This is a genomic window from Massilia sp. 9096, from assembly GCF_000745265.1.
GTDB lineage: Bacteria > Pseudomonadota > Gammaproteobacteria > Burkholderiales > Burkholderiaceae_D > Telluria.
Genome location: NZ_JQNN01000001.1, coordinates 3,936,831 through 3,993,812 on the forward strand (window position 1 = coordinate 3,936,831; position 56,982 = coordinate 3,993,812).

50 protein-coding genes (2 of these 50 running past the window's edge) are annotated in these 56,982 nt (G+C 66.6%); 22 read left to right on the forward strand and 28 right to left on the reverse strand.

Going from position 1 to position 56,982, the window contains the following annotated elements; translation table 11 throughout:
* Positions 1 to 486, forward strand: partial view of a tRNA 2-thiouridine(34) synthase MnmA gene (gene mnmA, locus FA90_RS17005; RefSeq protein ID WP_036170616.1) — the 3' end only. It extends 624 nt beyond the left edge of the window; the window shows 486 of its 1,110 coding nt (coding positions 625-1,110); its start codon lies beyond the left edge, outside the window; it ends in the stop codon at positions 484 to 486.
* A gap of 139 nt (positions 487 to 625) precedes the next feature.
* Positions 626 to 1,105 carry a chemotaxis protein CheW gene (locus tag FA90_RS17010; RefSeq protein ID WP_036170618.1) on the forward strand — a complete coding sequence of 160 codons (480 nt, stop codon included), beginning with the start codon at positions 626 to 628 and terminating at the stop codon, positions 1,103 to 1,105.
* 80 nt (positions 1,106 to 1,185) lie between these two features.
* On the opposite strand, the gene FA90_RS17015 is transcribed toward FA90_RS17010, so the two are convergent.
* Complete coding sequence (locus FA90_RS17015; RefSeq protein ID WP_036170620.1) at positions 1,186 to 2,970, reverse strand: GGDEF and EAL domain-containing protein; 1,785 nt, start codon at positions 2,968 to 2,970, stop codon at positions 1,186 to 1,188.
* A 275-nt stretch (positions 2,971 to 3,245) separates the two neighbouring features.
* Between FA90_RS17015 and FA90_RS26590 the strand changes: the two genes are divergently transcribed.
* Positions 3,246 to 3,953 (forward strand): GAF domain-containing protein, encoded by a 708-nt coding sequence (locus FA90_RS26590; protein ID WP_239700788.1) that lies wholly within the window; start codon positions 3,246 to 3,248, stop codon positions 3,951 to 3,953.
* Between the two features lie 18 nt (positions 3,954 to 3,971).
* Here FA90_RS26590 and FA90_RS26595 read toward each other — a convergent pair whose 3' ends face one another.
* The 3 genes from FA90_RS26595 to FA90_RS17035 are packed head-to-tail and all read right to left on the reverse strand — an operon-like array spanning position 3,972 to position 5,828.
* A complete protein-coding gene (locus FA90_RS26595; protein WP_036170623.1) occupies positions 3,972 to 4,364 on the reverse strand; it encodes a response regulator in 393 nt (130 codons plus the stop codon).
* 13 nt (positions 4,365 to 4,377) lie between these two features.
* A complete protein-coding gene (locus FA90_RS17030) occupies positions 4,378 to 5,154 on the reverse strand; it encodes a 5'-3' exonuclease H3TH domain-containing protein (RefSeq protein WP_036170625.1) in 777 nt (258 codons plus the stop codon).
* Positions 5,155 to 5,159: 5 nt separating this feature from the next.
* Positions 5,160 to 5,828, reverse strand: a complete 669-nt coding sequence (locus FA90_RS17035) for a glutathione S-transferase family protein (protein WP_036170627.1) — start codon at positions 5,826 to 5,828, stop codon at positions 5,160 to 5,162.
* 173 nt (positions 5,829 to 6,001) lie between these two features.
* Here FA90_RS17035 and FA90_RS27545 point away from each other — a divergent pair, with 173 nt between their 5' ends.
* The 3 genes from FA90_RS27545 (at position 6,002) to FA90_RS17050 (ending at position 10,598) form a co-directional block, all read left to right on the forward strand.
* Positions 6,002 to 7,600 carry a methyl-accepting chemotaxis protein gene (locus FA90_RS27545; RefSeq protein ID WP_051971879.1) on the forward strand — a complete coding sequence of 533 codons (1,599 nt, stop codon included), beginning with the start codon at positions 6,002 to 6,004 and terminating at the stop codon, positions 7,598 to 7,600.
* A gap of 99 nt (positions 7,601 to 7,699) precedes the next feature.
* Positions 7,700 to 9,628, forward strand: a complete 1,929-nt coding sequence (locus FA90_RS17045; RefSeq protein ID WP_036170629.1) for a CocE/NonD family hydrolase — start codon at positions 7,700 to 7,702, stop codon at positions 9,626 to 9,628.
* Between the two features lie 76 nt (positions 9,629 to 9,704).
* The gene (locus FA90_RS17050) at positions 9,705 to 10,598 is read left to right on the forward strand and encodes a DUF72 domain-containing protein (RefSeq protein ID WP_036170631.1); all 894 of its coding nucleotides are present in this window, start codon (positions 9,705 to 9,707) and stop codon (positions 10,596 to 10,598) included.
* Here FA90_RS17050 and FA90_RS17055 read toward each other — a convergent pair.
* From FA90_RS17055 to FA90_RS17065, 3 genes are read right to left on the reverse strand one after another with little or no spacing between them, the layout of a single operon-like run.
* On the reverse strand, positions 10,595 to 10,855 hold the full coding sequence (locus FA90_RS17055; RefSeq protein WP_036170633.1) for a DUF6587 family protein: 261 nt from the start codon (positions 10,853 to 10,855) through the stop codon (positions 10,595 to 10,597). The genes FA90_RS17050 and FA90_RS17055 overlap by 4 nt on opposite strands.
* A 2-nt stretch (positions 10,856 to 10,857) precedes the next feature.
* Entirely contained in the window at positions 10,858 to 12,741 is a 1,884-nt protein-coding gene (locus FA90_RS17060; protein WP_036170635.1) for a ferrous iron transporter B, read from the reverse strand.
* A 10-nt stretch (positions 12,742 to 12,751) separates the two neighbouring features.
* Positions 12,752 to 13,021: a FeoA family protein gene (locus tag FA90_RS17065; RefSeq protein WP_036170636.1), complete on the reverse strand. Its 270-nt coding sequence runs from the start codon at positions 13,019 to 13,021 to the stop codon at positions 12,752 to 12,754.
* 234 nt (positions 13,022 to 13,255) lie between these two features.
* Between FA90_RS17065 and FA90_RS17070 the strand changes: the two genes are divergently transcribed.
* The 4 genes from FA90_RS17070 (at position 13,256) to FA90_RS17085 (ending at position 15,746) form a co-directional block, all read left to right on the forward strand.
* Entirely contained in the window at positions 13,256 to 13,474 is a 219-nt protein-coding gene (locus tag FA90_RS17070; RefSeq protein ID WP_051971880.1) for a (2Fe-2S)-binding protein, read from the forward strand.
* A 138-nt stretch (positions 13,475 to 13,612) separates the two neighbouring features.
* Positions 13,613 to 14,293: a PepSY-associated TM helix domain-containing protein gene (locus FA90_RS17075; protein WP_051971881.1), complete on the forward strand. Its 681-nt coding sequence runs from the start codon at positions 13,613 to 13,615 to the stop codon at positions 14,291 to 14,293.
* A gap of 99 nt (positions 14,294 to 14,392) precedes the next feature.
* A complete protein-coding gene (gene bfr / locus FA90_RS17080; RefSeq protein ID WP_036170637.1) occupies positions 14,393 to 14,863 on the forward strand; it encodes a bacterioferritin in 471 nt (156 codons plus the stop codon).
* 166 nt (positions 14,864 to 15,029) lie between these two features.
* Positions 15,030 to 15,746: a flagellar brake protein gene (locus tag FA90_RS17085; protein WP_036170638.1), complete on the forward strand. Its 717-nt coding sequence runs from the start codon at positions 15,030 to 15,032 to the stop codon at positions 15,744 to 15,746.
* A 150-nt stretch (positions 15,747 to 15,896) separates the two neighbouring features.
* Here FA90_RS17085 and FA90_RS17090 read toward each other — a convergent pair whose 3' ends face one another.
* Together FA90_RS17090 and FA90_RS17095 are read right to left on the reverse strand one after the other, a co-directional pair.
* Positions 15,897 to 16,844, reverse strand: a complete 948-nt coding sequence (locus FA90_RS17090) for a PfkB family carbohydrate kinase (RefSeq protein ID WP_036170639.1) — start codon at positions 16,842 to 16,844, stop codon at positions 15,897 to 15,899.
* Between the two features lie 15 nt (positions 16,845 to 16,859).
* Entirely contained in the window at positions 16,860 to 17,477 is a 618-nt protein-coding gene (locus FA90_RS17095; RefSeq protein WP_036170640.1) for a glutathione S-transferase N-terminal domain-containing protein, read from the reverse strand.
* Between the two features lie 160 nt (positions 17,478 to 17,637).
* Here FA90_RS17095 and purB point away from each other — a divergent pair, with 160 nt between their 5' ends.
* Complete coding sequence (purB, locus tag FA90_RS17100; protein WP_036170641.1) at positions 17,638 to 19,017, forward strand: adenylosuccinate lyase; 1,380 nt, start codon at positions 17,638 to 17,640, stop codon at positions 19,015 to 19,017.
* A 52-nt stretch (positions 19,018 to 19,069) separates the two neighbouring features.
* On the opposite strand, the gene FA90_RS17105 is transcribed toward purB, so the two are convergent.
* Entirely contained in the window at positions 19,070 to 21,019 is a 1,950-nt protein-coding gene (locus FA90_RS17105) for a TonB-dependent siderophore receptor (protein ID WP_239700791.1), read from the reverse strand.
* Positions 21,020 to 21,294: 275 nt separating this feature from the next.
* Between FA90_RS17105 and FA90_RS17110 the strand changes: the two genes are divergently transcribed.
* From FA90_RS17110 to FA90_RS17120, 3 genes are read left to right on the forward strand one after another with little or no spacing between them, the layout of a single operon-like run.
* Positions 21,295 to 21,831, forward strand: coding sequence for a cytochrome b (locus FA90_RS17110; protein WP_036170642.1), 537 nt, complete (start codon positions 21,295 to 21,297; stop codon positions 21,829 to 21,831).
* 9 nt (positions 21,832 to 21,840) lie between these two features.
* Entirely contained in the window at positions 21,841 to 22,395 is a 555-nt protein-coding gene (locus tag FA90_RS17115) for a YceI family protein (RefSeq protein ID WP_036170644.1), read from the forward strand.
* A gap of 59 nt (positions 22,396 to 22,454) precedes the next feature.
* Positions 22,455 to 23,027 carry a YceI family protein gene (locus FA90_RS17120; RefSeq protein WP_036170646.1) on the forward strand — a complete coding sequence of 191 codons (573 nt, stop codon included), beginning with the start codon at positions 22,455 to 22,457 and terminating at the stop codon, positions 23,025 to 23,027.
* A gap of 136 nt (positions 23,028 to 23,163) precedes the next feature.
* Here FA90_RS17120 and FA90_RS26990 read toward each other — a convergent pair whose 3' ends face one another.
* Positions 23,164 to 24,669: a hypothetical protein gene (locus tag FA90_RS26990; protein ID WP_036170649.1), complete on the reverse strand. Its 1,506-nt coding sequence runs from the start codon at positions 24,667 to 24,669 to the stop codon at positions 23,164 to 23,166.
* Positions 24,670 to 24,934: 265 nt separating this feature from the next.
* Here FA90_RS26990 and FA90_RS17130 point away from each other — a divergent pair, with 265 nt between their 5' ends.
* The 5 genes from FA90_RS17130 to FA90_RS17150 all read left to right on the forward strand — a co-directional run bounded on the left by FA90_RS17130 (position 24,935) and on the right by FA90_RS17150 (position 30,829).
* Positions 24,935 to 25,204: a GlsB/YeaQ/YmgE family stress response membrane protein gene (locus FA90_RS17130; protein ID WP_036170652.1), complete on the forward strand. Its 270-nt coding sequence runs from the start codon at positions 24,935 to 24,937 to the stop codon at positions 25,202 to 25,204.
* 65 nt (positions 25,205 to 25,269) lie between these two features.
* Positions 25,270 to 26,547, forward strand: a complete 1,278-nt coding sequence (gene cls / locus FA90_RS17135; RefSeq protein ID WP_036170656.1) for a cardiolipin synthase — start codon at positions 25,270 to 25,272, stop codon at positions 26,545 to 26,547.
* A 105-nt stretch (positions 26,548 to 26,652) separates the two neighbouring features.
* Entirely contained in the window at positions 26,653 to 29,073 is a 2,421-nt protein-coding gene (locus FA90_RS17140) for a membrane-bound PQQ-dependent dehydrogenase, glucose/quinate/shikimate family (RefSeq protein ID WP_051972206.1), read from the forward strand.
* Between the two features lie 69 nt (positions 29,074 to 29,142).
* Positions 29,143 to 29,616 carry a YfbM family protein gene (locus FA90_RS17145; protein ID WP_081933905.1) on the forward strand — a complete coding sequence of 158 codons (474 nt, stop codon included), beginning with the start codon at positions 29,143 to 29,145 and terminating at the stop codon, positions 29,614 to 29,616.
* Between the two features lie 112 nt (positions 29,617 to 29,728).
* On the forward strand, positions 29,729 to 30,829 hold the full coding sequence (locus tag FA90_RS17150) for an NADH:flavin oxidoreductase/NADH oxidase (RefSeq protein WP_036170659.1): 1,101 nt from the start codon (positions 29,729 to 29,731) through the stop codon (positions 30,827 to 30,829).
* Between the two features lie 75 nt (positions 30,830 to 30,904).
* Here FA90_RS17150 and FA90_RS17155 read toward each other — a convergent pair whose 3' ends face one another.
* From FA90_RS17155 to FA90_RS17210, 12 genes are all read right to left on the reverse strand, one after another.
* Positions 30,905 to 32,419 carry an APC family permease gene (locus FA90_RS17155; RefSeq protein WP_036170662.1) on the reverse strand — a complete coding sequence of 505 codons (1,515 nt, stop codon included), beginning with the start codon at positions 32,417 to 32,419 and terminating at the stop codon, positions 30,905 to 30,907.
* Between the two features lie 131 nt (positions 32,420 to 32,550).
* A complete protein-coding gene (locus FA90_RS17160; RefSeq protein ID WP_036170666.1) occupies positions 32,551 to 33,417 on the reverse strand; it encodes a head GIN domain-containing protein in 867 nt (288 codons plus the stop codon).
* Between the two features lie 123 nt (positions 33,418 to 33,540).
* A complete protein-coding gene (locus FA90_RS17165) occupies positions 33,541 to 34,656 on the reverse strand; it encodes an NADH:flavin oxidoreductase/NADH oxidase (protein ID WP_036170669.1) in 1,116 nt (371 codons plus the stop codon).
* Between the two features lie 73 nt (positions 34,657 to 34,729).
* On the reverse strand, positions 34,730 to 35,746 hold the full coding sequence (locus FA90_RS17170) for a succinylglutamate desuccinylase (protein ID WP_051971883.1): 1,017 nt from the start codon (positions 35,744 to 35,746) through the stop codon (positions 34,730 to 34,732).
* A gap of 4 nt (positions 35,747 to 35,750) precedes the next feature.
* Positions 35,751 to 40,550: an NAD-glutamate dehydrogenase domain-containing protein gene (locus FA90_RS17175; RefSeq protein WP_036170672.1), complete on the reverse strand. Its 4,800-nt coding sequence runs from the start codon at positions 40,548 to 40,550 to the stop codon at positions 35,751 to 35,753.
* 125 nt (positions 40,551 to 40,675) lie between these two features.
* Complete coding sequence (gene astB / locus FA90_RS17180; RefSeq protein WP_036170674.1) at positions 40,676 to 42,019, reverse strand: N-succinylarginine dihydrolase; 1,344 nt, start codon at positions 42,017 to 42,019, stop codon at positions 40,676 to 40,678.
* Positions 42,020 to 42,036: 17 nt separating this feature from the next.
* Positions 42,037 to 43,506, reverse strand: coding sequence for a succinylglutamate-semialdehyde dehydrogenase (gene astD / locus FA90_RS17185; RefSeq protein WP_036170677.1), 1,470 nt, complete (start codon positions 43,504 to 43,506; stop codon positions 42,037 to 42,039).
* Positions 43,499 to 44,533 (reverse strand): arginine N-succinyltransferase, encoded by a 1,035-nt coding sequence (astA, locus tag FA90_RS17190; RefSeq protein WP_036170680.1) that lies wholly within the window; start codon positions 44,531 to 44,533, stop codon positions 43,499 to 43,501. Before astA ends, astD begins: the two co-directional genes overlap by 8 nt.
* Positions 44,534 to 44,552: 19 nt before the next feature.
* On the reverse strand, positions 44,553 to 45,593 hold the full coding sequence (locus FA90_RS17195) for an arginine N-succinyltransferase (RefSeq protein WP_036170682.1): 1,041 nt from the start codon (positions 45,591 to 45,593) through the stop codon (positions 44,553 to 44,555).
* Between the two features lie 80 nt (positions 45,594 to 45,673).
* Positions 45,674 to 46,927 (reverse strand): acetylornithine/succinyldiaminopimelate transaminase, encoded by a 1,254-nt coding sequence (locus FA90_RS17200; protein ID WP_036170686.1) that lies wholly within the window; start codon positions 46,925 to 46,927, stop codon positions 45,674 to 45,676.
* Between the two features lie 143 nt (positions 46,928 to 47,070).
* Positions 47,071 to 48,027 (reverse strand): GlxA family transcriptional regulator, encoded by a 957-nt coding sequence (locus FA90_RS17205; RefSeq protein WP_036170689.1) that lies wholly within the window; start codon positions 48,025 to 48,027, stop codon positions 47,071 to 47,073.
* A 64-nt stretch (positions 48,028 to 48,091) separates the two neighbouring features.
* Positions 48,092 to 49,003, reverse strand: coding sequence for a DMT family transporter (locus FA90_RS17210; protein WP_036170692.1), 912 nt, complete (start codon positions 49,001 to 49,003; stop codon positions 48,092 to 48,094).
* Positions 49,004 to 49,158: 155 nt separating this feature from the next.
* On the opposite strand from FA90_RS17210, the gene FA90_RS17215 reads away from it, so the two are divergent.
* The gene (locus tag FA90_RS17215) at positions 49,159 to 49,440 is read left to right on the forward strand and encodes a hypothetical protein (RefSeq protein WP_036170694.1); all 282 of its coding nucleotides are present in this window, start codon (positions 49,159 to 49,161) and stop codon (positions 49,438 to 49,440) included.
* Between the two features lie 4 nt (positions 49,441 to 49,444).
* Positions 49,445 to 50,278 (forward strand): HDOD domain-containing protein, encoded by an 834-nt coding sequence (locus FA90_RS17220; RefSeq protein ID WP_036170697.1) that lies wholly within the window; start codon positions 49,445 to 49,447, stop codon positions 50,276 to 50,278.
* 432 nt (positions 50,279 to 50,710) lie between these two features.
* On the opposite strand, the gene secF is transcribed toward FA90_RS17220, so the two are convergent.
* The 5 genes from secF to queA form a co-directional block, all read right to left on the reverse strand.
* A complete protein-coding gene (gene secF, locus FA90_RS17225) occupies positions 50,711 to 51,733 on the reverse strand; it encodes a protein translocase subunit SecF (RefSeq protein ID WP_036170699.1) in 1,023 nt (340 codons plus the stop codon).
* An 18-nt stretch (positions 51,734 to 51,751) separates the two neighbouring features.
* Positions 51,752 to 53,656: a protein translocase subunit SecD gene (gene secD / locus FA90_RS17230; RefSeq protein WP_036170702.1), complete on the reverse strand. Its 1,905-nt coding sequence runs from the start codon at positions 53,654 to 53,656 to the stop codon at positions 51,752 to 51,754.
* 10 nt (positions 53,657 to 53,666) lie between these two features.
* The gene (gene yajC / locus FA90_RS17235) at positions 53,667 to 54,005 is read right to left on the reverse strand and encodes a preprotein translocase subunit YajC (RefSeq protein ID WP_036170705.1); all 339 of its coding nucleotides are present in this window, start codon (positions 54,003 to 54,005) and stop codon (positions 53,667 to 53,669) included.
* A gap of 209 nt (positions 54,006 to 54,214) precedes the next feature.
* A complete protein-coding gene (gene tgt, locus FA90_RS17240; RefSeq protein ID WP_036170707.1) occupies positions 54,215 to 55,354 on the reverse strand; it encodes a tRNA guanosine(34) transglycosylase Tgt in 1,140 nt (379 codons plus the stop codon).
* Between the two features lie 4 nt (positions 55,355 to 55,358).
* Positions 55,359 to 56,417, reverse strand: coding sequence for a tRNA preQ1(34) S-adenosylmethionine ribosyltransferase-isomerase QueA (gene queA / locus FA90_RS17245; RefSeq protein WP_036170710.1), 1,059 nt, complete (start codon positions 56,415 to 56,417; stop codon positions 55,359 to 55,361).
* 153 nt (positions 56,418 to 56,570) lie between these two features.
* On the opposite strand from queA, the gene recG reads away from it, so the two are divergent.
* Positions 56,571 to 56,982, forward strand: partial view of an ATP-dependent DNA helicase RecG gene (gene recG, locus FA90_RS17250; protein WP_036170712.1) — the beginning only. 1,706 nt of this gene lie beyond the right edge of the window; 412 of the gene's 2,118 nt are visible here — the first part of the coding sequence; the start codon lies at positions 56,571 to 56,573; the stop codon falls past the right edge of the window.

The following is a 56,982-nucleotide window of genomic DNA, read 5'->3' on the forward strand; positions in this document are numbered from 1 at the left end:
CTGGGCCGCTACCTGTCGCACAAGCCCGGTCCGATCAAGCTGGACAACGGCCAGACGGTGGGCGAGCACGTCGGCCTGTCGTTCTACACGCTCGGCCAGAGAAAAGGCATCGGCATCGGCGGACTGAAGTCGCACAAGAACGCCGACGGCACCAGCGAACCGTGGTTCGTGGCGCGCAAGGACATCGCCAACAACACGCTGTACATCGTGCAGGGCCATGACCACCCGTGGCTGCTCTCGGGCGAACTGGCGGCCGGCCAGGCCAGCTGGGTCGCGGGCGACGCCCCCGAACCGCGGGCGCTGTCGGCCAAGACGCGCTACCGCCAGGCCGACGTGCCGTGCACGGTGCAGGCACAGGGGCTGGAGCGCTTCGCGCTCGCTTTCACCGACCCGCAGTGGGCGGTGACGCCGGGCCAGTCGGCGGTGTTGTACGATGGCGACGTCTGCCTGGGCGGCGGCATCATCGACGGCGCCACGCCTGCCTGATCTGCCGCGCTCGTGTTGCGTTTGTCCAAATGGGAGTCGGGTATTTCGCGTAGATGCGGCACTTTGTCATGAAGAAGTTGCGGAAATAGCGTAATCTATCGGTTTTGTTTCCACACGGAAAATCCAACCGGGAACTCCCATGGCAGAAGATATCGTCAACAACGCGACAGAAATGCTGTCGTTCCGGCTGGGCGGCGAAGAATACGCGCTCAGCATCCTCAAGGTCCAGGAAATCCGCGGCTATGACGCCGTCACCCGCATCGCCAGCGCGCCGGAATACCTCAAAGGCGTGGTCAACCTGCGCGGCATCATCGTGCCGATCGTCGACATGCGCATCAAGTTCAAGGTCGGCGAACCGACTTATGACGCGTTCACGGTGGTGATTGTCCTGAACATCGGCGGCCACACGATCGGCATGGTGGTCGACAGCGTGTCGGACGTGGTCACGCTCACGCCGGACCAGATCAAGCCGGCGCCGGACATGGGCGCCAGCGTCGCGACCGAGTTCCTGCAGGGCCTGGGCACGGTCGGCGAGCGCATGCTGATCCTGCTCGACATCGACAAGCTGCTCGGCTCCGAGGAAATGGGCCTGCTGGCGGCGTCGCGCGCGGCCGCGTAAGGACACGCGCCCGGCACCGGGCGCAATCGCTCTCCGCACCGCGAAGAGGCCGGTTTCCGCAGCGCGGAGACCGGCAGGAATCACACCACTGCGGCCGCTTCCTGCTGCTGCAAAAACCACTCGGCGAACGCCTGCGGCGCCAGCGGCCGCGCGTACAGGTAGCCCTGCGCCTCGTCGCAATTGGCGTTCTGCAGCACGTGCACGACCTCGGTCGTTTCCACGCCTTCGGCGACCACGCGGTGGCCCAGGTCGTGCGCCAGCTTGATCATCGCCGACACCAGCGCGCGCTTGCGTTCGTCACGTTCGATGTCGCGCACGAACGACTGGTCGATCTTCACGACCTGCACCGGCAGGCTTTGCAGATAGGCCAGGCTGCTGTAGCCGGTGCCGAAATCGTCGATCGCCAGTTTGACGCCGGCCTCGTCGAGCGCCGTCAGCGTGGCCTGGGCCAGCTTCGGATTCTTCATCAGCGCGCTTTCGGTGATTTCCAGCGACAGGCTCGACGCCGGCAACCCGTGGCGGCGCAGGCCGGCGACGACACGCTCGCAAAAATCCGGTTCGAGCAGGTTCACCACCGAGACGTTGACCGCCAGTTGCAACCGCAGGCCGTCGGCGCGCCAGGCCGCCAGCTGGCGCATCGCCTGCTCCAGCACCCACTGCGTGGTCGAGCGCACCATCGAGGTCTGCTCGACGATGGGGATGAATTCGCCCGGCGAGACTTCGCCGAATTCGGGGTGGGTCCAGCGCAGCAGCGCCTCGGCGCCGATGCAGGCGCCGCTGAACAGGTCGATCTTCGGCTGGAACACGAGGCGCAGCTGGCCGCTGCGTTCCAGGGCCGCACCGAACTCGTTGACCAGCCAGAAGCGGCGCTGGTAGAGCGCGTCCTGGTCGGGCGAATACATGGAGACCGCGCTGTCGCTGTCGAACGCATGGCGCGCCGCCGAGTGCAGGTTGCGCAGCAGGTCGGCCGACTTGATCGTGCTCGGTTCGAACGACGACACGCCCACCGTCGCGGTGGTCACGAAGCGCGAGGTGCCGGAGACGGCGCGCCGGCGCAGCATCGCTTCGAGCGCGTCGTGGAAGTCGCCGCAGGCGGTGCCGGGCGGCGCGATGAAGGCGAATTCGGTCTGCGCCACGTGGTACACGGTGCTTGAACGGCCAACGCTGCCCTCGAGCGCGCGCACCGCCTCGCCGACGATCTCGTCGAGGTAGCCGGCGCCCATCGCGCGCACGGCGTCGCTCAGCTGGCTGGGGCTGGCCAGGTTGATCAGCGCGGCCAGGCGTTCTCCGCCGGCCGCGCTGTCCATCGCCAGGTCTTTCAAGTCTTCTTCCAGCTGGACGCGGTTGGGCAAGCCGCTGACCGGATCGATGCGGCCGAGCGCGTGCTGCAGTTCGATCTGCTCCATCACCATCGCCGCCAGGTCGCGCAGGACGGCCTGCTCGCCTTCGCTGAACGTGCGCGGCTCCATGCCGAGCACGCACATCGCGCCGAGGCAATAGCCGTCATGGGTGATCAAGGGCGCGCCGGCGTAGAAGCGCACGCCGGTGCCGGCCAGGGTGCTGTCCTGGTAGCACTCGCTGGCTTGCAGGTCGCCGATGATCAGCAGCTGCGATTCGTCCGCCACCTGGCCGCACGGCGCCTTCAGGCGCGGGATCGAGGTGTGCTCGACGCCCACGCGCGACTTGAACCACTGGCGGTCGCTGTCGGTGAGCGAGACCGCGGCGATCGGCAGCCGGAACATTTGCGAGGCCATGCGCGTGATACGGTCGAATGCCTCGCTCGGCGGGGTGTCGAGCAGGTTCAGCTTGCGCAGGACCTCAAGGCGGGTCGCCTCGCTGTAGCGCGGTGTCGGGGTGGTGGCCATGGATGCCTGCTCGATTACTATTTGACGGATTTGATTGAATGGACGGATTTGATGGATTCTGAAGGTAATATTTCCAAACGTCAACCATTATGATCAATCGTGCGCATAAAAATGGCGGACGTAGGCGCATTCTTACAAGATTATTTATGCACAACAACAGACAATCAAATCCGTCAAATTGCTGTACGTAAACAGCTTCCGGCGCTACAATGGTGCAAATTTTTCGAAGCTCGCACATGCCCTCTCACGGACCCCTAGACCCGGACGACCCGGTATTGACCACTGCCGCCGCGGCGCGCCTGCTCGGCGTTGCGGTCAGCACGGCCCAGCTCTGGCTGGAAAGCGGCGCTTTGCCGTCCTGGAAAACCCCGGGCGGCCACCGCCGCGTCAAGCTCAGCGCCGTCACCCGCCTGCTCGAAGCCAAACGCAGCGCCGCTGCCGCGCGCCCGGCCGCGCCGCCGCATCCCGAATTCTTGCCGGCGCCGGCGCGGGCATTTCCGGCGCCGTCCGACGAAGGCGCGCGCCTGGCCGCGGTGCAGGCCAGCGGCCTGCTCGATACGCCGCCGGAACAGGTGTTCGACCGCCTGACCTGGCTCGCGACCCAGGTGACCGATTGCCCGATCGCCCTGCTCACCGTGCTGACCTCGGAGCGCGCGTGGTTCAAGTCGCGCGTCGGCGTCGACGAGACATCGACGCCGCGCTCGTGGGCGTTCTGCAGCCACGCGATCCTGCAGCAAGGCACCTTCACGGTCGGCGACACCAGCCAGGACGCGCGCTTTGCCGACAACCCGCTGGTCACCGGCGAGCCGCACGTGCGCTTTTATGGCGGCGTGCCGGTGCGCGACGCCGCCGGCCACGCGCTCGGCACCTTGTGCGTGCTCGACCGCGAGCCGCGCCGCCTGCGCGACCGCGAACTCAAGGCGCTGGAAGAATTGGCGAACATCGCCGCCGAAGAACTGCGCCGCCGTCCCCACGCCGATTGAACGAAGGCGCTGCGCAGCTCAAGGCGCGCGGTGTTTCTTGACGATCGCCAGCACCGTGTTGCGGATCGTGCGCAGCACGGTGTCGGCCTTGAACGGCTTGACGATGAAGCCGTGCACGCCGCGCGCCAGCGCCTGCTGGATCGTCGGTGCGTCGAGCGTGCCGGACACCATGAAGATCAGCGTCTTGGGCAGCCGCGCGCGCAGCTGCGTGACGACGTCGCCGTCGTCATTGGCGTCGTCGATCTGCTCGCGCGCGATGCAGATGATGTGCGGCTGGTGTTTGAGTGCCAGCGCCAGCCCGAGCGTGCCGGTGTGGGTCTGGCCGGCCACGCCGTAGCCGCCGTCGGTCAGCACGGTGTTCAACGAGCCGCGCGCAACCGCGTTGGCATCGACGATGATCGCCTTGAGCATCGCTCTCTCCTGATTAATGGGCCTCGTAGGCCAACATGTTCCAACTGACGCCCAGACGGACGTCGGTCTTGAGCGTCACCAGCCGGCGCGATACCTCGAGGATCTCGCGCTCGGCGCGCAGGCGCTCGCCGAGCGGTGTCTTGAGAATGCCGGCGCCGGCCATCACCGCATCCAGGTCGCCGTAGGCGTTCAGCAGGCGCGCCGCGGTCTTCATGCCGACCTTCGATACGCCCGGCACGCCGTCGGTCGGGTCGCCCATCAGCGCCAGCAAGTCGTGGATGCGCTCGGGCGCGACGCCGAAGCGGTTGCGCACCCAGGCGTCGTCGTGCCACTCGCCCTTGAAATGGTCCCACACCAGCGCACCGTGCGCGATCAGTTCGTGCAGGTCCTTGTCGGTGGTGGCGACGATGGCCTCGCCGCGCCCTTCCGCCAGCCAGCGCAGCACGCCGGTGGCGATCACGTCGTCGGCTTCGACCCCGGGCACCGACAGCGGATGCAGGCCGACCTCGCGCAGGCGGTCCTGGAAACCGGGCAGCGCATCGCGCAGGAAGGACGGCATTGGCGCGCGCCCTTCGCGGTAGCGCGGATAGAGGTCGTGGCGCCAGGTCGGACCGCCGTGGTCGAAGGCCGCCAGCACGTGGGTCGGGGTATGCGTCTCGAGCACGTTGCGGAACGACGACAGCGCATGGCGCAGCGCGATGCTGGCCTTGAGGTCCGAGTCCGGCTCCGGACTGGCTTCGTACACGCGGCGGACGATGTTCAGGCCGTCGATCGCAAGCAGCTTGGCCATGGCGCTCAGGCGAAGTCGTACTGGCCGCCCCTCTCCAGCGCACGCCGGTAGGCCGGGCGCGCGTGGATGCGCTCGAGGAAGGCGGTCAGCTTCGGATAGTTCTTATCGAGGCCGCCGCGCATGGCCGCGGCCTCGAGCGGGAAGCTCATCTGGATGTCGGCCGCGGAGAATGCCTCGCCGGCGAACCAGGTGCGTTCGGCCAGCTGGCTCTCCAGGTAGACCAGCTGCTGGCGGATCTGCGGCAGCACGAAGCTGTCCTTGACCTTGCGCGCGATCGCGCGCGCGATGGGTTTGACGAAGAATGGCCCCGGCGTGCTCTCGACCCGGTCGAACACGAGCTTGAGCAGCAGCGGCGGCATCGCCGAGCCTTCGGCGAAGTGCAGGTAATAGTTGTAGCGCAGGCGCTCGGGCGTGCCGGGGTCCGGAGCCAGGCGGCCGTCGCCGTAGCGCTCGATCAAATAGTCGACGATGGCGCCGGATTCGGCCACCACCGTGTCGCCGTCGCTGATCACCGGCGATTTACCCAGCGGGTGTACCGCGCGCAGCTCGGGCGGCGCCAGCATGGTCTTGGGGTCGCGCTGGTACTTCCTGATCTCGTAAGGCAGGCCGAGCTCTTCCAGCAGCCACAGGATGCGCTGGGAACGAGAGTTGTTCAAATGATGGACGACGATCATGGTGGCTGGGCTGGTGATAACCGCGTTAGCTTAACATCGTTGCGTTAATAGCTAAAGTTCCGGCGATTTCGATGATTTGCTTCACACAATTGAAGTATTTTATCTTTATTGTCGGCAATTTTGCTAGGATTGCCGCTTTGCAACATAACAAGCTTCATTTCCACTATTTCTCCATGTATTTTCTTTCCCGCCTGAGCATCGCCAGGAAGCTGGCCCTACTTACCCTCATCACCGGCATCGGCATCCTGTGCGTCGCCGCCGGCTTCCTGGTCTCGGAGCGCCGCCTGATCGGCGACGAGCATGCGCGCGCGGTGCGCCAGGCGGTCGACGTCGCGCGCGGCGTGGTCGAGCGCTATCGCAAGCAGGCCGCTTCGGGTGCGCTGGCGGAGAGCGACGCCAAGCGCGCCGCGCTCGACACGCTGCGCGATCTGCGCTACGACGCCAAGGAATACTTCTGGGTCAACGACATGCAGCCGCGCATGCTGATGCACCCGACCTCGGCCAAGCTGGTCGGCCAGGACCTGGCGGGCATCACCGACCCCAACGGCCTGCACCTGTTCGTCGAGGCCGTGCGGATTGCGCACACCGACGGCGGCGGCTACCTGAGCTACCTGTGGCCCAAGCCGGGCAGCGACAAACCGGTGCCGAAAGTATCGTACGTCGTCGCCGTGCCCGAATGGGGCTGGGTGATCGGCTCGGGCGTCTATACGGATTCGGTGGACGCCGTGTTCTGGCCGCGCATGCTCGAGTTTTCCGGCATCGCGCTGCTGCTGTCCGCCCTCCTGGCACTGGCCGGGCATCTGGTCTCGCGCAGCATCCGCACGCCGCTGGCGCGCGCGGTGGCGCTGGCCGATACCGTGGCCGCGGGCGACCTCACCACCATCATCGACGTGCGCGGCAACGACGAGACCGCGCGCCTGCTGCTGGCCCTGCGCGAGATGAACGCCAGCCTGTCCGGCATCGTCGGCGCGGTCGACAGCGGCATCCGCACCATTGCCAACGCCTCGAGCGAGATCGCGAGCGGCAACCAGGACCTGTCCAGCCGCACCGAACAGCAGGCCAGCGCGCTGGAGCAAACCGCCGCGTCGATGGAAGAGCTGACCGGCGCCGTGCAGCAGAACGCGGCCAGCGCGCGCCACGCCAGCGCGCTGGCATCGACCGCCACCGAGGCGGCCCGGCGCGGCGGCGCGGCGGTCGGCCAGGTGGTCGACACCATGGCCTCGATCCAGGACTCGGCGCGGCGCATCGCCGACATCATCGGCGTCATCGACGGCATCGCCTTCCAGACCAATATCCTGGCGCTGAACGCGGCCGTCGAGGCGGCGCGCGCCGGCGAACAGGGCCGCGGCTTCGCGGTGGTCGCGAGCGAAGTGCGCACGCTGGCCCAGCGCTCGGCCGGCGCCGCCAAGGAGATCAAGGCACTGATCTCCGACTCGGTCGGCAAGGTCGACCACGGCTCGCAACAGGTCGAGCAGGCCGGCCGCACGATGGGCGAGATCGTCGACGGCATCGTGCGCGTGAACGACATCATCGGCGAGATCGCCGCCGCCAGCGAGCAACAGCAGGACGGCATCGCCCAGGTCAACCGCGCCATCGCCGAGATGGACGGCGCGACCCAGCAGAACGCGGCGCTGGTCGAGCAGGCGGCGGCGGCGGCATCGTCGATGCGCGAACAGGCGCGCCACCTGAACCAGGTGTTCAGCGTGTTCAAGGTCGACGCCGCGCAACAGCAGCAGCCCCGGCAGCGCGGCCTGGCCCTCGCGCAGGCGTAGGCGCGGCCACGCGCGCGGGCAGGCGCGCGGCCGGGATCGATTGCATGGGCTGACGCCCTTGGGTACTATGCTTTTATGCAACTACCCCTGGAGAACTTGATGCCGCGCCTGCCGTCCCTGTCCGCCCTGCCCCTGCTGCTTGCTTCCGCTCTCACTGCCATCCACGCCAGCCACGCCGCTGCGCAAACCGCCCCGATGGCGCCCGACGTGCCGTCCACGTCCTTCAAGCTCACCGCCCCGGACGCCGACTACGTCAAGCAGGACGTCATGATCCCGATGCGCGACGGGGTCAAGCTGCACACCGTGATCGTGATCCCGAAGAGCATCCCGGGCGGCGCCAAGGCGCCGATCATGCTGACCCGCACGCCCTACAACGCCACCGGCCGCGCCGGCCGCATGAGGAGCCCGCACCTGACCTCGATCCTGGGCGACGGCGACGACGCCTTCATCGAGAACGGCTACATCCGCGTGTTCCAGGACGTGCGCGGCAAGTACGGTTCGGAAGGCGACTACGTGATGACACGCCCGGTGCGCGGGCCCCTGAACAACACGCCGGTCGACCACAGCACCGACGCCTGGGACACCATCGACTGGCTGGTCAAGAACGTGCCGCAATCGAACGGTAAAGTGGGCATGGTCGGCTCGTCCTACGAAGGCTTCACGGTGCTGATGGCGCTGGTCGAGCCGCACCCGGCCTTGAAAGCCGCGGTGCCGATGAGCCCGATGGTCGACGGCTGGCGCGGCGACGACTGGTTCCATAACGGCGCCTTCCGCAACACCAACCTCGAATACATCGCCAGCCAGAATGCGGCGCGCGGCGCGGGCGAGCACCTGGCCACCGGCGTCTACGACGATTACGACGGCTACCTGCGCGCCGGCTCGACCGGCGACTTCGCCCACGAGTACGGCCTGGACCAGCTCAACTTCGTGAAAAAACTGTTCGAGCACCCGGCCTACGACAGCTTCTGGCAGGAGCAGGCGCTGGACCGCATCCTGGCCAGGAAGCCGCTCACCGTGCCGACCATGACGGTGGTGGGGCGCTGGGACCAGGAAGACATCTATGGCGCCTACGCGACCTACGCGGCGGTCGAGCCGAAGGACAAGGACAACCGCATGAATTCGCTGGTGGTCGGCCCATGGCGCCATAGCGGCGTGAACTACGAGGGTTCGACGCTGGGCGCCCTGAAATTCACCGGCGACACCGCACGCGAGTTCCGCCGTGAAGTCATGCTGCCCTTCTTTAACCAGTACCTGAAAGACGGCGCGCCCAAGTTCGACACCCCGCCGGTATGGTCCTACCAGACCGGCGTGAACCGCTGGCGCCGGCTCGAGCAGTGGCCGCTGGCGCAGGCCAGCACGCCGGTCTACCTGAAGGCGGGTTCGGCGCTGTCGTTCGACAAGGGCGACACCAAAGGCGCCGCCTACGACGAGTACGTCTCCGACCCGATGAAACCGGTGCCCTTCGTGCCGCGTCCGGTGCACATGAGCGAGGGAACCGTCTGGAAGCCCTGGCTGGTGACCGACCAGCGCAGCTATTCCGACCGTCCGGACGTCCTGACCTACGTGAGCGCGCCCCTGACGAAACCGCTGGAGATCGCCGGCCAGCCGATGGTCAACCTGTTCGCCTCGACCTCGGGCACGGACAGCGACTGGGTGGTCAAGCTGATCGACGTCTACCCGGACGAAGTCGCGGCCCAGCCGGAGATGGGGGGCTACCAGCTGCCGCTGGCGATGGACATCTTCCGCGGCCGCTACCGCCAGGGCCTGGACAAGCCGGCGCCGATCCCCGCCAACCAGGCGGAACGCTACCGCTTCGCCCTGCCCAACGTCGACCACGTGTTCCTCCCCGGCCACCGCGTGATGGTGCAGATCCAGTCGAGCTGGTTCCCGCTGTACGACCGCAACCCGCAGACCTACGTTGCGAATATCTTCCACGCCAAGCCGGGCGACTACCGCAAGGCGACCCAGCGCGTGTATCACGCAGCGGGCATGGACAGCGCGATCGAGCTGCCGGTCGTTGCTCACTGAAGTGAATCGCTGACGCCGGCCGCCCAGGGTTCGTCAACGCACCGAGCCGATGGCCGCGCCCGGCCTAGCATGAGGCATGGGCACGATCACCATCGGCATTTCAGGCTGGCGTTACGAACCATGGCGCGGCGCGTTCTATCCGCCCGGCCTGGTGCAGGCGCGCGAACTCGATTACGCGTCGCGCTTTTTGCCGACCATCGAGATCAACGGCTCGTTTTATTCCCTGCAGCGCCCGGGCAGCTATGCCGCCTGGTACGCGGCCACGCCGCCGGGCTTCGTTTTCGCGGTCAAGGGCAACCGGTTCCTGACCCACATGCTCAAGCTGCGCGGCATCGAGACGCCGCTGGCCAACGTGCTGGCCTCGGGCGTGTTCGCGCTGCGCGAAAAGCTCGGGCCCTTCCTGTGGCAGTTCCCGCCGCAGCTGCGCTTCGATCCCGACAAGGTCGAGCGTTTTCTCAGCCTGCTGCCGCGCGACACCGGCCAGGCGCTGGCGATCGCGCGCGGCCACGACGACAAGATGATCGGCCGGTCGCTCCTGGAAATCGACGCCGTGCGCCCGCTGCGCCATGCCATCGAGATCCGCCACGCGAGTTTTCTGGACGACGCCTTCATCGCCCTGCTGCGCAAGTACAACGTGGCGCTGGTGGTGGCCGACACGGCCGGCAAATTCCCCGATGTCGAAGACGTGACCGCGGACTTCGTCTACGTGCGCCTGCACGGCGAGCACGAGCTGTACGCCAGCGGCTACGAAGACGAGTCATTGGAACGATGGGCGCGGCGCATCCGCGCCTGGAGCGCGGGTTCGCAGCCGGAAGATGCGCGTTTGGTCTCGCCGCATGCGCCCGCGCCCGCGCGCGCGGGAGGGCGCGACGTCTACTGTTACTTCGACAACGACATCAAGGTGCGCGCGCCGTTCGATGCGAAGCGCTTGATGGAACTGCTGGATCTGGCGTGGAAGCCGGAGGCTTAACGCTTGACGTGCAGCTGGATGACCTTGCGGCCCTTCTCGTCCTTCTGCGCCATCGGGGCAGGTGCGCACGACCCGCAGGTGTCGCAGCCGCTGCCGCAGCCCGACTCCTTGTCGAGCCAGCGCGCCAGCAGGCCCTTTCCGCTGCCGTCCGAAAAGGTGTAGACCACGCGCCGGCGCCAGGTCTTGGGCAGGTACTTGGCCGCCGCGTACCCCGCCGCGAGCAGCACGATCACAGCGACGACAAGGTACTGCAACATGCTCAACTCCCCAGCGCGTACAGCGCGATGCGGTAGGTCAGGAACGAGGCCGCATAGGCCAGCGCGAACATGTAGCCGGCCATGATCAGCGCGTAGCGGATGCTGCCGGTCTCGCGCCGCACCACGGACAAGGTCGACAGGCACTGCGGCGCGAACACGTACCAGGCCAGCAGCGACAGCGCGGTCGCCATGCTCCAGGAATGGCTGATGAGCGGGGCCAGCGAACCGGCCACGTCTTCGCCGCCGGACAGCGCGTACACGGTACCGAGCGCGCCGACCGCGACTTCGCGCGCCGCCATGCCCGGCACCAGCGCGATGCAGATCTGCCAGCCGAAGCCGATCGGCTGGAAGATCACGGACAAGGCGCGGCCCAGCATGCCGGCCACGCTGTAGTAGATGGGCGGATGGGTCGCGCCTTCCGGAGCGCCCGGGAAGCTCGACAGGAACCAGACCAGCACCATCAGCGTCAGGATCACGGTGCCGACGCGGGTCAGGAAGATGCGTGCGCGCTCCCACAGGCCCAGGCCGAGGTTGTGCAGGTGCGGCCAGTGGTAGGCCGGCAGTTCGAGCATCAGCGGCTGCTGGCGGTTGGCGCCGGCGGTGCGCTTGATGAACCAGGCCACGGCCATGGCGCTGACGATGCCGGCCACGTACAGCAGGAACAGCACCAGGCCCTGCAAATTCAGGCCGAAGCCGAGCGCGCGCTTGGGGATGAAGGCGGCAATGATCAGCGCGTACACCGGCAGGCGCGCGGAACACGTCATCAGCGGCGCGATCATGATCGTGACCAGGCGGTCGCGCGGGTTCTGGATGGTGCGCGCCGCCATCACGCCGGGAATCGCGCAGGCGAACGAGGACAGCAGCGGAATGAAGGCGCGCCCGGACAGGCCGACGCCGCCCATCATGCGGTCGAGCAGAAAGGCGGCGCGCGGCAGGTAGCCGCAATCCTCGAGCACGAGGATGAAGAAGAACAGGATCAGGATCTGCGGCAGGAACACCAGCACGCTGCCGACGCCCCCGAAGATGCCGTCGACCAGCAGCCCGCGCAGCGGCCCCTCGGCCATGTGCGCCCCGACCCAGCCGCCGACCGCATCGACGCCGTTCTTGATCAGGTCCATCGGCACGTTGGCCCAGCTGAACACGGCCTGGAACACCAGGAACATCAGCGCGGCCAGGATGACCGGCCCGGCGATCGGGTGCAGCACGACCGCGTCGATCTGCTCGGACAGGTTGCCGGTGTCGCGATCGAAGCTGACCGCGGCGTCGATGATGCGGCGCACTTCGCGCTGGGTGTCTTCGACCGAGACCGCGTCGATCGCGGCCAGCGGACGCGGCTTGGCGGGGGCGAAAGTTTGCCGGTCGAGCAACTCGAGCAGCTGCTTTTCGCCGCCCGACTGCACCGCGACGGTTTCGACCACCGGCATGCCGAGTTCGCGCGACAGGCGCGCGGTGTCGATCTCGATGCCGCGCTTTTTCGCGACGTCGACCATGTTCAGCGCCAGTACCATCGGCAAGCCGAGGCGCTGGATTTCCAGCACCAGGCGCAGGTTCAGGCGCAGGTTGGTGGCGTTGACCACGCAGACCACGACGTCCGGCGCCTGTTCGCCCGCGCGCAGGCCGGCGACGACGTCGCGCGTGATCGCTTCGTCCGGGGTGTGGGCCGAAAGGCTGTAGGCGCCGGGCAGGTCGAGCACGCGCAGCATGCGCCCGCCAGGCAGGGTAAAGCTGCCTTCCTTGCGTTCGATGGTGACGCCGGCGTAGTTGGCGACCTTCTGGCGCGCGCCGGTGAGACGGTTGAACAGAGCGGTCTTGCCGCAGTTCGGATTACCCAGCAGGGCGATGAGCGGCGCCTTGGCCGTCGTGACCTGCTGTTCTGCTACTGACATCGTGTTTGCCTTACTCCGGCTGGATCGAGACCAGCGCCGCTTCGAAACGGCGCAGGGCGAAGGTCGACTGGCCGACCTTGACCGCGAGCGGCCCGCCGGGCAGGCCGCGCTTGAGCATGCGGATGCGCTCGCCCGGCACGAAACCGAGCTCCATCAGGCGGCGCGACACGTCGAGGCCATCGCTGACGCCGGAACGGGCGCTCGGAGCGAGGTGGATCACGGTAGCGCTCTGGCCGGCTTTCAGGCTGTCGAGCGTGGTCAGGGTGGGTGCGAGAGTCATGGTGTCACTTCCAGTCGATATGACGCGGTGGGGACGGATGGGTACATCATAAACCTAAATGCGAATTATTTCTATTTGCGATTTGTCTAGTTCTGCCCGGTCCGCCGGATTGCGCAACAAATTCGCTTGCATTCGTCTGGCGGGTTCTCCAGAATATGAAAGTGAATGAGAATGATTCGCATTATAGAACAGATAGCAAGAGCTTGCCGCGCGCCGGCTTGAAACGGAAAACCCATGATCGTTTGTGTCTGCAACAACATCTCCGACCGCGAAATCCGCCAGGCGGTCGACCTCGGCCTGAACTCGATGGCCGGCCTGCGCAAGGAACTCGGCGTCGGCGCCTGCTGCGGCAAATGCGTCAGCTGCGCGCGCGAGGTGATGCACGAACACCTCGACGGCAAAAACGTGACGGTGGCGCCGCATCGGATGACACCAGGCAAGTTGGTGGCGTAAGCAGGGACTTCAAGTTCCCCGGAAACATGGCCTGTCGGGGAAGGTTTTCATTGCCTTGCACAATCGGACGCACACCCGACCGCATGCCGGCCGTCCTTGGTAGTATGTGGGTTCCGAAGCAGCCAAGTCTTCTGTCTTATGCCAGTCATCCCGTTCCGTCCACCCAAAGCGCCCTTCACGGTCCAGCCGCCGCCCGCCCCTTCGCGCCGCGCCATCGCGGTCAAGTGGCTGCGCAAGATGCATGGCTGGATCGGCCTCTGGGGCGCCGTGCTCGGGCTGCTGTTCGGCAGCACCGGCATCCTCCTGAACCACCGCGCCATCCTCAGGATTCCCGCCGCCCGGGCGCAGGAAAGCACGGTGCAGATTCCACTGCCGAGTCCGGCACCGACGACGCCCCAGGCGATGGCGCTCTGGCTCAAGCGCTCGCTCAGGCTCGAGCCCGAACCCGGGCGCGTGCGCGCGGAGCCGCCGCGCCCGGTCGCATGGGCCGACAAATCGCTGGTCCAGCCCGAGCGCTGGAGCGCCAGCTTCACTTCACCGTCGGGCAACGTCCAGGCCGAGTACTGGGTCGGCAATGGCTTCGTCACCGTCAAGCGCGCCGACAACAACTTATTCGCGACCATGACCAACCTGCACAAGGGCGTCGGGATGAGCACCGGCTGGGTGTTGCTGGTCGATACGCTGGCCGGTTCGATCATCCTGTTGTCGGTGTCGGGCGTGGTGCTGTGGGCGCTCACCAACCGGCGCCACACGGTCGGCATCGCGATCGGCGCGCTGTCGCTGCTGGCTGTCGGCGGGTTCGTATTGGCGGCAATCTGACACCTGCGCCAAGTTGTTGCGCGCCCGCGGCGGTGGCCATATCCGCGGCCGCGCCGGTTTGCTATGATGACATCGTCGCGTCATTACAAAAGGCAATCCATGAAGGGCGATCCCACCATCATCCGTCACTTGAACGCCCAGCTCACCAATGAGCTGACCGCGATCAACCAGTACTTCCTGCACGCGCGCATGTACCGGCACTGGGGGTTTTATCGGCTCGGCAAGAAGGAATACGACGAATCGATCGGTGAGATGAAACATGCGGACAAGTTGATCGACCGCATCCTGATGCTCGACGGCCTGCCCAACTTGCAGGCGCTGCACAAACTCCTGATCGGTGAATCGTCGCAGGAAATGCTGGAATGCGACCTCAAGCTCGAGCGCGGCGCCCAGGTCACGATCAAGGAAGGCATCGCCGCCTGCGAGGCCGCCCACGACTACGTCTCGCGCGACCTGCTGCTCGAGATCCTGGCGGACACCGAAGAACACATCGAATGGCTGGAAACCCAGCTCGACCTGATCGTCAAGGTCGGCCTGCAGAACTATTTGCAGACGCAAATGACCGAGTGATATCGAGGGCCGACGCGCGCGCGCCAGCGCCGGCCTGAACCGTTTTCTCCCCCTTCGCATTCATTACAGATTGAACAGGGGCGGAAATTGCGATTTTCACCATAGCGCATCGGTGATAGGATGCCGGGTTTTGACATGCGGCAACATCCGCTTCGACCGGATTCCTATGATCGGCGCTCCTGACCACGACATCACGCCTCGCGAATTCGCGTTCGAATCGCTCAATATGCAGGTTGGCGTACGCCTGCAACTGATGACGCATCGCCGCGTCAAGCCAGTGACCCATTTCTCGACCCTGATCGGCTACCTCAAGGACGAGTACATCATCCTCAAGATTCCGATGGAAAATGGCGTGCCGATCGGCCTGACCGAGGGCGAGCGCGTCACCATTCGCGTATTTTCGGGCGTCAACGTGTGCTCGTTTGCCTGCACGGTCGAGCGCGTGTTCGCGCGGCCGCTGTTCTACGTCCACCTGTCGTTCCCGACCTCGATCCAGGGCAACAGCCTGCGCGGCGCGATGCGCGTCAAGACCGATATCCCGGCGCGCGTGCGGAGCACGGCCCAGCCGGACGCGATCCCGATCGACTGCAAGCTGATGAATATCTCGGTGAGCGGCGCCCGCGTCGATTCGCCGGTCCAGCTGCCGCGCAGCGAGGAATTGATCAGCATGCAGTTCACGCTGGCGATGCCGGGCCTCGGCCAGGAAGCGCAGGTCGATACCCTGGCGATGATCCGCAATGTCAACATCGAAAAGTCGCCGGACGGCCAGGGCGAGATCCATGCCTATGGGGTGCAGTTCGTGGAGCTCGATCCGGTCCACTACACGCTGCTGCAGAATCTGACGTACGAGGCGCTGCTGGCCGACCGGATGAAGATCGTCTGACGCCCAACAAGCCATGGGCGGCATCGATGGCGTATTCAGTGGATCTCGCAAACAACAGCTGCTCGAGGCCACGCGATGATGAAACACATCGTCTTGTCGCAACAAGCGCCGGACCTTGAGACAGCCGGGCTGTTCCCGGCCCACCACGATTCAGGCGCCCTGCCAGCGGGCGGCCCACTTGTCGTAGAAATTGATATCGGCCGGCACCGCACCCGCCACCGCGCAGATCGCGCCGGCGAACTCGTTGGCGCGCGCCAGCGTCAAGGGCAAAGGCCAGCCGCGCAGGCGTCCGAGCAGGAAGATCGCCGAGAAGGCGTCGCCGGCGCCGACGGTGTCGATGACGAAGGGCGGCGCCGGGTTGTCGCGGTTGGCGAGCAGGCTGCCGTCGGCGCCGAAATACACCGAGCCGCGGTGGCCCAGCGTGACGATCAGCGCGTCCAGGGCGAAGCGCTCGATCAGCGTGCGGCAGGCCGCGTGTACTTCCTCGGTCGCCAGCGGCGCATCGTCCGGGCCGATCTGGACATACCACTGGAACAGCGCCTGCAATTCGGCTTCGTTGACCTTGACGATGTCGGCCGCCAGCAGCGAACGCGTGACGACGGCTTCGTCGGCCTGGCCGGGACGCAGGTTGAGGTCGAGGAAGCGTCGCGCCGACGTCGCCTCGAACAGCGCCGCCAGCGCCTGGCGCGAGCGTTCCTCACGCTGGGCCAGCGTGCCGAAATAGAGCGTGCCGGCGTCCTGGCCACCCAGGACCGCCAGGCTGGCCACCGCAGCGTGCGGATCGATGAAGTCGTAGGCCTGGCGCGGCAGGATCGTGAAGTGGTGGCCTTCGGGCTGGCCCGGGGCATTGCGTTCGACCACCACGCGCCCGGTCTCTTCCATCGGGTCGACCTGCAGGCCGGTCTCCACCATCACGAAGCGCTCGAATTCGGCGCGCACGGCCAGGCCGTTGCGGTCGTCGCCGATGCGCGTGATCATGAGGGGCGGCGCCATGAAGGCGGCCAGGTGGCGCGCCACGTTGAAGGGCGCGCCGCCCACCACTTGCCCGGTCGGGAATTCGTCGACCAGCGCCTCGCCGAACACGACCGTCGTCGTCATCGCGGCGGCCCCGTTTCAAGCGGGAATGAAGGGAACCGTGTCCTTGAACGACTGGCGTTCGGACAGCTTGTCGAACAGGCGCGCCAGGTTCGGATGGTCGGTGCGCCAATCGATGTCGGGGAAACGGAACGCCAGCCAGCCGAGCGCACAACCGACCGCGACGTCGGCCAGCGTGTAGTGGATGCCCATGCAGAACGGCTGCTCGCCGAGGTTGGTGCTCATCACGGCCAGGCCGGCGCGCACCTTGCCCAGCTGGCGATCCATCCAGGGTTGATGGCGCAATTCTTCCGGGCGCTGGGTGCGCTCGAGGTAAGCCGTCACGGCGGCGTCGAGCACGCCGTCGGCGAGCGCTTCCCATACCTTGACGTTGGCGCGGTCGCGGCTGTTGGCCGGCAGCAGCTTGCAGACCGGGGTCAGCGTGTCGAGGTATTCGGCGATCACGCGCGAGTCGTACATCGCGCTGCCGTCTTCCATCACCAGGCAGGGCACCTTGCCGAGCGGGTTGGACTCACCGATCCGGGTGTCGGCGGCCCAGACGTTTTCCAGCGCGAAGTCGTAGTCCAGCTTTTTTTCCGCGCACACCACGCGCACCTTGCGCACATAAGGACTGGTGTAGGAACCGATGAGTTTCATAAATGCTCAGATTAGGGGATTGGGCAACAGTATAGCATCGGCCTTCACGGCCTTGAGAGGGCCGGCAAGGCTGCAACGTCGTGCAAAATGAAACTTGACAAACCCGGGCTGGGCAGGGCCGCCGGTGGTAAAATCGGCGTTTTTGCACGGACCGCTTCCCATGACTTCTACCGCATCCTCATCGACCCTGTCGGCCCTGTCCCCGCTGGACGGCCGTTACGCCGCCAAGACCGACAAGCTGCGCCCGATCCTGTCGGAAGCCGGCTTCATGCACCACCGCGTCAAGGTCGAAATCGCCTGGCTGCAGGCGCTGGCGCAGGCCGGCTTCGCCGAACTCAAGCCGTTCTCGCCGGAGGCGTCCGCCCTGCTGGACAAGCTGGCCGCGGACTTCACCGAAAGCGATGCCGCCCGCATCAAGGAAATCGAAGCGGTCACCAACCACGACGTGAAAGCGGTCGAGTACTGGCTGAAAGAGAAGGTCAAGGACCTGCCGGAACTGGTCGCGGCCTCGGAGTTCATCCACTTCGCCTGCACCTCGGAAGACATCAACAACACCTCGCACGGCATGATGCTGAAAGCCGCGCGCGACGGCGTGCTGCTGCCGTCGCTGCAGAACATCATCGCCAGGCTGACCGAGATCGCGCACGTCAACGCCGAGCTGCCGATGCTGTCGCGTACCCACGGCCAGACCGCCAGCCCGACCACCCTGGGCAAAGAATTCGCCAACGTGGTCGCGCGCCTGCAGCGCGCCGCCCGCCGCATCGCCGACGTCGAAATCCTCGGCAAGATGAACGGCGCGGTCGGCAACTACAACGCGCACCTGTCGGCCTACCCGTCGTTCGACTGGCCGGCGTTCAGTAAGAACGTGATCGAGCAGCGCCTCGGCCTGGTCTTCAACCCGTACACCATCCAGATCGAGCCGCACGACTACATGGCCGAGCTGTTCGACGCGATCGCGCGCGCGAACACCATCCTGCTCGACCTGAACCGCGACATCTGGACCTACGTCTCGCTGGGCTACTTCAAGCAGAAGCTCAAGGCCGGCGAGATCGGTTCGTCGACCATGCCGCACAAGGTCAACCCGATCGACTTCGAAAACTCGGAAGGCAACCTGGGCCTGGCCAACGCCGTGCTGCGCCACATGGCCGACAAGCTGCCGGTCTCGCGCATGCAGCGCGACCTGACCGACTCGACGGTGCTGCGCAACATCGGCGTCGGCTTCGGCTATGCGCTGCTGGCCTACGACAGCTGCCTGCGCGGCCTGAACAAGCTGGAAGTGAACCCGCAGCGCCTGGAAGCCGACCTGGACGCCAACTGGGAAGTGCTGGCCGAGCCGGTGCAGACCGTGATGCGCCGCTACGGCATCGAGAATCCGTACGAACAGCTCAAGGAACTCACGCGCGGCAAGGGCATCACGCGCGACGCGCTGCAGCAGTTCATCAACACGCTGGCGATCCCGCAGGACGCGAAGGACCTGCTGCTGGCGATGACGCCGGCGAATTACACCGGCCTGGCGGCGCAGCTGGCCAAGGCGATCTGAGCGCAGATCGACGCATGAAAAAACCGGAGCGCGCTCCGGTTTTTTTACGTCCTCATTTCTGCCAGGTGAAGTTCACTCCCACGCTTCTCCCCGCTTCGCTGCGCACCGACGGCGCACCGTACTCGGCATGGCCGCCGTTCAGGTTGGCGCCGACGATCGCCACTTCCATCCCGCGCCCCAGGCGCCAGCCGAAGCGCGCGTCGAGCGCCGTGTAGGCCGGCACCTGGAAAACGCCGAGTGCGCCGACGCGGCGCAGCGCCAGTTCCAGCTCGCGCCGCTCGTCGAACACGTAGTTGGAACGCAGCTGGGCCGTGTAAGCCGGGTCGAGCCCGGCGATGGCCAGGCTGCCCACGTCCCGGCTGCCCGGCTTCAGGCTGAACACCTCGTGCAGGGCGGTCATGCCGGCCGAGACGCGCCAGGCATCGCTCATCTGGTAGCTGCCCCAGGCCTCGATGCCGCGCGCGCGTCCTTCCATCTGGTTGCCGAACACGATGCTGCGCCGGTCGCCATCGAACGTGACCTCCTGCGTGCGCAGATCGTCGTACAGATTGCGGAACACGGTCACCGAATAGGACAGTCCGCGTCCGACCTGGCCGCGATAGCCGGCTTCCAGCACGCGCGCGACTTCCGAGCGCACCTGGGGCCCGCCATTGAGCAGGTAAGGCGGCGCACTTGGGATGTGGACGTCGACGTCCAGGCGCGACGGCGCGCGCACGGTGCGCGACAAGCCGGCCCACAGCGCGTGCGCCGGATTGAGGCGCCAGGACAAGCGCAGGTTGGGCAGGAACTCGGCGCCGGTGTAGGGGTTGCGCTCCACGCGCGCGCCCGCGGTCAGGCGCAGGTTCTCGCGCAGCGCGATCTCGTCCTGGGCGAACAGGCTGGCCCAGGACTGGTCGACGTCGGCCGGCAGGAAGGCGACGTAGCGGCTGTTGCTGACGCTGTCCCAGCTGTAGCGGTACTCTGCGCCCCAGACCAGGCTGTGCGCGCCCAGGCGCGGCAGCGCATGCTGGAACTGGAGGTCGGCGATGTCCACCGAATCGGCAAACGTCGGCGGCGCCTTGCGGTAGCGGTGGTCGTAATAGGCCTGCAGCACCAGGCTGCCGCCGTCCGCCAGCGCATGCTCCCAGCGGCCGGTGAGGTTGGCGCCGCGGGTGTCGATGTCGTCGATGTAGGCGCTGGCGCCGGACGCCGAGATCTGGCCGGGCGCCGGCTGGCCCTGGCGGCCGCGATAGGCGTTGGCGTTGACGGACCAGCGCTCGGCGCCGCGCGTCCAGTCGCCGCGATAGCCGACCTGGGCCTGGTCCCAGTCGTCGTCGACCTGGCGGCCGCCGGCCTGCTCGCTGTGGTTCAGGCCGAAGGCCTTGCCGTAGATGCGCCAGGCGCCGTCGGCGCTGGCCTGCCCGTGGCGAAACGCCGCCTGGGCGCCGTCCTGTTCCGCGCGCAGCGTCACCAAATCGCCCTCGGTGTCGCGCGCGTGGCGCGTGGTGATGTTGATGACGCCGTCGACCGCGTTCACGCCCCACAGCGTGCCGCCCGGGCCGCTGACCACCTCGATGCGCTCGACGTCCTCCAGCATCACGTCCGGCTCGTCCCAGAACACGCCCGAGAACAGCGGCGAATACACCGAGCGCCCGTCGATCATCACCAGCAGCTTGTTGGCCGGGCTGTCGGCGGTGCCGTTCAGGCCGCGCGCCGAGATGGCGTAATTGTTGTTGGTGGCGCGCGCCACGTTCAGGTTGGGCGCCAGGCGCAGCGCCTCGGGCAGGCTGCGCGCGCCGGACCGGCGGATGTCGTCGGCGGTGATCACGAACACCGAAGCCGGCGCATCCTGCAGGCGTTCGGGACGGCGCGACACCGAGGTCACGTCGATGTTGGCCAGCTCCTCGATCGACAGGTCGGCGAAATCGCCGCCCTGCTGCTGCTGCGCGGCTTCGTTCGCGTGGACGGGAAAGGCCGCCAGCAGGCTCGCGCACAGCAGGGACAGCGATAGGGAAGGCGCCAAGCACGCCATAAGGTGGCCGGAAAGAATCCTGGTCATTGTTGTTCTAAGAAAACGCTAGTGTCGCGCTACACTCTTTTATAAATTATATAGCTCAACATTTTACCGTTGACACGACAGCCATGGCGCGCTGCTCGACCGTTGCGCATGTCACCGTTTTATCGAGTAAAACTCAGCCATTGTGCCACCAGCTGAACAATGTTATCCAATCGGATAGCTTCCTAAGCACGGATGGAACGTATAAAGTTCTGAAAATCAATACAGGACAGGAGGGCGTCATGCAGCGTTACACGAACACCGCCATCGCGCTTCACTGGCTGGTCGCGATCCTGATCGTCGGCGCCTTCTCGCTGGGCCTGTTCATGACCGATATTCCCGGCTTTTCGCCGGCCAAGCTGCGCTACTACGCCTGGCACAAATGGGCCGGCGTGACCGTGCTGCTGCTGGCCGCGGTGCGCCTGTTGTGGCGCCTGAAGAATCGTCCGCCCGATCTGTCGACCGACATGCCGCCTTGGCAGCGCCAGGCCGCCCACGCACTGCACAACGTGCTGTACGTGTTCATCTTCGCGGTGCCGCTGTCGGGCTATTTCTATACGCTGGCGGCGGGCTTTCCGGTGGTCTGGTTCGGCGTGGTGCAGCTGCCGGTCCTGATCGCCAAGAACCAGGCGCTGGCCGACACATTGAAACCGGTCCACTACTGGCTGAACATGGCAATGGCCGCCGTGGTCGCGCTGCACGTGCTGGCCGCCCTGAAGCACCACCTCGTCGATCGCGACGACACCCTGCGCCGCATGCTGCCCGGCCGTTCACGTTAAGGAGAGATCATGAAGTCGACCCGTACCGCCCTTGCAGTCCTTTTGTCCGGCACCGTCCTGGCGGCAGCCGCCGTCCCGCTCAAGACCGACGTCGCGCACAGCAGCGTCTCGGCCACCTTCAAGCAGATGAACGTGCCGGTCGAATCGAACTTCAAGCGCTTCAATGCCCAGGTCGACTACGATCCGGCGCACCCGGAAAACGCCTCGGCCAAGGTCGACATCGACACCGCCAGCTTCGACATGGGCCAGGCCGACTACAACAAGGAGATCGCCAAGAAGGAATGGTTCAATTCGGCCCAGTTCCCGAAGGCGAGCTTCGTGTCGTCCTCGATCAAGCCGGCCGGCGCCGGCAAACTGGCCGTCACCGGCAAGCTCACCATCAAGGGCAAGACCCAGGACGTGAGTTTCCCGCTCAGCGTCAAGGCGCAGGGCGCCCAGCAGGTCTTCGAGGGCCAGCTGCCGATCCATCGCCTGGCCTTCAACGTCGGCGAAGGCGAATGGAAGGACACCGGCATGGTTGCCGACGACATCATCATCAAGTTCCGCATCACCGCGGGACAGTAAGCGCAGTACGATTTCGCAGCACGATTTATTCATTCACCCACCCAAGAGGATCGAATCCAATGAAATTCAAGCACCTGACCATCGCCCTGCTGGCCGCCGCCGCAGCCACCTCCGCCTTCGCCGCCGACACCTACGCGATCGACCCGAGCCACACCTACCCGAGCTTCGAAGCCGACCACTTCGGCGGCCTGTCGGTCTGGCGCGGCAAGTTCACCAAGACCGAAGGCACCATCGTGCTGGACCGCGCCGCCAAGACCGGCACCGTCGACCTGACCATCGACCCGGCCAGCATCGACTTCGGCAACACCAAGCTGGACGAGCACGCCAAGGGCGCCGAGATGTTCGACGTCGCCAAGTTCCCGAACGCCGGCTACAAAGGCAAGATCGTGTTCAAGGGCGACACCCCGGCCAGCGTCGACGGCCAGCTGACCCTGCACGGCGTGACCAAGCCGGTCAAGCTGACCATCAACAAGTTCAAGTGCATGGTCAACCCGATGCTGAAGAAGGAAGTCTGCGGCGCCGATGCCTCGGCCACCTTCAAGCGCAGCGACTTCGGCGTGAGCTACGGCGAGAGCTACGGCTTCAACATGGACGTCAAGCTGGCGATCCAGGTCGAAGGCATCAAGCAGTAATCGCCTGCCATCCTCGCGCGCATGGGCGTAAGGTGCGCGAGGTAGGAAAAGAAAAAGCCTCGCGGCCTTGCGGCCCGAGGCTTTTTTCATGGCGGCGGCTCGACCGGCGCGTCGCCGATCGAGCGCGTGGCGCCGATTAATAATTGCTGCGGTTCAGGTCATTGCCCGGCACGTTGCCTTCGACGCGATTCCAGCCGGCGCGGGTGGCCTGCTTGGCCTGGTCCCACGACAGGCGCGACTGGCCCTTCACGCGATCCCACTCGCTGGCCATGTGCGGCTCGGCCAGGTCGTAGTTCGGGAAGCGGCGCGAGTTGTTGTAGCCCAGCGCATAGGCCGGCGAGTAATCGTCGTAGCTGAAGCCCGGCGTGTAGTACGGCTGGGTCTGGTAGTTGGCGCGCCAGTAGTTGTCTTCCTCGGTCGGGTTGACCAGGTGGCCTGCGCCCTTGCCCAGCATGCCGCCGGCGACACCGCCGATGGCCGCACCGGCGGCCATGCCGATCGGACCGCCGACTGCGCCCACGGCCGCACCGGCAGCCGCGCCGCCCGCTGCGCCGACGCCGCCGGCCAGGTTATGTTCCGCCAAGTGATCGTCGCGCTTCGGGTTGACCACTTCGGCCGAGCCCTTGCCGATCAGGTCGCCGGCGATGCCGCCCGCCACCGCACCCGCCACCGCGCCGATCGGACCACCCACGGCGCCGATCGAAGCACCGGCCAGCGCACCGGCGCTGGCGTCCACGCCTTGCGCCAGGTTGTGCTCGCCCAGGCGGTCGTCGGCTTTCGGGTTCACCACTTCGCCCGCGCCGCGGCCGGCGGTGCCGCCGGCCAGGCCGCCGATCACCGCGCCGGCGGCCATGCCGACCGGACCTGCGACCGCACCGGCAGCTGCACCAGCCGCTGCGCCGCCCATGGCGCCCACGCCCTTGGCCAGGTGGTGTTCGCCCAGGTCGTCGCCGGTTTTCGGGTTGACGACTTCACCGGCGCCCTTGCCGGCCAGGCCGCCTGCGATGCCGCCGATGGCTGCGCCAGCAACGGTGCCGATCGGGCCCACGGCCGAGCCGATGCCGGCGCCGATCGCTGCGCCGCCCAGGGCGCCGATGCCGGTGCCGATCACGTGGCTGCCGCCGTTATCGGTGAAAGCCTGGTGGATGTGCGGGACGTCTTCATCCGAACGTGGATTCACGCCCAGCAGGATGCCGCCCTGGTTGATGCCTTCTTCATAGTGCTTGACGCGCTCTTCCGGAATGCCGGCGCCGATCAGCGCACCGATCAGGCCACCGGTGATGCCGCCAGCGCCGGCGCCGGCCAGTGCGGCCGCCAGCGGACCTGCGACGATCAGGCCTGCGCCCGGAATCACCAGCGAGGTGCCGATCGCGGCCACGCCGGCCAGCACGGCGCCGATGGTGCCGCCGATGCCGGCGCCGGCTGCCGCGCCTTCGGCGGCCTTGCTGCCGAGTTCAGTCTCGGTGTCGCCGAACTGGGTCTTGCGGGTCGAATCCGACATCATCAGGTTGACGTCGTCCTTGCCGTAGCCGCGGGTCGAGATCGAGTTGTAGGCGCGTTCTGCGCTGGCGCGGTCCGGGAACAGGCCGGTGACCATACGGTTTTGATTGTTGTTCTGCTTGTCGGTATCGAACATGCTCATGATGGATCCTTTCGTTCAGGGTGATCTAAGGTGGCGAATCAATTGCTGCAATGTGAGCAACGATATGCCTGCCGATCAGTGCACATCTGTTCGTTGACGCACCCTGCTCAGGACATTCCTTTGTACAAAAGAACATGTTGGCAGATTGCGCGTCTAACGTTCGTTGCCGCACTGACCCGGGGTCGTCCGTACCACTAGACTTTGCCCATGGCCTCGGCAATCAATTGGCCTGAAGTATCGTTCCCAACCTTGAGGAGGACTCAACATGTTATTCATTATCTGGATCGTCGTCGGTGGTATTCTCGGCTGGCTTGCCAGCATGGTCATGAAAACGGACGCTGAACAAGGCATGATTCTTAATGTCGTGGTCGGTATCGTGGGCGCCTTCCTGGGCGGCTGGCTGCTGTCCCCGCTGTTTGGCTCCGGCACCATCAATGCCGACGACTTCAGCGTCTCGTCGCTGCTGGTCTCGTTCCTGGGCGCTGTGATCCTGCTGGCCATCGTGAACCTGCTGCGTCGCGGCCGCGTTCGCTAAGCATGTCGGGCACCCCTTAAAAACCAACGCTCTCCGGCGTTGGTTTTTTTACGTCCAAAATAATTATGCGCGTCAAAAGACCTACCCTAATTTTGCTCAGTTGTATTGTCACCGCGGTGGCGTGCCTGCTCGTGTTGAACTTTTCGCCGGGCGAGAAAAAGATCGACAACGAACTGACGCGCCAGTACAGCACCGAGGATCCGCAATTCCGCCGCTCGCTCGGCGTGCTGCTCGGCCCGCCCATCATCGAAGGCAACAAGGTCGACGCCCTGCTCAACGGCGACCAGATCTTCCCGGCCATGCTCGAGGCGATCCGCGGCGCGCAAAAGACCATCGATTTCGAAACCTACATCTACTGGAGCGGCAGCATCGGCCGCGAATTCACCCAGGCGCTGGCGGAACGCGCGCGCGCGGGCGTGCAGGTCAACCTGCTGCTCGACTGGATCGGCAGCATCAAGATCAGCGACAAGGAGCTCGACGAGATGCGCCGGGCCGGCGTGCAGGTGCACCGCTACCACAAGCCGGTCTGGTGGAAGCTGGCGCGCCTGAACAACCGCACCCACCGCAAGCTCCTGATCGTCGACGGCAAGATCGGCTTTACCGGCGGGGTCGGCATCGCCGACAAATGGGGCGGGCGCGCGCAGGACAAGGACCACTGGCGCGACAGCCACTTCCGCGTCGAAGGCCCGGTGGTCGGCCAGATGCAGGCCGTCTTCGTCGACAACTGGACCAAGGCCACCGGCCGCGTGCTCGACGGCGAAGCCTACTTCCCGGCCTTGAAACCGGTCGGCGACAGCCCGGCGCAGATGTTTTCCAGCTCGCCGACCGGCGGCAGCGAGAGCATGCACCTGATGTACCTGATGGCGATCACCGCGGCGCGGCGCACCATCCACCTGTCCAATTCCTATTTCGTGCCCGACGAGCTGGCGGTCAATGCCCTGGTCGCGGCGGCCAAGCGCGGGGTCGACGTGCGCATCGTCGTGCCGGGACCGGACATCGATTCGGACGTGGTGCGCGCCGCCTCGCGCGAGCGCTGGGGCGACCTGCTCAAGGCCGGCGTCAAGATCGCCGAATTCCAGCCGACGATGTTCCATGTGAAGTCGCTGGTGGTCGATTCGCTGCTGGTCTCGGTCGGCTCGACCAACTTCGACAACCGCTCCTTCATCCTCAACGATGAAGCCAACCTGAACGTGCTCGACCCGGCCTTCGCCAAGCAGCAGGAAGCGATCTTCGACGACGACTGGCGCCACGCCAAGCCGATGAACCTGCAGCAATGGGAGTCGCGCTCGATCGGCGAGAAGATCGGGGGCAAGATCGCGGATCTGCTCGGGCCGCAGTTGTAAACACGCTGCGGCAAAGGCCGCAAGCGTGTGCCTCGGATGATGCCAGTCATGTATAAGAACAAGCTTGTCTATGCATGTTAATAGTTCATGAACTGGAAAGCCATCATGTCTGATCTGTCTACCGCATCCGCCGTACGCAAGCCGCGTATCACCGGCGGCCTGTTCGTGCTTGCCGGCCTGTTCCTGCTGGTCGGCGGGCTCTACCTCGCCATCCTCGGCGGTTCCTGGTACTACCTGCTCGCCGGCCTCGGCGTGGTCCTCACCGGCGCCGGGCTGTTCGTCGGCCGGCGCTGGGCGCTGCATCTGTATGCGCTGGTCCTGGCCGGCACCGTCGCCTGGGCCCTGGCCGAAGTCGGGTTGCGCGGCTGGGAACTGGAGCCGAGATTGCTGGTGCCGACCCTGCTCGGCATCTATCTGCTGCTGCCATGGGTGGCGCCGCGGCTGGACGGCGGCCGCCGATACGGCCGCGCGCAGCTGCCGCTGCTGGCAGCGGTCGTGCTGTCGGTGGCGGTGGGTGCGGCATCGCTGCTGCACGCGCCCGGCGTGGCCGGCGAGCTGCCGCCGGCGGACCATGTGGCCGACGCGCACGACCGCTCGGTACCTGACGCCGACTGGCAGTTCTACGGCCGCACCGCCAAGGGCGACCGCTATTCGCCGCTGGACCAGATCAATGCCGCCAACGTCAAAGGCCTGCAGGTGGCGTGGCAGGCCCAGACCGGCGACACGATGCGCAAGGGCGAGGACGTCGGCGGCACCGACGCCGGCCACGAATTCAACTTCGAAGACACGCCCAGCAAGATCGGCGACACGCTCTACGTCTGCACCGGCCACAGCTGGGTGGTGGCGTTCGACGCCAGGACCGGCAAGAAAAAGTGGACCTTCGACCCGCATGCCGACACCGACGCCGACGTCTACCTGGCCTGTCGCGGGGTCGCCTACTATGCCGCCCCGCCGGGCACCAGGACCGACTGCCCGACGCGCATCATCGCGCCCGTGCTGGACGCGCGCGTGATGGCGCTGAACGCCGAAACCGGCAAGCCATGCGAGGACTTCGGCAGCCACGGCTTCATTTCGCTGACAAAGTACCTGGGCCACGTGCAGAAGGGCTTCCACTTCGTCACGTCGCCGCCGCTGGTGCTGCACGACCGCCTGATCCTGGGCGGCTGGGTGTGGGACAACCAGGCCGAGCACGAGCCGTCCGGCGCCGTGCGCAGCTTCGATCCGCTGACCGGCGCGCTGGTCTGGGCCTGGGACGTCGGGCACACGCCGCACAACTGGGCGCCGGGGCCGAACGATGAACTGACGCGCGGCACGCCGAATGCGTGGGGCGTGTACACGGCCGACCCCGACCTGAACCTGGTCTACCTCCCCCTGGGCAATGCGACGCCCGATTACTTCGGTGGCCACCGCCGCCCGTTCGACGAACAGTACTCGAGTTCCATCGTGGCGCTCGACATCAGCACCGGCGAAGAGCGCTGGCACTTCCAGACCACCCACCACGACCTGTGGGACATGGACTTGCCGATCGGTCCCTCGCTGGTGGATGTACCCGATCCGGCCAAGCCGGGCGAGCTGGTGCCGGCGCTGGTGCAGACCAATAAACGGGGCGAATTCTTCATGCTCGACCGCCGCACCGGTGCGCCGCTGGCCCGGGTCGAGGAAAAGCCGGTGCCCCAGGGCGCCGCGCCGGGCGACTACGTCAGCAAGACCCAGCCGTTCTCGACCGGGCTGCCGTCGCTGACGCCGGCCGACCTGAAGGAAAACCATTTGTGGGGCGCGACGCCGTTCGACCAGCTGATCTGCCGCATCGAGTTCAAGTCGTTCAACTACCAGGGCCAGTTCACGCCGCCCGGCCTGAAGCGGACCATCGTCTACCCGGCCTTCGACGGCGTGATCGACTGGATGGGCGCCTCGATCGACCCGGACCGGAAAGTGGTGTTCGCGAACGCCAACTACATCCCGTTCACGGTGCAGCTGATCCCGCGCCAGCAGCCCGAGCAGAACGGCGCCATCAAGCCATGGAACGGCCAAGGCAACCAGCCGATCAACACGACGCCCTATTCGCCGCAGTACGGCACGCCCTACATCGGCAGCGTGCACCCATGGCTCAACCCGCTGGGGGTGCCGTGCAATGCGCCGCCTTGGGGTACGCTGTCCGCGATCGACCTGACGACCCGCAAGATCGTATGGCAGCATCCGGTCGGCACGACGCGCGACACCGGGCCGTTCGGCACCCACGTCAACCTGCCGCTCAAGACCGGCATCTTCAACATCGGCGGCAACATCGTGACCAAGGGCGGCTTGATCTTCATGGGCGCCACCGCCGACGACTACCTGCGCGCCTATGACGAGCGCAACGGAGGCCTGCTGTGGCAGGCGCGCCTGCCGGCCGGGGGCCAGGCCACACCGATGTCGTATGCGGTCGGCGGCAAGCAATACGTCGTGATCGCCGCCGGCGGCCACGGCGGCCTGGGCACCAGGACCGGCGACTACGTCATCGCCTACAGCCTGGGCGGCGGCACCTGATGCCAGGCTGAAGTATGATCAAGAAGCCACGTCGACCCCAACGTGGCTTTTTTCTTATCGGAGACGACCATGGGAATGACCGCGAGCCTGTACGCCGTCGACGAACAGCAAGTCGACGCCCTGCGCAGCGATCCGGCGCAGGCTTTTACTCTTCTCTCTGCTGGCGGCGCCGCGGTGCACCTGGACAAGGCCTGGCACGGCATCCATTACCTGCTGACCGGCACCGCATGGGAAGGCGACGAGCCGCTCAACTTCCTGCTGCATGGCGGCGAGCCGCTGGGCGACGAAGAAGGCGACGAGCTGGTGCCGCGCGTGTTCGACGCCGACGAAGTGCGCCGGCTCGATGCGGCGCTGGCCCCGCTGGGCGCCGACCCGCTGCGCGCACGCTACGACCCGCGCGCGATGCGGGAACTGGACATCTATCCGGACATCTGGAGCGAGAAAGAGGCCTTGCCGTTTTGCCTGGAGCGCTTCGGCGCGCTCAAGGATTTCGTAAAGGAAATGGCACAGGAAGGACGCGGAATGGTGATCTTTGCGGGCTGATGAGCACTTGATGGGGTAAACGCGGGGTCGCCAGCAAGCGCGGCGCATTCCCCTTATACTGGCAAACCCCGCCGCGGCATGGACCGCGGCTTGACCTCATTTATGGATTGTCATGTCAGCCCTGTTTACCCCGTTCAAACTCAAAGACGTCACCCTGCGTAACCGCATCGCCGTGCCGCCGATGTGCCAGTACAGCGCCCACGACGGCTTCGTCAACGAATGGCACCAGACCCACTACGCCGGCATCGCGCGCGGCGGCGCCGGCTTGGTGATCGTCGAAGCGACCGCCGTGTCGCCGGAAGGCCGCATCACCCCGGGCTGCACCGGCCTGTGGAATGACGCGCAAGTCGAGGGCATGGCCCACATCGCCTCCCGTATCAAGGCCGCCGGCGCCGTCGCCGGCATCCAGATCGGCCACGCCGGCCGCAAGGCCAGCGCCAACCGCCCGTGGGAAGGCGACGACCATATCCCATCCGACCAGCCGGGCGGCTGGGACACCATCGCGCCGTCGGCGATCGCCTTCGGCCAGGGTCTGCCGAAGGTCCCGAAAGCCATGACGCTGGACGACATCGCACGCGTGAAAGCCGACTTCGTGGCCGCCGCCAAGCGCGCGCTGGCCGCCGGCTTCGAGTGGCTGGAACTGCACTTCGCACACGGCTACCTGGGCCAGAGCTTCTTTTCGAGCCACAGCAACAAGCGCACCGACCAGTACGGCGGCGACTTCGCCGGCCGTAGCCGCTTCCTGCTCGAGACCCTGGAAGCCGTGCGCGAAGTCTGGCCGCAGAACCTGCCGCTGACCGCACGTTTCGGCGTCATCGAATACGACGGCAACGACGAACAGACCCTGAACGAGTCGATCGAACTGGTGCGCATGATGCGCCAGCGCGGCCTGGACATGCTGAGCGTCAGCGTCGGCTTCACCATCCCGGACGTCAAGATCCCCTGGGGTCCGGCGTTCCTCGGCCCGGTCGCCAAGCGCGTGCGCGACGAAGCCGGCCTGCCGGTCGCATCGGCATGGGGCTTCGACGGTCCGAACCTGGCCGAAGCCGCCGTCGCCGATGGCCAGCTGGACCTGGTCATGGTCGGCCGCGCCCACCTGGCCGATCCGCACTACCCGCTGCAGGCCGCCAAGGAACTGGGCGTCGAGCGTCCGACCTGGGTCCTGCCGGCGCCGTATGCGCACTGGCTGGAACGCTATCAGATGGCGAAGTAAGCCGTCGATGTCGCAATAAAAAAAGCCGGTCGACGACCGGCTTTTTTTGTATCTGGCGCAGCGCTCGGTGACGCTTCAGTGCGTCAGCTCGGCCTGCTCCGAGGCCGGCTTGTTCAGGCGGCTGTTGCGGATCCCGTAACCGAAATAGGTCACGATCGTGATCGCCATCCAGATCGAGAACACGGTGTAGGTGGTCCTGGACAAACCGAACACCAGGTAGATGCAGGCCGCGATCGACAGGCCCGGCACGAAGTACGGGCCGAACGGCACCCGAAACCCCTTGCGTCCGGTCGCCGCAGCGCGATCCGTAGCGCCCTGCTTTTTACGAATGACCGGCACCGCGACCGAGACCACGATGAAGGCGACCAGCGTGCCCATGCTCACCATGTCCCACAGGAAGGTCGAGTCGACCAGGCCGGCCACTACGCCCACCAGCACGCTCACGATCAGCGTATTGGTCACCGGCGACTGGGTGCGCGGATTGACAGTGCGGAACGATTTCGGGATCAGGCCATCCTTGGCGATCGCGTACAGGATGCGGGTCTGGCCGTAGATCGTCACCAGCGTCACCGAGAACACCGAGATGACGGCGCCGGCCGACAGCACTAGCGCCGGCCACGTTTTACCGGTCACGTTCTGCAGGATCACGGCAAGGCCCGCTTCCTGGCCCGCGAACATGCTGGCCGGCTGGGCGCCCAGCGCCGCGATTGCGACCAGCATGTAAAACACGGTGACGATGACCAGCGCGGCCAGGATGCCGATCGGGACGTCGCGCGTCGGGTTTTTCGTCTCCTCGCCGGCGGTGGCGATGGTGTCCAGGCCGATGAAGGAGAAGAATACGGTACCGGCCGCCGCCGTCACGCCCGCCATGCCGCCGATGCCGGCGCCCTTTTCCGGCCACAGGAAGGGGTGGAAGTTATGCATGTCGAAGCCCGAAAACGCGATGATGGAAAAGAACACCAGGATCGCCAGCTTGATCAGCACCATGATCGCGTTGGTGGTCGCCGATTCCTTGGTGCCGCGGATCAAGAGCACGCAACACAGCACCACCAGCAGGATGGGCGGCAGGTTGATATGGCCGGCGTGGAATTCGACGCCGCCATCCTTGCCGGCGACGATCATGGGCGCGCGCAACGCCTCCGGGATCTGCCAGCCGAGCGCGTTCTGCAGGAAATTGTTCAGGTAGTCCGACCAGCCGATCGCGGTGGCGCTGGCCGCCAGGCCATACTCCAGCAACAGGCAGGCCGCGACCACGAAGGCGGCGAACTCGCCGACCGTGGCGTAGGCGAACGAATACGACGAGCCCGAGGCCGGCACGCGGTCGGCCAGCTCGGCATAGCACAGCGCGGTCAGGCCGGCGGTGATCGCGGCCATCAGGAAGGAGAGCACGACCGCCGGACCGGCTTTTGGCACGGCCTCGACCATCGTAAAAAAGATGCCGGTGCCGATGGTGGCGCCGACCCCGATCATGGTCAGGGGGAACAAGCCCAGCGAACGGCCGAGGCCGGCGCCGTGTGCGTTGCCCTCGTCGAGCTTGGCACGCTCGGGCGACTTGGTTCGAAAGAGCTTTTGGCCCAATGTCTGGTTCACAACGCGTCCTTTGGTCACACGAATTCATCCGGCGGCCAAACGGCTGCCTCCAAAGTACGCGATTATAGGGCTATCCGCCGTTTCCGCCGCAGAAAAAGTTTCCCGGTTGATCGCGCTCTCTTGCCTTGGTATCAATTCAGCAGCTGCACGTTCTTGCCGCTGACATTGCGCTGCGCCGGGTTGCCGGCCACGCGGATGCCGCCCGAGCCGGTGGTCTGCGCGACCAGCGAATCGCTGACGTTGGCGCTGATGCCGCCCGAGCCGCTCGACGACAGGTCCGCTTGCCGGCTGCTCAAGCCGGCCAGTTCGAGCCGGCCGGAGCCGGACGAGTGCGCGCTCAGGCTGCGCACCGCGCCGCTCACGCGCAGCTCGCCGGAACCGCTGACGCCAACGTCCGCATAGTCGCCGCGCACCTGGCCGATGCTCATGCGGCCGGAACCGCTCAGCGCCAGGCGCGCGCTGCCGGCCTGCAGGGCGTCGGCATCGACACGGCCCGAGCCGCTGCCGTCGATGTCCAGCTTGTCGACCCGACCGGCCAGCACCAGCGTCCCGGATCCGCTCTGGTGCACCTGCAGTGGCGCGCCGTTCAGGTCCTGCACGGTCAGCTTGCCGGAACCGCCGTGGCGCACCTCGGTCAGGCGCGGCGTCGTGTAGATGACGTGCACCGGGTTGGAACTGCGGTACGAGCCCTCGGTCGAGATCACCAGGCTGTCGCCGCGCACGTCGGTGCGGATCAGCGGCAGCAGGTTGCGGTCGGCCTCGACCACCAACGACGGCGCCGGGCCGACGCGCACCTCGACCACCATCGAACCGCCCGCCTCCAGAGCCTGCACCGTGCCGACCGGGCGCTGCTCGCGTGTGATCACGCCGTCGCCCTGGACGCCGGAGAACGGGGTGCTGACGTGGTAGTCGCCGTCTCCACCCGGAGCGACGACGATGGCGCAGCCACCCAGGATGGCGGCTGCGGCGGCGATGGCGATGGCGAGCATGGTGCGCATGATGACCCTTTCAGTGTTGTTGTCCGATGCATGCACTCTAGCAAGCATGCAGACACCAGGCCGGGATCATGCGATAGATTGCAAAAAAGGCGGCACGAGTGGCCGCCTCGGGGGATGAATGGATCAGCGTTGACCCAGGCGCGTATCGCCGAACAGGTTCTTGAACTCGTGCGGCTGCGAGCGCCAGTACTGCGGCGGCGCGCTCACCGTCGCGCCCAGCTCGGCCGCGGCGTGCCACGGCCAGCGCGGGTCGTACAGCATCGCGCGCGCCAGCGCGACCATGTCGGCCTGGCCGGTCTGGATGATGGTCTCGGCTTGCCTGGCTTCGGTGATCAGGCCGACGCCGATGGTCGGCATCTGCACGACCTGCTTGATGCGCGTGGCAAACTCGATCTGGTAGCCGGGGCCGACGGGGATCTTCTGCTCGGGCGACAAGCCGCCGCTCGAGACGTGCATGAATTGGCAGCCCAGCTTGTCCAGTTCCTTGGCAAAGGCGACGCTCTGCTCGATGTCCCAGCCGCCTTCGACCCAGTCGCTGGCCGAGATGCGCATGCCGACCACCATCTCGCCCGAGACGGCCGCGCGCACCGCCTCGAACACCTCGAGCGGGAAGCGCATGCGGTTTTCCAGCGAGCCGCCGTATTGGTCGGTGCGCTGGTTCGACAGCGGCGACAGGAACTGGTGCAGCAGGTAGCCGTGCGCGCCGTGCAGTTCGATCAGGTCCAGGCCGAGCGCATCGGCGCGGCGCGCGGCGGCGACAAAGCCCTCTTTCACACGCTGCAGGCCGGCGGCGTCCAGCGCCTCGGGGACGGTCTCGCCGTCGGCATGCGGCAGCGGCGACGGGGCCACGGTCTGCCAGCCGTTCTCGTGGTCGACGGGGATGTTGGCGCCGCCCAGCCACGGCTTCTCGCTGGAAGCCTTGCGGCCGGCGTGGGCCAGCTGCACGCCGATCTTGATCGGCGCGTACTTGCGCATCGCATTGATGATGGGTTCGAGCTCGGCAGCGTGTTCATCCGACCACAGGCCCAGGTCGCCGTAGGTGATGCGGCCTTCCTCGGTGACCGCGGTGGCCTCCAGGATCAGCAAGCCGGCGCCGGACAGCGCCAGGTGGCCCAGGTGGATCATGTGCCAGTCGGTCGGGAAACCGCCTTCGGCCGAGTACTGGCACATCGGCGCGATCGCGATCCGGTTGGCCAGCTCGAGCGGACCCAGCTTGATTGGAGAAAACAGCATGCTCATGGAAGACTCCCCTCGCGTTCAAAAGGGGTAGTCTAGCGCGCACGATTGAAACGTGTTTTTCAGCTCGCTGCCGTCAACTCACGCGCACGACCATGATCCCCGCGCGCAGGCCCACGCGCACGTCCGGGTTCGGGAACACGACCAGCTCTTCGTCGTGCTGGACGGTATAGACGGTGTCGCCGTCGGTGGCGATGATGTCGCCTTTTTTCAGGGGTGTGAAGTTTTCGGTGTCGCGCCCGAAGCTCATGGTGAACGCGTCGGACAGCTTGGTGAGCGACTGGGCGGTGTCGAACACCAGCGGCTTCGCTACCTGCCCGGCCGCGGGCGCATGACCGCGCAGCAGCGCGTCGAGCGCGCGCGCCGCGTCGGCGAACTGCGACAGGTCGTTCTGCCCCAGCGTGCCGATGCGCCCCAGCTCGACCGTGCTGGCGGCGGCGCCGTGCTGCTGCGCGGTCCACCAGCTGTAGGTGCCGGCGGAGGCGGGATTCATGATCACCGCTTCGATGCCGGCCTGCCCCAGCCAGCCGATCAGCCGTTCGCGCGCTTGCACCTCGATCAGCTGCGGCACGATCGCGAACTTCGGATAGCGCGAAGCGCGGATCGCCGTGTGCAGGTCGAGGTGCCAGCGCGCCGGCCCGCTACCGTCGAAAAAGTCGCGGGTGGCGGCGATGATGGCGTCGGCGCGTGCGGCTTCGAAGGTGCCGGCCAGGTCGCCGCGCACGTCGCGGAACATGCGATTCAGGTCGGCGTCGATGAAGCGCTTTCCCACGGCGATCGCATCGATGCTGCCGACGCAGAGCATCAGGTCGACCGCCAACGCCTCGGGCGCGCGCGCGAGCGCATCGAGCGCGTGCGCGGCCATTTCGATCGGCCCGGTCTCGTCGCCGTGCACGCCGACCGAGACCAGCACGCTGGCGCGCGCCGCGTCCGGCTGAGCAGCCTTCACGGTCAGGATGCCCTTGGCGGGCAGCCCGACCGCGAAGCCGGCCTGGGTAAAGCGCCGGGCCACCTCGCCGAAGTCGGCCTGGGCCAGGGCCCGGACCGATTCCGGGAGCCCACCCTGCAGCGCATCGAACGAAGCGGTTGCCATCGCCTTACGCCGTCACGGTGACGGTGGTGGCCGCGGTGCCGGCCGCGATGCGGTCCGGGCTCGAGCCCTCCGACAGCGCCCAGACGTCGAGCATGGCCTGCTCCAGGTCGGTCGCCTGGGCGTAGCCGCTCAGGCCCATCGACCCGGTCAGCGTGCGCACCGCGCCTTCCATGTCGCCGCCCTGCTTGGCCTGCTCCAGTACTTTCAGCAGCAGGCGTTGCTGGGTGCGGCGCAGGGCTTGCAGCGCGTAGTTGCGCAGCTGTTCCTGGGCCTTGCTGGTGGCCGGCAGCTTCAGGCCGCGCTCGAGCGTGTCGATGCCGGCGGCGCTGCGCAGCAGCATGCCGGCTTGCAGGAACTGGGCCAGCGCCATGCCGGCCGGGCGCTGCACCGACACCGCCGCGAACAGGAAGGTCGCCAGCGACTCGATCGTGTCGACCGCTTTCCACGCCTGCGCGAACGAGGACGGCAGGCCGGCGTGGCCGTCGGCTTCCAGCTTGGCCGGCGCCATCTGGCGCAGCTGTTCGGGCTGCGAGAACAGGTTCGACAGCTCTTCCATGCCGCCCGCGCCGGCTTGTTCCGCCGGCAGCGACAGCACGCCTTCGATCACGGTGCGCAGCATCACGCGGGTGCGCGCATCGACGGTTTGCGAGACGTCGCGCGGCACGGCCAGCGCGCTTTCATCGAGCGCCTCGAACACCGGCGCCAGGTGCAGCGCCGACCAGGCGCGGCCCCAGGCCTTGATCACCTCGGCCTCGTCGATGCGGTGCTCGAGCGCCAGGTCGCGCAGCATCAGCGGACCGCAGCGGTTGACCGATTCGTTGGCCAGCACGGTCGCCAGGATCGCATTGGCCAGCGGGTGCGCCAGCGGATCGCGGGTCGCCACCAGCTGCTGCGGGAAGTACGGACGCAGGATGGTCTCGGCCCACGGCTGATCGAGCAGCGGCATGGCGCCGAGGATGCGCTTGAAGCGGTTCTTGACGTTGGCCACCACCACCGCCAGTTCCGGCGTGGTCAAGCCCAGGCCGAGGGCCTTGCGGCGCTGCAGCTCGGATTCGCTCGGCAGCTGTTCCAGCTCGCGCGAGACGGCGCCTTCAAGCTCCAGGCTGGCGATCAGCGCGGCGTAGCCGTCGACCACGGCGGCGTTGTTCTGCGCCTGGGCTTCGCGCACCAGCAGGTGGGTCTGCAGGCTGTTGTCGCGCAGGACCAGGTGCTCGATGTCGCCGGTCATTTCGGTCAGCAGGCGGTTGCGTTCGGCCTCGTCCAGCTGGCCGGCGTTGACTTCGGTGTCGAGCCAGATCTTGACGTTGACTTCATGGTCCGAGCAATCCACGCCGGCCGAGTTGTCGATCGCATCGGTGAAGATGCGGCCGCCCGCCAGCGCGAACTCGATGCGGCCGGCCTGGGTCGCGCCCAGGTTGCCGCCCTCGGCCACGACCTTCACGCGCAGCTGGTTGCCGTCGACGCGGATGTTGTCGTTGGCGCGGTCCTTTACCTGTGCGTGGCTCTCATTGGCAGCCTTGATGTAGGTGCCGATGCCGCCGTTGTAGAACAGGTCGACCGGCGCCAGCAGGATGCGGTGCATCAGCTCTTCCGGCGTGAGCGTGGTCTCCTTGATGTCCAGCGCGGCCTGCACCTGCGGGGTGATCTCGATGTGACGGCTGCTGCGCGGGTACACGCCGCCGCCTTCCGAGATCAGCTTCTTGTCGTAGTCTTCCCACGAGGAACGCGGCAGCGCGAACATGCGCTGGCGCTCCTTGAACGAGACCGTGACGTCCGGGTTCGGGTCCAGGAAGATGTGGCGGTGGTCGAACGCCGCCAGCACTTTCAGCTGGCGCGACAGCAGCACGCCGTTGCCGAACACGTCGCCCGACATGTCGCCCACGCCGACCAGCGTGATCGGCGTGCTGGTCATGTCGTGGCCCATCTCGTAGAAGTGGCGCTTGACGGCTTCGAACGCGCCCTTGGCGGTGATGCCCATCTTCTTGTGGTCGTAGCCGTTCGAGCCGCCCGAGGCGAACGCGTCGCCGAGCCAGAAGCCGCGCGAGACCGCGATGCCGTTGGCGATGTCGGAGAAGGTCGCGGTGCCCTTGTCGGCGGCCACCACCAGGTAGGGGTCGTCCTGGTCGTAGCGCACGGTTTCGCCCGGGGGCACGATGGCGCCGCGCACGCGGTTGTCGGTCACTTCCAGCAGGCTGGAAATGAACAGGCGGTAGACGGCTTCGCCCTCGGCCGCCACCACTTCACGCGCGGCGTCCTTCGGCATCTGCTTGCAGACGAACCCGCCCTTCGAGCCGGCCGGCACGATCACGGCGTTTTTCACCATCTGGGCCTTGACCAGGCCGAGCACCTCGGTGCGGTAGTCTTCCATGCGGTCCGACCAGCGCAGGCCGCCGCGTGCGACCGGGCCGCCGCGCAGGTGCACGCCTTCGAAGCGGCGCGAGAACACGTAGATCTCGCGGAACGGACGCGGTTCCGGCACCAGCGCCAGGTGGCTGGTGTCGAACTTGAAGATGATCTTGTCGCCGCCCTGGGCCGCGTCCTGGAAGTAGTTGGTGCGCACGGTCGCCATGACCAGGTCGACCAGCGAGGCCATGATTTCCTCGGTATCGGCGTGGTTGACCTGGGCCAGGCTGGCCTTCAGCTCGTTCAGCTTGGTCGTGCCCGCGGTGCGCTCGTCCAGCGACAGCGCCGGGTCGAAGCGCAGCAGGAAGCCATCGACCAGCTGCTTGGCCAGGTCGGCGCGCGAACGCAGCGTCTCGGCCATGTAGCGGGTGGTGAACTTGCTGCCGGCCTGGCGCCAGTAGCTGAGGTAGGCGCGCACCAGCTGCACTTCGCGCATCGACAGGCCGCCTTCGATGGTCAGACCGTTCAGGCGGCCGTCTTCGGCTTCGTCGTTGAACAGGGCCGCGAACAGGTCCTCGGCGGCGTCGGCAATGCCGGGCCTGGCCAGCTTGGCGGCCGATTCGGCGTCGACGATCAGGCTGGTGACGTAGTGGCGCGTGCCGTCGGCGGTGGCGATCCAGAAGGTCTGCTCGCGGTCGACCGCGACGCCGGCGTTCTGCAGCGCCGGCAGGATGCGCGACAGCGACGGGGTGGTATGGGCCGAGTACAGGCGCACGGACGCGTTGCCTTCACCGGCGTTGGCGTCGGCCGCTTCGATGCGTACCGACACGTGATTCGGCTTGCCGTTGGCGAGGATCGCGCGCACGTCGCGGAAGGCGACTTCCGGCGCGGTGGCGGCCACGAAGTTGACCGGCAGCGTAGGCAGCAGCTTGCGCAGCGCGTTGCGGGCCGGGACGTCTTCGACGCCGTCGACCAGGGCGCTGAAGCGGTCGTGCCAGCCGTCCAGCACGCCCAGCAGCGGCTGCTGGATGTCGGTTTCGAGGTCGAGCGGGTAGCGCGCGGCCTGGGCGATCAGGTAGACGCGCGCCAGCGGGCCGTCGGCGACCAGGGTCTGCGAGCGCACGTCGACGGCGCCCGAGCTGTCTTTCAGGGCCTGGGCCAGCGCGGCCACCACGGCGGCGCTGTAGCGCTCGCGCGGCAGGTAGACCAGCACGTTCAGGTGGCGTTGGTAGACGTCGCGGCGCGCGAACACCTTGGCGCGCGGCTGCTTGTACAGCGAGACCACCGAGCTGCACACCTGGGCCAGCCATTCCGGATCGGCTTCCAGCGCTTCGGTGCGCGGCAGCGATTCCAGGATCTCGATGAATTTCTCGGCGCGGAAGCCTTCCTGGCGCACGCCGGCGATGCCGAGCACCTTGGCCACGCGCCCGCGCGCGAACGGCAGGCGCGCCAGCGGGGTCGAGGTGGCGGCGCGGGTGAACAGGCCGACGAAGCAATGCTCGCCGAGGGTGTTGCCTTCGGCGTCGGTGTTGCGCACGCCGATGAAGTCGAGCGGCTGGTCGCGGTGCAGCGTGCCGGCCACGTCGGCCTTGACGATCGACAGCGTCTCTTCGCGCTTGGACAGGATCTCGAAGTCGCCCGGGATGTTCTGCAGGCTGGTGGCGTAGACCGGGTGCGAGGTGTCCTGCAGCACGCCGATGCGGCTCGGGATGTCGCGTTCGAGTTCGCGCACGCCCGGCTTGACGAAATAGTAGGCGTAGCCGAACGGCTCGAAGCCTTCGTTCTTGGCCCACTCGAGGAAGGACGAGACTTCCTGGCCGCCCGGGGTGCCCGCCTTGTCTCCATTTTCGGCGGCGGCGGCGGCGACATAGGTCATGCGGTCGCGCATGGCCAGGTTGTCGCGGTGGACGATGGCGGCGTCGTTGGCCACCATCTGGATGCGCTCGACCAGCGCCTGCAGCTCTTCCTGCGGCAGGTCTTCGGCGATCAGGCAAAGCACGTACGATTCGAGAGGTGCGCCGGCATCGCCGACCGAGGTCACGCCCCCGGCGTCGTCGCGCGTGACCGGCAGCACGGCGTTCATCACGCCGGTGGCCACCACGCGCTGGCGGCGCATGGCCATCACGAACGAGTCGACCAGGTAAGGCATGTCGTCGTTGAGGATCAGGAGAGCGGTCGACATGCCCGAGCGCCCGTCGGCCTGGCGCAGCTGCGCGATCTGGCAGCCCTGGCCGGTGCGCCTGGCCACCTGGGCGAAGCCGTTCCACAGGATCGGCGCCAGGGTCTCCGGCGAAATGCCGGCCAGGTCCTCTTCGTCGAGGGCGCCGAGCCAGGCGCCGATCAGGGCGCTCACCTGCTCGCTCTGCTGGGCGCTCAGCTGCGCTTCGCCATCGGCCGGCTTGTTCTCCGCGACCAGCGCCAGCGTACGGGTACGCAGGTCTTGGGGCATGTCTTTGTTCATTCGTATCTCCAAAGCTGTTTGTGTGCGCCAGGTCCGCCGCAGCTTGTGGCCGCGTGTCCTCCGGCTGTTTTGAGGCGGGGTTGTCCCGCCCGATATTAGAGCATGTTCAGGCTGCCCAAGTGTCTTTACGACCAGTCGTACAAGCCCGGCAAGCCGAGGATGCGTTCCAGGTCTTCCAGCGCCGCCGCGCACTCGCGCGCCAGCTGCGGGTCGGCCAGGTCGCGCGGCTCGACGCGGTCGCGGTAATGGCGCTCGACCCAGGGCACCAGCTGCGCGTACAGGTCCTCGGTCATGATCACGCCCTGGTGCATCGCCGCCGCCTCGTCGTCGGTCAGGCTGACGCGCAGGCGCAGGCAGGCCGGGCCGCCGCCGTTGCGCATCGACTGGCGCAGGTCGAATTCGACCAGTTCGTCGATCGGGCCGCCCGAGGCAACCAGTTCGGCCAGGTAGCTTGACACCGCGGCGTTCTCGCGGCATTCGTGCGGCACCACCAGCGCCATCCGGCCGTCCCGCTTGGACAACAGCTGGCTGTTGAACAGGTAGCTGGCCACCGCATCGGCGACCGGCACCGCGCTCGTGGCCACGCGCACCGGCGCGAGGTCGGCGTCGACCGCGCCCAGCGCGCGGCGCAGCGCGTCCAGCGTGGTCGCTTCGTCGGCAAAGGCCTGCTCGTGGTAGAACAGCACGTTGCCGTTGCCGACCGCGATCACGTCGTTGTGGAACACGCCCTGGTCGATCACGTCCGGGTTCTGCGCGGCGAATACGGTGCGCGCCGCGTCCAGGCCGTGCAGGCGCGCGATCGCCTGCGAGGCTTCCAGGGTCTGGCGTGCCGGGTATTTTTTCGGCGCCGCGGCCGAGGGGTCGAACTCGACCCGGCCGTAGACGAAGAACTCGACGCCGGCCGCGCCGTAGGCGCTGGCGAAGCGCGTGTGGTTGGCCGCGCCCTCGTCGGCAAAAGCCGGGGTCGACGGCAGCGGATCGTGCACCACGAAGCGGTCCGCGTTGGCGAACAGCGCACGCAGCGTGCGCGTGGCCTGCACGTGTTCGTCGGCGCGGTGCAGCTTGTTGTTCAAGTTGGCGGCGGTGAAGTGCACGCGGCCGTCCGCGGTGTCGCTCGACGGGCTGACGGTGGCGGCGTTGGCGGTCCACATCGGCGAGGCCGACCAGGCGCACGACAGGATGACCGGCGCCTCGCGCCAGGCCTGCGCCAGGACGTCGCCGTCGGTGCCGGAAAAGCCGACCTGGCGCAGCATGCGGAAGTTGGGACGCGCCTGCGGCGGCATCACCGCCTGGGCGAAGCCGCGCGCGGCCAGGGCGCGCATCTTGGCCAGGCCCTGCAGCGCGGCCTGGCGCGGGTTGGAGGCGCTCTTGACGTTGTTGAAGGAAGCGACGTTGCCGAACGAGAGGCCGGCGTAGTTGTGCGATGGCCCGACCAGGCCATCGAAGTTGAATTCACGGGCGTTGCGCATGACGGGGTCCGGTCTCCTCAGAAGTGCAGGCCGGGCGACAGCTTGGCCGGCATTTCCAGTTCCGCGGTTTCGATCGATGCAACCGGGTAGGCGCAGTAATCGGCCGCGTAATAGGCGCTCGGGCGATGGTTGCCCGACTTGCCGACGCCGCCGAACGGCGCCGAGCTGGCCGCGCCGGTGGTCGGACGGTTCCAGTTGACCACGCCGGCCTTGGCGCGGATCGCGAAGCGCTTCCACAAGTCTTCCTGCGGCGACAGCAGCGCCGCGGCCAGGCCGAATTCGGTCGCGTTGGCGATGCGGATCGCCTCGTCGAAGTCCTGCACGCGATTGACTTGCAGCAGCGGCCCGAACCACTCTTCGTCGGGGATGCCCTGTACGCCGGTCACGTCGACGATGCCGGCGGTGACGAAACCGGTGTCCGGGTTCAGCTGGCGCATGCGCAGCAGCACCTTGCCGCCCTTCTCTTCCAGCATCTGCTGGGCCTGCACCAGCTTACTGGCGACCTGGGCGGAGACCACCGGGCCCATGAACGGCTGCGGTTCCGCGTTCGAGGCGCCGACGTCGAGCTTGCCCGCGACTTCCACCAGACGCTCGATGAAAGCCTGGCCTTGCGGCGTGTCGTGCACGATCAGGCGGCGCGCGCAGGTGCAGCGCTGGCCGGCCGAGATGAAGGCCGACATCACCGCATGGTGCACGGCCGGATCGATGTCCTTGACGTCCCACACCACCAGCGGGTTGTTGCCGCCCATTTCCAGCGCCAGCATCTTGCCCGGCATGCCGCCGAACTGCTTGTGCAGCGCGACGCCGGTGTGGCTGCTGCCGGTGAACAGGATGCCGTCGACGTCCGGGTGCGCCCCCAGCGCCATGCCGGTCTCGCGCCCGCCGTTGACCAGGTTCAGCACGCCCTTGGGCAGGCCGGCCTCGATCCACAGCTGCACCGTGCGCACCGCCGTGCGCGGCGCGTATTCGCTGGGCTTGAACACCAGCGTGTTCCCGGCGATCAGGGCCGGCACGATGTGGCCGTTGGGCAGGTGGCCGGGGAAGTTGTACGGCCCGAACACGGCGAACACGCCATGCGGACGGTGGCGCAGCACGGCGTTGCCGTCGGCGACCGTCGCACTGGTGTCGCCGGTGCGCGCGCCGTACGACTGCACCGAGATGTCGACCTTGTTGGCCATCGTCGTGACTTCGGTGCGGGCTTCCCACAAGGGCTTGCCGACTTCCTCGGCGATGATTTGCGCCAGCTCCTCGTTGTGCGCCTTGAGCAGGTCGCGGAAACGCTGGCAGATGACGACGCGCTCCTCGAGCGGGCGCAGCGCCCAGTCCTCGAAGGCGTCGCGCGCGGCCGCGACCGCGAGCGCGACGTCCTCGCCGCTGGACTCGTTGCTGGTCCAGGTCTGGCGGCCGCTGGACGGATCGATCGTGGCCAGAAGGGGTCCATGCCCTTCGCTCCATTCGCCGTTGATGTAGTTCGACAGGTTAGCCATTGATGGGTTTCCTTACATTGAGTGAGAGCGTGCGCACCGGGTCGCCCGCCTGGCAATGCAGCAGCTGCAGTTCGCGCACCGACAACGGCACGCGAGTGCCGCCGGCGCAGGCCTGCGTGAGGATCATGCGGAAATCGTCCAGGCGCGTGTTGGACACCAGCGTGATGTCGCACTCGCCTTCCGGCACACCTTCGTCGGCCACGGTCGGGACGCTGTCGCGCACCGCGCGCAGTTCCGACACGCGCCCCTGCAGCACCGGGCCGGCATCGAAGATGTCGACGTAGCCTTCGTAGTGCATGCCTTCCTGCTCCAGCAGCTTGCGCGCCGGGAGCGTCGAGCGGTGCACCTGGCCGATCACGGCCTGGGCGTCGTCCGGCAGGTAGGCCACGTACAGCGGCTGGCGCGGCATCAGCTCGGCGATGAAGGATTTCTTGCCGATCGCGGTCAGGCCGTCGACGTGGTCGAAGTCCATCTTGAAGAAGTGGCGGCCCAGGCCTTCGTAGAACGGCGAGGTGCCGTCCTCGGCCTGGTAGCCGCGCATCTCGGCGATGATCTTTTCGGTGAACAGGTGCTGGAACTGGGCGATGAACAGGAAGCGGCTCTTGGACAGGAACTTGCCGTTGTGGCCAGTGCGGTATTCCGGCATCAGGAACAGCGAGCACAGTTCGCTCGATCCGGTCAGATCGTTCGACAGGTACAGCGTGTCCATGCGCGTGAACACGTTCAGCTCGCGGCTGGAGTGCACCAGCGTGCCGATGCGGTAGTTATAGAACGGCTCCGTCAGGCCGACCGCGGCCTTGATGGCGCACACGCCGGCCAGGCGCCCGTTGGCGGTGTCTTCCAGCACGAACATGTAGTCGCGCTCTTCCGGCGGGATGGTTTGCGCGAACGAGGCGACCGCGGTCGCGACCCGCTCGCCGAGCATGTCGCGGTCGGGCTTCAGGGTGGTCATGCCGCTGCCGACCTGGCGCGCCATCTCGATCAGCGGATCGACGTCGTCCTGGGTGATTGCGCGAATTACGAGCATGGTGATTCCTATTTTCGCTTTAAATGCGCACGCAGGTGACGCTGGCGCCGGTGGCCACGCCGAGCGCCTCGCGCGCCGCCGGCGGCAGGCAGACCGACTCCGAATTCTCGGCCGGCTCGCAGGCCAGCACGATCGCGCGGAAGTTGCGCTCGCCGCAGGCCACCGCGTAGTCGACCATGGTGGCCTTGCCGCCGCGCGTGGGCGGACGCTGCTCGGCGTTGGCGACCTTGCGCACCATTGCGCCCGAGAACGAGCGCAGCGAGTGCTTGTGGGCCTGCAGGATCGGGCCGCCATCGAAGATGTCGATGTATTCGTCGGCCTCGAAGCCTTCTTCGGCCAGCAGGTTGAAGGCCAGTTCGCCGCTCGGGTGGATCTGGCCCATCACCGCCTGCGCCGGGCCGGGCAGCAGCGGCACGTAGACCGGGTAGTGCGGCATCAGCTCGACGATCAAGGTGCGGTTGCGCGCGCCGCCGATGGTGCGTTCGGCGTCGAGGAAATCCATCTTGAAGAACTTGCGGCCCAGCGCATCCCAGAACGGCGACTGGCCGTTGTCGTCGGTGACGCCGGCCAGCGGCACGAAGAAACGGTCGCCGAAGCGGTGCGGCGCCAGCACCGCGTACAGCAGGCGGGCGCGCGACAGGAGCGCCGCCTCGCGTCCCGCGCGCGCGCGTTCGCTGACGGTAAAGCCGGACAGCTGCGAATACGCGGTCAGCTCCGAGCACAGCGTGAGCGCATGCACGCTGTGGCTGATGTTCAGGTCGCGCGAGACCTGCTGGATCACGTCGTTGCGAAACGCGAAATAGGTGCCGTTCGAGCCGGCCGAGGCATGGATCGCGGCGGTGCCGACCAGCTCGCGCGTCTCGAGGTCTTCCAGCACGAACAGGTAGGTTTCTTCGCTGGGGATGTCGACATGGGCGGCGAACGAGGCGTTCGAGCGCTCGACCAGCGCGGCGATTTTCTCGCGCGTGCGCGGCAGCGTGTGCACGCCCGGCGTGGAGGCGGCCAGCAGCGTCTCGAGGGCGCCGACATCCGCGGTGGCTACCGGACGGACAACGTACATGGGATCTCCAGAGTAGAAGCTCAAGACGATCAGGGCCGGGCTACCGTACCCTGATCGGCATCATTACTTGTTGGCCTGCGTCAGCCCGCCAGGAAGGCGTCGGCGGCGGCGCGCATGATGCGGTCGGCTTCCACGATCTGCGCGTCCGAGACCACCAGCGCGGGCGCCAGGCGCACCACGTCGGGGCCGGCGATCAGCAGCATCAGGCCGAGCTTTTCGGCGGCCTTGGTGTAGTCCTTCGATTTGCCCTTCTGCGCGTCGGCCATCGGCACGCCGATCAAGAGGCCCTTGCCGCGCGGCTTGGCGAACAGCTGCGGGTAATCGGCGGCCAGCTTTTCCAGGTTGGCGAAGATCTTGGCGGACGCTTCGCGCACCCGCGCGAGGAAGGCCGGCTGGTTGATCTGCTCGACCACGGCCAGCGCGATGGTGGTGGCCAGCGGATTGCCGCCGTAGGTAGTGCCGTGCGATCCGACGTTCAGGGCCTGGGCGATCGCCTCCGTGGTCAGCATGGCGCCGATCGGGTAGCCGTTGCCCAGCGCCTTGGCCGAGGTCAGGATGTCCGGGGTCACGCCGACGTTCATGTAGTCGTACAGGGCGCCGGTGCGGCCCACGCCGGATTGCACTTCGTCGAAGATCAGCAGCGCGCCGGTCTGGTCGCACAGTTCGCGCAGCGTTTTGAGGAACTCGACGTCGCCCGGGATCACCCCGCCTTCGCCCTGGATCGGCTCGACGATCACGGCGGCGACGTCATCGGTGATCGCGGCGCGCGCCGACTCGATGTCGTTGTAGTTGATGTGGTTGATGCTCGGCGGGAGCGGCTCGAAGCCTTCGGTGTACTTCGACTGGCCGCCGACCGAGACCGTGAACAGCGTGCGGCCGTGGAACGAGGCGTAGCACGACACGATGCGCGACTTTTGCGGACCGAACTTGGCGTGCGCATACTTGCGCGCCAGCTTGAGGGCGGCTTCGTTGGCTTCGGCGCCCGAGTTGGCGAAGAAGGCGCGGTCGGCGAAGGTGGCTTCGATCAGGGCGGACGCCAGGCGCAGCACCGGCTCGTTGGTGTAGCCGTTACCGACGTGCCACAGGGTGTTGGCCTGGCGGGTCAGCGCCTCGACGATGACCGGGTTGCAGTGGCCCAGGCTGGTCACGGCGATGCCGGAGGTGAAGTCGAGGTAATGCTTGCCTTCCTGGTCCCAGACGTCCAGGCCCGATGCGCGCACCGGCACCATCGCGGCCGGCGCGTAGGTCGGGACGAGGACCTCGTCGAAGGTCTGGCGTGTGACAGGCCGGGTGGTGTTACCCGAGGTGACACCCGAATCGAGCTTTGCATTCATGACGTTGTTCCTCATCCAAGTAAAGGTCGCGCGAACTCCAACAGCCGCGCCAAGCGCTTCATTATAAGGAAGTCAAACCTTGCAGTTCTTTTCAAATGGCGACAGGGTTTTTCGTTTTTGGACGAGTAAGGAGCAACGCCGGGCTACTGGCCCAGTTTCCTCTGCCGCTCCTCGCGCGGCGTATTCCCGAACAGCGCCCCGAACGCCGTCGAAAAGTGCGAGCCCGACGAGAACCCGCACATCAGACCCACCTGCACGATCGAGTGGTTGGTGTCGCGCAGCAGCTGGCGCGCGCGCTGCAGGCGCAGCTCGAGGTAGTAGCGCGACGGCAGGCTGCCCAGGTATTGCTTGAACAGGCGCTCGAGCTGGCGCCGCGAGACGCCGGCCAGCTGCGCGATGTCGTCGGTCGAGAGCGGCTCCTCGATATTCGCCTCCATCAGCGTCACCGCCTCGCTCAGCTTGGGCTGCAGCGTGCCGAAGCGGGCCTGCAGCGCCACCCGCTGGCGCTCCTCGGGGCCGCGCACGCGGTCGACGCACAGCACTTCCTTGACCTGCGCCTGGACCGTGGCGTCGAACAGCAGGCCGACCAGGGTCAGGGCAAAGTCGATGCTGGCGGCGCCGCCGCAGCAGGTCAGGCGGGTGCGGTCGATCTCGTACAGGTGCGGGCTGAACAGGGCCTGGTCGGCGATCGCCTCGGCCTCCGGGTACAGCGACCAGGGCAGCGCGGTGCGCACGCCGTTGAAGGCGCCGGTCTCGGCCAGCCACAGCACGCCGGCGCCGACCCCGCCCCAGCACGGCGCGTTGCGGCAGTGGCCGGCCAGCGCGCGCATGTTGGCCGGGCGCAGGCCGGCTTCGGCCTCGTCGGCGACCAGCAGCACCAGGTGCCAGTGGTGGCGCGCTTCGCCGGCAAATTTGTCGGGGCTGCGCACGTCGACGTGCAGGCGCTCCGGCCCGAGCACCTTGGCCGCCAGGCGCAGCGGCTGGACCAGGCCGGACCAGGTCAGCGAGTCGGGCTCGCCGGCGTTCACCAGCAGCACGCGTAGCGGCGCCTCCAGCGCGAGGCGGGACAGGTCGGCGCGGGTCGATGACAGCGGCGTCATGCGCGGGGGCGCGCGGGCGCGTGGCGATTCGGGATCATGGATGGGCGATGACGACTCGGGATGACTACTCGGGCGCGAGCGCGGCGGCGGGCCGGCCCTCGGTATTCCATTGGCTGACAATCATACCGAAGATCAACAGCGCCGCGCCGAGCCAGCCGCGCGCCGTCATGGTCTCGCCCAGCCACAGGTAGCCGAAGCAGGCCGCGGCGCCGGGTTCGAACGAATAGATCACGGCGGCTTCGTTGGCGCTGGTGCGCGACTGGCCCCAGGCCTGCATCGAGATGATGGTCGCGGTGCACAGCACGCCCAGGTAGGCGAAGTTGAGCCAGTAGTGCGCAAGATGATGGCCGACGCCGTGCCAGTACGCGGCCGCGCCGGCGCCCAGCGCGCCGTTGAGTGGAAGCTCGCGCGCCAGCAGCCAGAGCGCCGCGCACGCGCCGACGGTGGCGATCTGCGCCGCGGTCACGCTCATCAGGCGCGTCGCCATGCGCGTGCGCACTTCCATCAGCTTGACGTAGGCGCCGAACGACAAGGCGGACAGCAGCGCCAGCGTGTCGCCGCGCCCCCAGGCGCCGCCATCCCAGCACAGCGCCGCGAGGCCGGCGACGGCCAGCGCCAGCGCGGCCACGATGCGGCGCTCGGGCAGCCGGCCCTGCAGGATGCCCAGCAGCGGCACCACCAGCACGTTCAGGCCGCAGATGAAGGCGTTGCGGTTCGAACTGGTCAGGGCCAGGCCCTCGACCTGGAACAGGTAGCAGAAGAACAGCACCACGCCGAGCAGCATGCCCGAGCGCAGGTCGGCCGGGCGCGCGCGCCAGAGGAACGGCGACAGCAGCAGCGCGGCGATGGCGAAGCGGGTCAGGATGATCCACACCGGCGTAAACGTCGCGGTCAGGTCTTTCATGGCCGGGAAGGTGGTGCCCCATACGAGGACGACGATGACGAGGGCGGCGATGCCGCGCAGTTGCTGGTTCATCCATGTATGGTACCCGGCCCGGCCGTAGGTCGGGAAGACTCCGCGGGAAGACCGCGGGGAAAGTCTGCGAGCTGGCAGCGGCGGTCTGCGGCATTGGCGGCTATAATCCCCGGACATTCATCCATGCCACATAGACAGCAAACGAAGGACTCACCGTGAAAACCGCACTGCTCGAAGATAAAAAGCCCGCTCATTTCGACAAGCACATCATCGGCAACCTGTTGCTGGACGTGGCCTCGCCCGACGAGGTGCGCCAGGAAGAGATGCTGATCGGCGTACGCAACGAGGCCGGCGAGATCTACCGCCTGATCGGCGCCACCAAGCTGAACAGCTTCATGAACGCCGTGGAGGAACTGTTCGACCTCGGCCTGGTCGACGAACTGCAGGACACCGAGGAACCGAAGGACGGCTGCGACGCGATCTTCAGCGAACCCTGACCCCATGGACAGAATCGCCGCCCTCAAGAGCATCGCCGCGCAAGCCGGTCGCGGCGACCTGACCTTTCCCACGAACGTCGAAGCGACGCTCAAGCTGCAACGCGCGCTGAGCGATCCCGACTGCCACGTCGACGAGGCCGCGCGCCTGGTGCAGACCGAGCCGCTGCTGGCCGCGCGCACCGTCGCCATCGCCAACTCGGCCGCCTACAACCGCACCGGCCACGACGTCACCAACGTGCGCGCGGCGGTGCAGCGCGTCGGCTTTCGCGCGCTGGGTGCGCTGGCGGCCGCCGTCACCGTGCGCCAGCTGGCCGGCAGCATCCAGGAACCGGGCCTGCGCGCCAAGGCCGATCAGCTCTGGAAGCACTCGACCCACGTGGCGGCGCTGTCGCAGGTGATCGCGCGGCGCGTGTCGAACGTCGATCCGGACACGGCGATGTTCGCCGGCATCGTGCACGAAGTCGGCGGCTTTTACGTGCTGTCGCGCGCGCCCGAGTTTCCGGACCTGCTGGAAGGCGGCGCCGACGAGTGGCTCGAGTTCGGAGAAACCGCGGTCGGCCGCGGCGTGCTGCTCAAGCTGGGCGTACCGGCGCCGGTGATGGGCGCGATCGAAGCGCTCTGGAACGGCATGCGGGCCCTGCCGCCGGAAACCCTGGGCGACACGCTGCTGCTGGCGAACGACCTGTCGCCGGTGCCCTCGCCGCTGCTGGAACGGCCGGGCATGGCCGGGCTGCAGACGGTTGCGACGATCGACTTCACGGTCGGCAATGGCACCCTGGCCGGCATCCTGCTCGAATCCGAAGCCGAAGTCCGCGGCCTGGAAGCGGCGCTGGCCTGACATCTTCGCCAGTGCGATCTTCGCCAGTGCGCCGCGCGGGCAAAAAAACGCCCGCTTCGAGAGCGGGCTAAGTCCAAAACTAGGGATGTCCTGAAAGAGACGAGTCCATCTTAGTTCGCTCGACATTCAGACTCTGTGCGCTGACTCACACTTGTTAAATTTTTTGATCTAAATCTGTAACGTTGGGTTTTCCCGCGTACGCAAAAAAAAACCCGCTCCGTTAAGGGGAGCGGGTGAAGTCCAAAACTAGGGATGTCCTGAAAGAGACGAGTCCATGTTAAGGCAGGCTTGACGGTGTCTCTGTGCGTTTCTTCACATAAGCAAATAAACATGCATAAATCGCTGATTTAACATTGAGGAATTGAGATAACTCAATAAAAAAGCCGCCTCGGCCAAGCCGGGCGGCTTTTTTTACATCACGAGCGTCGCGTCTTAGACCACGGCGCCGCCGGTGTCGTCGCGTTCCTTGACCGGCTTGACCAGGTCTTCGCGCTTCACGCCCAGCCACATGGCGATCGCCGCCGCCACGAACACCGACGAGTAGATACCGAACAGGATACCGATGGTCAGCGCGATGGCGAAGTAGTGCAGCGCCTCGCCGCCGAAGAACAGCATCGACAGCACCATCATCTCGGTACAGCCGTGGGTGATGATCGTGCGCGAGATCGTGCTGGTGATCGCATGGTCGATGACCTGGGTCACGGACAGCTTGCGCTCCTTGCGGAAGGTTTCGCGGATCCGGTCGAAGATCACGACCGATTCGTTGACCGAGTAACCCAGCACCGCCAGGATCGCGGCCAGCACGGTCAGCGAGAATTCCCACTGGAAGAAGGCGAAGAAGCCGAGGATGATCACGACGTCGTGCAGGTTGGCGATGATCGCCGCCACCGCGAATTTCCATTCGAAGCGCACGGCCAGGTAGATCATCACGCCGATCACGACCATGATCAGTGCGTTCAAGCCGTTGGTCGCCAGCTCGTCGCCGACCTGGGCGCCGACCGAGTCGACACGCTGCAGGCCGACCAGCTCGCTGCCTGCGGCATTCACGCAGCTGGTATGCGCAACCGGTTCGCCCTTGGCGCCGATCAGCTGGACCTGCTTGGACGTACCGCCCTCGCCCGCGCACAGCGTGTTGAACACGACGTTCGACGCGGCCACGTCGGTCTTGCCCTTGCGCACCGGCAGGCGCAGCAGCACATCGTTGGCGGTGCCGAAGCTGGTCACCTCAGGCTGCGCGTAACCCAGCTGGGTCAAGCCGGCGCGGATCTTTTCCTGGTCGGCAGCATGCGGGTAACGCAGCTCCATCACGGTGCCGCCGGTGAACTCGACCGAGAAGTGCAGGCCCTTGGTCACCAGGAAAAATACCGCAGCAACGAAGGTCAGCGCCGAGATCGCATTGAAAATCAACGCGTTGCGCATGAACGGGATGTCCCGTTTGATCTTGAAAAATTCCATGTTGGTCCTCGCTCCTGCTTATTTCTTGAGGCCGGCGCGCTTGGCGCCGGCACCCGCGGTCGCGGTGACGCCGGGCGTCCACACGGTGCCGATGGCGATCTTGCCGAGTTTCTTCTTGCGGCCGTACCACAGGTTGACCACGCCGCGCGAGACGAACACCGCCGAGAACATCGACGTCAGGATGCCCAGGCAGTGCACGATCGCGAAACCGCGTACCGGGCCCGAGCCGAACACCAGCAGCGCCAGGCCGACGATCAGGGTCGTCACGTTCGAGTCCAGGATGGTCGCCCAGGCGCGGTCGAAACCGGCCGCGATCGCCGCCTGCGGCGTGTTGCCGCTACGCAGCTCTTCGCGGATGCGCTCGTTGATCAGCACGTTGGCGTCGATCGCCATACCCAGCGCCAGCGCGATTGCGGCGATACCCGGCAGCGTCAGCGTGGCGTGCAGCGTCGACAGGATGGCCAGCAGGAACAGCAGGTTGCAGGCCAGCGCCACCACGCTGAAGAAGCCGAACAGCTGGTAGTAGATCACCATGAAGATCGCGATCGCGACGAAGCCCCACACGGTCGAGTGCAGGCCGCGCGCGATGTTTTCCGCGCCCAGCTGCGGGCCGACCACGCGCTCTTCGACGAATTCCATCGGCGCCGACAGCGCGCCCGACTTCAGCAGCAGCGCCAGTTCGGCTGCTTGCTGCGGCGTGAAATTGCCGGTGGTCTGGAAGTTCTTGCCGAACTCGCCCTGGATGGTCGCCACCTGCAGCACGGTGTACTTGCCCTTTTCCTTCAGCAGGGTCGCCATGTGCTTGCCGACGTTCTCGCGGGTGAAGGCGCGCATCTTGCGGCCGCCCTCGTCGTTCAGCTCGATGTTCACGTCCGGGTGCTGGTTCTGGTCGAAGCCGGCGGTGGCGCCGACGACCGAACCACCGGCCGCGATGACGTCCTTCGACACCACCACCGGCACGCCCTCGCCCTGGGTGAACAGTTCCGAGTTCAGCGGGATCGTGGCGTTCAGTTCGGTGCCGCGGGTGATGGACTCGTCGACCGCGCGGAATTCCAGGGTCGCGGTGCGGCCGATGATGTCCTTCGCATGGGCCACGTCCTGCACGCCCGGCAGCTCGACCACGATGCGGTCGGCGCCCTGCTGCTGGATGACCGGTTCGGTCACACCCAGTTCGTTGATGCGCTTGCCGAGAGTCGAGATGTTCTGCTTGACGCCCTCTTCGATCACGCGCTGCAGCGCGGCCGGCTTGAGGCTGACGACCAGCTTCTGGTCGGTACCGTCGGCGGCGTCCTGGAACTGCAGGTCGGCGTTGGCGTTGGCGAGCACGCTGCGCGCCTGCGTGCGCGTGGCTTCGTCGCGGAAGCGGATCTCGAGATGGTCGCCGACGCGGTCGATGCCGGCGTGGCGCACGTTCTGCTCGCGCAGCAGGCTGCGCGCGGACGACTGGATCGCCTTCATGCGGGTGTCCAGCGTCTCCTTGGTATTCACCTGCAGCATGAAGTGCACGCCGCCGCGCAGGTCCAGGCCCAGGTTCATCGGCTGGGCGCCCAGCTTCTGCATCCACAGCGGGGTGTTTTTCGCCAGGTTGACGGTGACGATGTAGTCGGGATCGGTCGGGTCGCGGTTCAGGTCGCGCTCGAGCGCGGCCTTGGCCTTGAACTGGGCGTCCGGCGTCTTGAAGCGCGCGCGCACGGCGCTGCTGTCGCCGGCGCTTTCCAGCACGACGTCTTCGGCGGCGATGCCTTCACGCGTGAGCGCATCGGCGACCTGGGTGGTGGTGGCGCTGGTGATATGGACGGTCTGCTTGCCGGTGGTGATCTGCAGCGCCGGCGAATCCACGAAATAGTTGGGCGCCGTGTACAACAGGCCAAGCAGCACCGTCACCAGGATCAGTGCGTATTTCCAGATGGGATAGCGGTTCATGATGGTCGGATTACAGTGACTTCAGGGTGCCCTTCGGCATCACGGCCGTGACGGCGTTCTTCTGCACGACGAGTTCGGTACCGGCCGAGACTTCGATGGTCACGTAGGCGTCGGTCACCTTGGTCACGCGGCCGAGCACGCCGCCGACGGTGATCACTTCGTCGCCCTTGGCAAGCGCGTCCATCATCGTGCGGAGTTCTTTCTGGCGCTTCTGCTGCGGACGGATCATGAGGAAATACATGACCACGACCATGATGATGATCGGTGCAAACGTAGTCAGGCTGCCCAGCAGGCCGGCGTTGCCGGCGGCGTCGGCAGTTTGCGCGTAAGCGTTGGAAATGAAGAACACAAGGACTCCGATTTGTAATGGTATGTGGAAAAACAAGCGCTGTATTCTAGCACCCGTGGTCTGGCCAAGGTCACTTTCGGCCATGTGGTTACGTCGTTCCTGATTGCAAGACGTTAGCAGGAATTTAATTGGATGGGAAAGGATGTCCCGGGGTTCCCCATGCATGGCGCATATGGCGTTGCAAGTACGCCATATGCGCCTCGGGTCGCTCAGACCCCGCGCGCGCGGTCGGCGTTGAACTGGAGGCGGAATGCGTGGAAGCGGTCCTGATCGATCGCATCGCGCATTTCCTGCATCAGGTTCAGGTAGTAATGCAGGTTGTGGATGGTGTTCAGGCGCGCGCCCAGGATTTCCTTCGAGCGGTGCAGGTGGTGCAGGTAAGCACGCGAGAAATTCTTGCAGCAATAGCAAGTGCAAGTCTCGTCCAGCGGCGCCGTGTCATCCTTATAGCGCGCGTTCTTGATCTTCAGGTCGCCGAAGCGGGTGAACAGCCAGCCGTTGCGCGCGTTGCGGGTCGGCATCACGCAGTCGAACATGTCGACGCCATTGGCCACGCCCGCCACCAGGTCTTCCGGCGTGCCGACGCCCATCAGGTAATGCGGCTTGTTTTCCGGCAGGCGCGGACCGACGTGCTCGAGGATGCGCATCATGTCCTCTTTCGGCTCGCCGACCGACAAACCGCCGATCGCCAGGCCCGGGAAGTCGATCTCTTCCAGGCCCGCCAGCGATTCGTCGCGCAGGCGCTCGTACATGCCGCCCTGGACGATGCCGAACAGCGCGTTCGGGTTCTCGCCGCGGTTGAACTCGTTGATCGAGCGCTGGGCCCAGCGCAGCGACATGCGCATCGATTTCGCCGCTTCTTCGGCGGTGGCCGGACGGCCGTCGATTTCGTACGGCGTGCACTCGTCGAACTGCATCACGATGTCGGAATTGAGCGAGCGCTGGATCTGCATCGAGATCTCGGGCGACAGGAACAGGCGCGAACCGTCGATCGGCGAGGCGAACTTGACGCCCTCTTCCGTGATCTTGCGCATCGCGCCGAGCGAAAACACCTGGAAGCCGCCGGAATCGGTCAGGATCGGCTTGTCCCAGCCCATGAAGCCGTGCAGGCCGCCGAACTTGTCCATGACCTCGGTGCCCGGGCGCAGCCACAGGTGGAAGGTATTGCCGAGGATGATCTGCGAACCGACTTCCTTGAGCTCGATCGGATCCATCGCCTTGACCGAACCATAGGTCCCGACCGGCATGAAGATCGGCGTCTCGATGGTGCCGTGGTTCAGCTTGAGGCGGCCGCGCCGTGCGTGCGACAGGCCGCTGGTGTCTTTTTTAAGGAGGGTAAATTCCAGCATGTTCTTAGTTGTTCCTGGTTGCACGCGACTGCGTCGTCAAGAGCATCGCGTCGCCGTAGCTGAAGAAGCGGTATTCGCTGGCGATCGCGTGCGCGTAGGCCTTGCGGATGGGGTCGTAGCCGGCAAAGGCCGAGACCAGCATCATCAGCGTCGATTTCGGCAGGTGGAAGTTGGTGATCAGGCGGGTCACCGTCTTGAATTGGTAGCCCGGGGTGATGAACAGCGCGGTGTCGTCGCTGCCGGCTTTGAGTTCGCCCGACTGCGACGCCGATTCCAGCGCGCGCAGCGAGGTCGTGCCGACCGCCACCACGTCGCGCCCGGCGGCCTTGGCTGCGCGCACCGCATCGACGGTCTCTTGCGCGATCGTGTACCACTCGCTGTGCATCTTGTGCGCGCTGAGGTCTTCGACGCGCACCGGCTGGAAGGTGCCGGCGCCGACGTGCAGCGTCACGTACGCGATGCGCACGCCCTTCGCGGCCAGCTTGTCCAGCAGCGGCTGGTCGAAGTGCAGGCCGGCGGTCGGCGCGGCGACCGCGCCCGGCTCCTTCGAGTAGACGGTCTGGTAACGCTGCTCGTCGAAGTCGTCGGCGTCGTGCTCGATGTAGGGCGGCAGCGGCAGGCGACCGTGCGCTTCGATCAGGTCGAACACGTCGCCGCGCTCTTCATCCGGCAGATGCAGGGTGAAGAATTCGCCAGCGCGCTCGCCGACGCCGACCTCGAAGGCGTCGGCCAGGCGGATGCGCGAGCCCGGTTTCGGCGACTTCGACGCGCGCACCTGGGCCAGCACCGTGCGCGGATCGAGCACGCGCTCGACCAGCACCTCGACCTGGCCGCCGGTGTCCTTCTGGCCGAAGAAGCGCGCCTTGAGCACGCGGGTGTTGTTCATCACCAGCAGGTCGCCGGCCTGCAGCTGGTCGACGATGTCGGCGAAATGGCGATCGAGGATCTGGTCGCCGTCGAGCTGCAGCAGGCGCGAGGCGCTGCGGTCCGGCAGCGGCGCCTGCGCGATGCGTTCGGGCGGCAAGTCGAAATCGAAATCGGAGAGGGAGTAGGTTCTGCTCATTTGTGGGTAAAACGATGCTGGGAGCCTTACAATAGAGGCTCGAGCGTATGTGGCGAACCCTCTATTTTACACGCTGATTCCGAGCAGAGGGCGCGGACCGGCCGCAAGGCGGCTCATCCTGCAACGCCGACAACACGCGCCAGACCTGTCTTTATGCCCGCAACGAACCCAAAAAACCCGGAGTCCGCTTCGGCCAGCACCCCGCCCAAGGCCGCGGCGAAGAAACCGGCCAAGCCGGCGGCGTCCATCGAAAGCAAGCTCGCCAAGCTCGGCCTGCGCACCGACATGGACCTGGTGCTGCACCTGCCGATGCGCTACGAGGACGAGACCCAGATCGTGCCGATCCGCGAGGCCTGCCTGCGCGGCGGCCACGTCTCGCAGGTCGAGGGCGTCGTCACCAAGAACGAGATCGCCTATAAACCGCGGCGCCAGCTGCTGGTGTCGATCGCCGACGAGACCTCGGACATCCAGCTGCGCTTCATGAATTTCTACGGCAGCCAGGTCAAGCAGCTGGCCGAGGGCACGCGCGTACGCGCGCGCGCGGAAGTCCGGCACGGCTTCTTCG

Bases quoted from the DNA above. Each gene is read 5' to 3' on its own strand.
- FA90_RS17010 (WP_036170618.1), top strand. From the start codon at position 626: ATGGCAGAAGATATCGTCAACAACGCGACAGAAATGCTGTCGTTCCGG.
- FA90_RS17015 (WP_036170620.1), bottom strand. From the start codon at position 2,970: ATGGCCACCACCCCGACACCGCGCTACAGCGAGGCGACCCGCCTTGAG.
- FA90_RS26595 (WP_036170623.1), bottom strand. From the start codon at position 4,364: ATGCTCAAGGCGATCATCGTCGATGCCAACGCGGTTGCGCGCGGCTCG.
- FA90_RS17030 (WP_036170625.1), bottom strand. From the start codon at position 5,154: ATGGCCAAGCTGCTTGCGATCGACGGCCTGAACATCGTCCGCCGCGTG.
- FA90_RS17035 (WP_036170627.1), bottom strand. From the start codon at position 5,828: ATGATCGTCGTCCATCATTTGAACAACTCTCGTTCCCAGCGCATCCTG.
- FA90_RS27545 (WP_051971879.1), top strand. From the start codon at position 6,002: ATGTATTTTCTTTCCCGCCTGAGCATCGCCAGGAAGCTGGCCCTACTT.
- FA90_RS17045 (WP_036170629.1), top strand. From the start codon at position 7,700: ATGCCGCGCCTGCCGTCCCTGTCCGCCCTGCCCCTGCTGCTTGCTTCC.
- FA90_RS17050 (WP_036170631.1), top strand. From the start codon at position 9,705: ATGGGCACGATCACCATCGGCATTTCAGGCTGGCGTTACGAACCATGG.
- FA90_RS17055 (WP_036170633.1), bottom strand. From the start codon at position 10,855: ATGTTGCAGTACCTTGTCGTCGCTGTGATCGTGCTGCTCGCGGCGGGG.
- FA90_RS17060 (WP_036170635.1), bottom strand. From the start codon at position 12,741: ATGTCAGTAGCAGAACAGCAGGTCACGACGGCCAAGGCGCCGCTCATC.
- FA90_RS17065 (WP_036170636.1), bottom strand. From the start codon at position 13,021: ATGACTCTCGCACCCACCCTGACCACGCTCGACAGCCTGAAAGCCGGC.
- FA90_RS17070 (WP_051971880.1), top strand. From the start codon at position 13,256: ATGATCGTTTGTGTCTGCAACAACATCTCCGACCGCGAAATCCGCCAG.
- FA90_RS17075 (WP_051971881.1), top strand. From the start codon at position 13,613: ATGCCAGTCATCCCGTTCCGTCCACCCAAAGCGCCCTTCACGGTCCAG.
- bfr (WP_036170637.1), top strand. From the start codon at position 14,393: ATGAAGGGCGATCCCACCATCATCCGTCACTTGAACGCCCAGCTCACC.
- FA90_RS17085 (WP_036170638.1), top strand. From the start codon at position 15,030: ATGATCGGCGCTCCTGACCACGACATCACGCCTCGCGAATTCGCGTTC.
- FA90_RS17090 (WP_036170639.1), bottom strand. From the start codon at position 16,844: ATGACGACGACGGTCGTGTTCGGCGAGGCGCTGGTCGACGAATTCCCG.
- FA90_RS17095 (WP_036170640.1), bottom strand. From the start codon at position 17,477: ATGAAACTCATCGGTTCCTACACCAGTCCTTATGTGCGCAAGGTGCGC.
- purB (WP_036170641.1), top strand. From the start codon at position 17,638: ATGACTTCTACCGCATCCTCATCGACCCTGTCGGCCCTGTCCCCGCTG.
- FA90_RS17110 (WP_036170642.1), top strand. From the start codon at position 21,295: ATGCAGCGTTACACGAACACCGCCATCGCGCTTCACTGGCTGGTCGCG.
- FA90_RS17115 (WP_036170644.1), top strand. From the start codon at position 21,841: ATGAAGTCGACCCGTACCGCCCTTGCAGTCCTTTTGTCCGGCACCGTC.
- FA90_RS17120 (WP_036170646.1), top strand. From the start codon at position 22,455: ATGAAATTCAAGCACCTGACCATCGCCCTGCTGGCCGCCGCCGCAGCC.
- FA90_RS26990 (WP_036170649.1), bottom strand. From the start codon at position 24,669: ATGAGCATGTTCGATACCGACAAGCAGAACAACAATCAAAACCGTATG.
- FA90_RS17130 (WP_036170652.1), top strand. From the start codon at position 24,935: ATGTTATTCATTATCTGGATCGTCGTCGGTGGTATTCTCGGCTGGCTT.
- cls (WP_036170656.1), top strand. From the start codon at position 25,270: ATGCGCGTCAAAAGACCTACCCTAATTTTGCTCAGTTGTATTGTCACC.
- FA90_RS17140 (WP_051972206.1), top strand. From the start codon at position 26,653: ATGTCTGATCTGTCTACCGCATCCGCCGTACGCAAGCCGCGTATCACC.
- FA90_RS17145 (WP_081933905.1), top strand. From the start codon at position 29,143: ATGGGAATGACCGCGAGCCTGTACGCCGTCGACGAACAGCAAGTCGAC.
- FA90_RS17150 (WP_036170659.1), top strand. From the start codon at position 29,729: ATGTCAGCCCTGTTTACCCCGTTCAAACTCAAAGACGTCACCCTGCGT.
- FA90_RS17160 (WP_036170666.1), bottom strand. From the start codon at position 33,417: ATGCGCACCATGCTCGCCATCGCCATCGCCGCCGCAGCCGCCATCCTG.
- FA90_RS17165 (WP_036170669.1), bottom strand. From the start codon at position 34,656: ATGAGCATGCTGTTTTCTCCAATCAAGCTGGGTCCGCTCGAGCTGGCC.
- FA90_RS17170 (WP_051971883.1), bottom strand. From the start codon at position 35,746: ATGGCAACCGCTTCGTTCGATGCGCTGCAGGGTGGGCTCCCGGAATCG.
- FA90_RS17175 (WP_036170672.1), bottom strand. From the start codon at position 40,550: ATGAACAAAGACATGCCCCAAGACCTGCGTACCCGTACGCTGGCGCTG.
- astB (WP_036170674.1), bottom strand. From the start codon at position 42,019: ATGCGCAACGCCCGTGAATTCAACTTCGATGGCCTGGTCGGGCCATCG.
- astD (WP_036170677.1), bottom strand. From the start codon at position 43,506: ATGGCTAACCTGTCGAACTACATCAACGGCGAATGGAGCGAAGGGCAT.
- astA (WP_036170680.1), bottom strand. From the start codon at position 44,533: ATGCTCGTAATTCGCGCAATCACCCAGGACGACGTCGATCCGCTGATC.
- FA90_RS17195 (WP_036170682.1), bottom strand. From the start codon at position 45,593: ATGTACGTTGTCCGTCCGGTAGCCACCGCGGATGTCGGCGCCCTCGAG.
- FA90_RS17200 (WP_036170686.1), bottom strand. From the start codon at position 46,927: ATGAATGCAAAGCTCGATTCGGGTGTCACCTCGGGTAACACCACCCGG.
- FA90_RS17205 (WP_036170689.1), bottom strand. From the start codon at position 48,027: ATGACGCCGCTGTCATCGACCCGCGCCGACCTGTCCCGCCTCGCGCTG.
- FA90_RS17210 (WP_036170692.1), bottom strand. From the start codon at position 49,003: ATGAACCAGCAACTGCGCGGCATCGCCGCCCTCGTCATCGTCGTCCTC.
- FA90_RS17220 (WP_036170697.1), top strand. From the start codon at position 49,445: ATGGACAGAATCGCCGCCCTCAAGAGCATCGCCGCGCAAGCCGGTCGC.
- secF (WP_036170699.1), bottom strand. From the start codon at position 51,733: ATGGAATTTTTCAAGATCAAACGGGACATCCCGTTCATGCGCAACGCG.
- secD (WP_036170702.1), bottom strand. From the start codon at position 53,656: ATGAACCGCTATCCCATCTGGAAATACGCACTGATCCTGGTGACGGTG.
- tgt (WP_036170707.1), bottom strand. From the start codon at position 55,354: ATGCTGGAATTTACCCTCCTTAAAAAAGACACCAGCGGCCTGTCGCAC.
- queA (WP_036170710.1), bottom strand. From the start codon at position 56,417: ATGAGCAGAACCTACTCCCTCTCCGATTTCGATTTCGACTTGCCGCCC.